Here is a 56,682-nt window from a genome sequence, read left to right as displayed (position 1 = left end):
AGCATCTTCTCTGCCGAGTCGGCGGGGGCGAACCAGCTCATTGCCGACGGGGCCTACGTCATCGCGTCAGAGCTGGACCTGGAGCAGCGCATCTCACTTGACTATGGCGTCCTGCGCATGCTGAGGGAGGGGTCGGAGCGACCCGAGGGACGCATCCTCTCGTCTCTCATAGCAGAGCCCATGAGGGCAGACGATCTGGCAAGGCACCTGAGCGAGCGCGTCGTGAACGTCCTGCGGTCCCTTTCGGATTACGAGTGCAGGGGCGTGGTGGTGCGTCTTCCCGATGGGCGATACAGCCTGAGCGAGGCCGCCTACCTTGCGCACGGTAGAATGGTCGAAAAACACGCAGATGAGCTTGGGCCGTTGGCGGTCACAGGAGGGGAGTGACATGGGGACAGATGAGGTCACGGTTGTTGGTGCCGGTCTTGCCGGGTGCGAATGCGCACTTCAGCTCGCGCGGCGAGGTGTTCGCGTGCGTCTGATGGAGCAACGGCCCCAGGCAAGCTCCCCCGCTCATGGCAGCGACTCGTTTGCGGAGCTCGTCTGCTCCAACTCCCTTAAGTCAACACGTCATGACAGTGCTGCGGGGCTGCTCAAGGAGGAGCTTGAGGCCATGGGCTCTCGCCTCCTGAGCCTTGCCAAGCAGTCTGCCGTTCCTGCGGGAGGGGCCCTGGCAGTTGACAGGGAACGCTTTTCGGAGCTGGTCACCCGGGAGGTTGAGGGCTGCGGGCTCATCTCGGTGGAGCGCAAGGAGCAGCGCGTCGTCCCGGAGGGCCCCTGCGTCATCGCCGCCGGGCCGCTTTGCTCCGACGCCCTGTTCAGTTCGCTGACAGGGATTCTGGGAAGCGACGCCCTCTCGTTCTACGATGCGGCCGCTCCCATCGTTGACGCCCAGTCGCTTGACCGAAGCGTGGTCTTCTCTCAGTCACGTTACGAGGAGGGGGGGCAGGGCGACTACCTGAACTGTCCCATGAGCCGTGAGGAGTACGACGCGTTCTACGATGCCCTGATCTGCGCCCGGCGCGTGGTCTCTCGGGACTTCGAGCAGAGCGACCTCTTCAACGCCTGCCAGCCTGTCGAGGAGGTAGCCCGCACGGGGCGGGACTCCCTGCGCTTCGGGGCGTTGAAGCCCGTCGGGCTGAGCGATCCAAGGTCTGGAAGAAGGCCATGGGCAGCCGTCCAGCTTAGGGCGGAGAACGTCGATCGGACGGCATATAACCTTGTGGGCTTTCAGACGAATCTTGCCTGGGGCGAGCAGGCGCGCGTGTTTCGCATGATTCCCGGCCTGCAGAACGCCGAGTTCTTCCGCTATGGCGTCATGCATCGCAACTCGTTCGTGGACAGCCCCAGGGTGCTCGACGGCAGCTTTGCCATCCCGGGCACAAGGGTGCGGCTCGCTGGCCAGATCACGGGTACGGAGGGCTACGCGGAGGCCATCGCGTCAGGCCTTCTTGCCGCCCTCAACACCTACGCAGACCTGAGAGGGCTCGATCGAGTCAGCCTTCCGCGCACCGGCGCGCTGGGGTCTCTCGTCCATTACGCGACTGATCCGGCCACGGAGTGCTACCAGCCCATGCACGTGAACTTTGGCCTTGTCCCTCCTCTTGGGGGCGCCAGGCTGAAAAAGCGGGAGCGTTACCAGGCGTATGCCGATCGAGCGAGTGCCGAGATGGACGCCTACCTTGCCAGCAGGCCCGACCTCTTCCCGTCGCCCAATGAGTGAGAAACCCACGGCGGGAACCTCCCTGGATGACCTCGTGCCTCGCTTTTTGGGCAATCTCGAGACCCTGAGGAAGCTCTCCAAGCACACGGTGCGTGCGTATGGCTGTGACCTGGATGCCTATGGCGCGTGGGCGGTGCGCGCGGGCATCGACCCCCTTGCCCCCACGCACCGCGAGCTCAGGGGGTACCTGGCTGAGCTCACGCGCGCGCGCTATTCCGACAAGACCATCGGCAGACGCCTTTCGTCCCTCAGGTCCTTTTTTCGCTGGATGGAACGAGAGGGGCTGGATGTCCCGGCGTCCATCTCCACCATCGCAAGCCCCAGGCTTTCCAAGGCGCTTCCAAAGGCGGTCTCGGTCGATGACGTGGCCCGCATGATTTCTGCCTGCGGGGAAGACGCCGTGGGCAGGCGTGACGCCCTCCTCGTCGAGCTGCTTTTTGCCTCTGGGGCGAGAATCTCGGAGATCGCGTCGCTTGAGGTCGCTGACGTGGACTTCGCCCGGGGGCAGGTCAAGCTGTTTGGCAAGGGCTCCAAAGAGAGGATCGTTCCCCTCTACCCAGGGGCGCTTTCCCGCCTTGCCTCGTATCTCGAGGGCCCACGAAGGGAGCTCCTCGCGCGAGGCGGCCAAAGGGCCTGTGCGTCCGTCTTCATCTCCGCAAGGGGAAAGGAGATGGGCGCCGACGCTCTCAGGCACGCCTTCGCCCAGCTTGCAAAGAGGGCCGGCGTGGACGAGGGCCTGACCCCACACTCCCTTCGCCACGGATTCGCAACGGAGCTTCTTGCGGGAGGGGCTGACCTACGCAGCGTGCAGGAGCTGCTGGGGCATGCAAGCCTGTCAACAACGCAAATCTATACGCACCTCTCCGTGGACAGGCTCAAGGACGCCGCCCGTCAGGCTCACCCCCGGGGGGAGTAGCCGGCCAGGCAAAAGCAGCCGACATATGTGGGTATGTGGTGTCGGTGGCATTTGCCACGATCTGCTGATACAATGCCTGCTTGTCGTGTAACCACACGGCATAAATTCACACGTGCGATGACTTCTCGGCCGTGGTGCCCCTCGCTAAAGCCAAGCGAGGGGTGGCTCAGAGGGGGTTGACTCGCGCGGAGGAACAACCAACGGAGGTTAGAACATGGCTGTCAAGATCAACATCCGCACTCTGCTCGAGGCTGGTTGCCACTATGGTCACCAGACGAGGCGCTGGAACCCCAAGATGAGGTCTTACATCTTCGGCGAGCGCAACGGCATCTACATCCTTGACCTGAAGCAGACCGTGGTCAACGCCGACCAGGCCTACACCTTCCTCAAGGATACCGCGTCCAAGGGCGGCAGCGTCCTCTTCGTGGGCACCAAGAAGCAGGCTCAGGAGCCCATCGCCGAGCAGGCCACCCGCTCCGGCATGCCCTATATCAACCAGCGCTGGCTCGGCGGCATGCTCACCAACTTCGTGACCATGCGCTCCCGCATCGACCGCATGGAGGAGCTCGAGGCCATGGTCGAAGATGGCAGCATGGCCGCGCGTGGCAAGAAGGAGCAGGCCGTTCTCACCAAGGAGCTCGAGAAGCTCCAGCGCAACCTCGGCGGCGTCCGCGATATGAAGGCCCTTCCCCAGGCCATTTTCGTGGTCGACTCCAAGCGCGAGGAGATCGCCATCCGTGAGGCCAACCGCCTTCACATCCCCGTGATCGCCCTTCTCGACACCAACTCCGACCCTGATGTCGTTGACTTCGGCATTCCCGCCAACGATGACGCCATCCGCTCCGTCGGCCTTATGTGCGAGCTTGTCGCTGACGCCGTCCTTGCCGGCTCCGGCAAGGAGCAGATCTCCGTCGAGGAGATGGCTGCTGGCGAGACCACCCCTGCCGTCGAGGTCGAGGCTCCCGCAGCCGAGTAGCCCAGGCCGATGGCTTTCTGACACGTTCGCAACGTAATCCCAAGGAGGGAACAATGGCCCAGATTACCGCAGCTATGGTCAAGCAGCTTCGCGAGATGACCGACTCTCCCATGATGGAGTGCAAGAAGGCCCTCGTCGAGGCCGACGGCGACATCGAGGCCGCCGTCGACGTCCTTCGCAAGATGGGCGTTGCCAAGGCCGTCAAGCGCGCCGGCCGTGACACCAACGAGGGCACCATTGCCACCTACATCTCCGAGGACGGCAAGACTGGCGCGATTCTTGAGCTCACCTGCGAGACCGACTTCGTTGGCACCAACCCCAAGTTCACTGGCTTTGCCGCAGATCTTGCCAAGGTCGTCGTCGAGAGCGATCCGGCGGACGTCGATGCCCTCAAGGCATGCACGATGGGCGAGGTCACCGTTGCCGATGAGCTCACCGAGATGATTCACGTCATCGGTGAGAACATGAAGGTCACCCGTTTCCAGCGCGTCTGCGTTGAGTCCGGTGCGCTCTCCTCCTACATTCACCTGGGCGGCAAGCTTGCCGACATCGTGACCTTCGAGTTCTCCGCCTCCGAGACCGGTGCCAACGAGACCTTCAAGACCTTTGCACATGATGTTGCGATGCAGGTCGCTGCCGCGGCACCCGTCTCCGCTCGTCGCGAGGACGTGCCCGCGGAGACCATCGAGCACGAGAAGGCCATCTACATGGCCCAGGCTGCCGAGTCTGGCAAGCCTGAGTTCATCCAGGAGAAGATGGCTGCCGGCAAGCTCGAGAAGTTCTACAAGGAGATCGTCCTTACCGAGCAGGAGTTCATCAAGGACCCCTCCACCACCATCTCCGCTCTTGCCGAGAAGGTCGGCAAGGACTGCTCCGACACCATCGTCATCAAGAGCTTCGTGCGCTTTGCCTTTGGCGAGTAACAAGGCGACCAGAGCATGAGAGGGGCCGGCGCCTTTGGGTGCCGGCCCCTTCTTTGTCGTGAATGTCTGCTTTCGCAAGGAGCCCATTGGCTCTGATAGAATCATCTGGACTTCGGATGCCCTGATGGGCGTCGTCGCAGGCTCCGCCCCACCTACGGAGGTTCGTTTTGTCTGACTACAAGTACAAGCGTGTGCTCCTGAAGCTCTCCGGCGAGGCTCTCATGGGCTCGAAGAACTTTGGAATCGATCCCGTTGTTCTCAAGAAGATCGCCTCTGACATCAGGCCCGCCTACGAGGATGGTGTTCAGATCGCCGTGGTCGTGGGCGGCGGAAACATCTTCAGGGGGCTGTCCGGCGCCGCCGCCGGAATGGACCGCGCCCAAGGTGACAACATGGGCATGCTTGCAACTGTCATAAACTCCCTTGCCCTCCAGGACAGCTTCGAGCATGCCGGCATGCATTGCCGCGTCATGAGCGCCATCGAGATGCATCAGGTCTCCGAGACCTACATCCGCCGCCGTGCCATCAGGCATCTCGAAAAGGGCCGCATCACCATCTTCGCCGCGGGCACGGGCAACCCCTACTTCACTACGGACACGGCCGCCGCCCTGCGCGCGTGTGAGATAGGCGCAGAGGTCCTCATGAAGGCCACGAAGGTGGATGGCATCTACGACGCGGACCCCGTCACCAACAGCGACGCAAAGAAGTTCGATACCATCAGCTACGCTGAGGTGCTGAGTCGCAACCTCCATGTCATGGATGCCACGGCAACCGCGCTTTGCAAAGACAACCATATGCCTATCATGGTCTTTGACCTCGATGGAGACCAGATCTTCGAACGCGCTCTTCGTGGCGAGGCCATAGGTACCACCGTCGTAGAATAATAGGAGAGAGCACATGAGCGAGTACAGCGATTCCGCCAAGCGCAACATGGAGAAGTGCGTTGACGCACTGCTTCACAACTTTGCGAAGGTCCGCACGGGGCGTGCCAACGCCCACGTTCTCGATGACATCAGGGTTGACTACTACGGTCAGATGACGCCCGTCACACAGCTTGCCGGCGTCAAGGTGCCCGAGGCGTCCATGCTCGTGGTCGAGCCTTGGGACAAGAGTGTCCTGAAGGCGATCGAGCGTGCCATAGAGGCCTCTGACCTCGGCATCACCCCGAGCAATGATGGCGTGAGCATCCGTCTTCCCTTCCCCAAGCCCACCGAGGAGCGCAGGCGCGAGCTCGCAAAGGACTGCAGCCGCTACGCGGAGGACGCCAAGATCTCCGTTCGCAACGCTCGACGCGATGCCAACAACCAGGCCGAGAGGGACGAGGAGCTCTCCGAGGACGATATCGCCCGTGAGAAGAAGGCCATTCAGAAGGTTACCGACGGTTTCATCGAGAAGATCGATGAGCTTCTCAAGAGCAAGACCGCCGAGGTCATGGAGATTTAGGTGCAGGTAGACGAGGAAAAGCTACGTCAGTATTTCTCGCGGGGGGATGAGGGGGCCAAGCTTGGCTCCCTTGACCTGTCACGCATGCCCCGCCATGTCTCCATCATCATGGACGGCAACGGCAGATGGGCGCAGGAGCGCGGCCTCGAGAGGTCTGCTGGCCATGTCGCTGGCGTGGACTCCCTGCGCGAGGCCGTGACGACAAGCGTTCGCCTTGGCATAGACGTCCTCTCCGTCTATGCGTTCTCAACGGAGAACTGGAATAGGCCCCAGCACGAGGTCGACCTTCTCATGCACCTCTTTGCGACGACTCTGCTTGAGGAGCTGCCCCTCTTTCATCAGGAAAACGTCCGCCTGCGCTTCTTCGGCGATCTCACGGCGCTTCCCAAGGAGACCTTCGAGGTGTTCCAAGAGGGGCTTCGTTCCACGCAGGGCAACGACGGCATGGTCTTTGCCCTGGCTGTCAACTATGGGTCGAGGGCGGAGCTCGTGCGTGCCGCCCGGGAGCTGGCGCGGATGTCCGCCGGAGGCGAGCTCGACCCCAACGACATTGACTCGCGGATGCTTGAGGAGAAGCTCTATACGGCGGGCCTTCCTGACCCTGACCTTCTCATACGCAGCTCAGGAGAGCTCAGGCTCTCGAATTTCCTCCTCTGGCAGCTTGCATATGCGGAGCTCTACGTGAGTGAGCGCTACTGGCCTGACTTTAGCCGCTGGGACTATCTCCAGGCCGTCTTGGCCTACCAGTCTCGCAACAGACGCTTTGGAGGAATATCCGCATGAGGGAGCGCCAGGGCAAGGGGGGCATGGAAGGCCCGGAGCCTCACGCAAGGGGCATCGAGAGGGGAATAGAGCGCCTGGAGCTCGTGCGAAAGGCCAAGGAGAGCGCAAGGGCCGCGGGCGACCTTCGCGGCCAGAAGGCCCGAGGTTGGACCGAAAAGGTCCTGACGCGCACCGCAACCGGGGCCGTGTATGCCATCCTCACGGTCGTCTGCCTCTTCTGGGGCAAGGTCCCCACTGCCGTTCTCGTCACCGCCATGGCGTGGACCTGCTGCTCGGAGTTCTTCCGCATGTCCCGGATGGGCGGGCATGAGCCCAACGAGATTCTGGGGCTCGGCGCGTCGATTCTCTTCACCCTGGCCCCGCTTGCGTCGCATGGCTCCGCAACGCTCTACGTGCTGCTTCTCATGATGGTGCTTTGCGCCGTCTGGTACGTCATGACCCCGCGTGCGGGCATCGCCGACGTGGCCCTTACGGCCTTCGGACCCATATACACCTCGCTCATGTTCTCGACGATCGTCACCATCAGGTCTGCTGCCCCCGGCTTCGACGGGGGTCTCCTCGCCTTCGGCGTGATGGGCTCCGTGTGGCTGAACGACGCGACGGCATATTTTGTGGGCACGCGCTTCGGCAGGCACAAGCTTGCGCCGAAGATATCTCCCAACAAGAGCATCGAGGGCCTCTTCGGGGGGCTTGCGGGCAGCGTGCTCATCTGGCTCGTGATGGCGGTCATACCCGTGTCGGGGATAGGCTGGCCACTCGCCCTTGTCGCGGGGCCCGTTGTGGGCATCATGGCGGTTGCCGGAGACCTCTTCGAGTCCCGCGTGAAGCGCGGTGTGGGCGTAAAGGACTCTGGAAACGTTCTGCCAGGCCATGGAGGCCTCTTGGACAGGTCTGACTCCATGCTCTTCGGCTGCGCCGTCGCCTTTCTCCTGCTTCGACTTGGAGGCGTTCTTTGAGTATCTTCGAGCGGGTGGCCCACGTGCCCGCAAGCACCGCGCCCCTGCGCCTCGCGATACTGGGCGCATCAGGTTCCATTGGCACGCAGGCCCTGGACGTATGCCGCAGACACCCTGACAGGCTTGAGGTCGTCGCCCTCTCCGTCAGCTCGTCAACCGAGAGGCTCGTGGAAATGGCCAGGGAGTTCTCGGCGCGTCATGTGGTCGTTGCAGACCCCGCCCATGCCGCCGACCCGGTCCTGTCCGAGCTCCCCTCATCTTGCTGCTGTGGCTTTGGGCCGGACGCGCTTGAGGAGCTGGTCCAGATGGACGAGGTCGACTGCGTGCTCAACGCCGTCGTGGGATTTGCAGGCATCAGGGCAGGGCTCTCGGCGCTCAGGGCAAACAAGATCCTTACCTACGCCAACAAGGAGTCCATCGTGGTCGGCGGGGACCTCCTCATGCCCCTGGCGCAACCAGGTCGCTTCATTCCGGTGGATTCCGAGCATAGCGCGATCTACCAGTGCCTGGTGGGGGAGGGGCGCTCTGACGTACATGCCCTTTGGCTCACCTGCTCTGGCGGCCCCTTCTTCGGCTGGGGCAGGGATCGCCTCTCTCGTGTCACCGCCGCCGAGGCGTTGAGCCACCCCACCTGGAAGATGGGCCCAAAGATCACCATCGATTCCGCGACGCTCATGAACAAGGGGCTTGAGGTCCTCGAGGCGACGAGGCTCTTTGGCGTGGACATAGACCGAATCAGGGTCCTCGTGCACCGCCAAAGCCGCGTGCACTCCATGGTCGAGTTTTCCGATGGCAGCGTGAAGGCTCAGCTGGGTCCCTCTGACATGCGCATTCCCATCCAATATGCCTTCAGCTATCCCGATCGCTGGGAGAGCCCCTGCGAGCGCGTGGAATATCGAGAGCTGCGGCCAATGAGCTTTGCCTACCCTGACGAGGAGGCCTTCGGCTGCCTCGAGCTCGCCAGAAGGGCGGGTCGCGTGGGAATGACGCTGCCCTGCGCGATGAACGCCGCCAACGAGGTGGCGAACCTCGCCTTCCGTCGCGGCCTCTGCGGCTTCCTTGACATCGAGCGGGCTGTGTCCGAGGTCATGGATGACTGCGTGCCGTCCCCCGTCGAGTCACTGGAACAGCTCATGGAGGTCGACTCATGGGCGCGCACGCGAGCGGCCGAGCACCTTGGGACGGTGTCGCGATGAGCGCGCTTGCCTCGGTCGCCTCGGCCGTGTTCTGGGGCGCGCTCGTTCTCTCCGTCCTCGTCTTCGTTCACGAGCTGGGCCACTACCTGGCGGCACGCTTCTTCGGCATGCGTGTCACGGAGTTCTTCCTGGGCATGCCATGCAGGTTGAAGCTTTCGTACAAGTCAAGGACGCGCGGCACGGAGATCGGCGTCACCCCCGTCCTCCTCGGCGGGTATACGCGCATCTGTGGCATGGAGGGGAGTCAGGACGAGCTTCTGGCACCTTGCCTGGGCCTTGTCCAGTCCTGGGGCGGCTGCACGCCGTCTGAGGTGGCCGTGCGGCTGGGGATAGATGAGGAGAGGGCGCTCTCCCTGCTCCTTACCCTGAGCGACTGGGCGTCTATCAGGGACTGCGGAGGCGGCGAACGCTTCGAGACCCTGCCGCGCGACGCGGACATGCTCACGGAGTATGACCGGGGCCATGACCTTTCTGTCGCGGGGTCAACCATGGCGGGGGCTGCTCGTCCCATAGCGGGGGACCTCAAGGAGTTTCTCGCCGCGGAGCGCGGTCGCACCTATCTTGGGCATGGCTTCATCTCGCGTGTCCTGGTGCTTGTCGCTGGCCCCGCGCTCAACGTCTTGCTTGCCCTCCTGATCGTCACCTTCAGCCTTTCCGCCCTTGGCGTTGAGGTTGCCGAGAACACCAACGTCATGGGGTCAGTCAGCGAGGGGGGATACGCGTGGGAGGCGGGCGTCAGGCCGGGGGACAAAGTCATCTCCATCGATGGTGCGCCCGTCGACGACTGGTCGTCGATAGTCGCTCGCCTTCATGAGCTCCTCCCCCAAGGCAAGGACCTGAAGATCCGCGTCATCAGCTCTGGGGAGGAGCGAGACCTGGTGGTTGACCTGCCCGATGGCCAGCCGGTTGACGTCATAGGCATAGCTCCTCCCACGCTGATGAGGCGGCTTGCCCTCGGCGAGGCCTTCCGTGCCGCCCTGCGCTATGCCGCGGCGGTGGGGGAGGGGGCCCTGAGGCTGATCACGCCTCGCTACAGCCTCGAGACCCTCAAGGGCACCTCGTCCGTCGTGGGAATCTCTGCCATGGCGAGCAAGGCCGCCTCCCAGGGGCCGAACAGCCTGCTGCTCTTTGCCGCCGTAATCTCCTTGTCCCTCGGATTCATGAATCTGCTTCCCATCCCCCCTCTCGATGGGGGGAAGGTGGCCATAGAGCTCGTGCAGCTCATCGTCCGCAGGCCTCTCTCCGTGCGTGTTCAAAATGCCGTCAGCTACGTGGGCCTTGCCTTGTTTCTGGCACTGTTCGTCTTCGCGCTGCGAAATGACATCGGTAGCATTCTGGCGGGTTAGGAGTTGAAATGAACGACCAGCCCAAGCCCCCCCTCCCCAGGGAGGGGACGCGACGAGTGCATGTCGGCGGCGTTCCCGTTGGCGGGGGGTCCCCTGTCACGGTTCAGTCCATGTGCACCACGAAGACCGATGACGCCGCCTCCACGCTTGCCCAGATCGGCGATCTTGCGAAGGCTGGCTGCGACATCATTCGCGTTGCAATCCCCAATGCAGCCTCGCTCGACGGCTTCTCTCGCATCTGTGCCGAGAGCCCGCTTCCCGTGGTTGCCGACATCCACTTCGACTACCGTCTTGCCATCGAGGCAACGCGTCGTGGGGCGGCGGCCCTGCGCATCAACCCGGGGAACATAGGTTCCTTCGAGCGAGTGGACGCCGTCATCGATGCCGCGGGGGACGCCCACATCCCCATCCGCATCGGGGTCAACGCGGGGTCCCTCGACCCCGCGTTTGACGACAGGCAGGACTTGAGCCTGAGCGAGAAGCTCGTCGCCTCCGCCAGCTCCTTCGTAGAGCACTTCGAGGGACGGGGCTTTGCGGACATCGTCCTCTCGGCCAAGGCGCACTCCGTGCCCATCACGCTCGAGACCTATCGCGCCCTGGCAAGGGAGCTTCCTCAGGTTCCCCTGCACGTTGGCGTCACGGAGGCGGGGACCCTGCGTCAGGGTACCGTCAAGAACTGCGCGGGGGTCGGCATTCTTTTGGAGGAGGGCATTGGGGACACGATGCGCCTCTCGCTCACGGCAGACCCCGTCGAGGAGGTCAACGTGGCCTGGGACCTCCTCTCGGCCTTGGGCATGAGGAGGCTCAGGCCCGAGCTTGTGAGCTGTCCCACCTGTGGCCGCTGCCAGGTTGACCTCATCAAGATGGCCGAGGAGGTCTCTCGTCGCCTCGCTGACGTCCGTGCCCCCATCTCCGTTGCCGTCATGGGCTGCGTGGTCAATGGCCCTGGAGAGGCTCGAGACGCCGACCTGGGCGTTGCCTGCGGGCACGGCCGTGCCGTGCTCTTCCAGGAGGGGAAGAAGATTCGCAGCGTTGCCGAAGAGGAGGTCGTTGACGCGCTCATCGACGAGATTCACTCTCGCTTCGAGTAGGCTTGCTCCCAGGAGGCGTCTGCCCCTGACCGCATTGAGGCCTCTCTTGCGTGAGGCTAGGTTTACCATTGACGTTCGCATGCAACTCTTGGGGCTTCGCCCCGAGCGAGGTTGGAAGGATTTGACGTGAAGACTTATGCCAAGATGTCAAGGCTCTACGCTCCCACGCTCAAGGAGGACCCTGCCGACGCAGAGCTGGCAAGCCACAGGCTGCTGCTGCGTGCGGGCATGATCCGCAAGGGCGCGTCCGGGCTCTATAGCTACCTGCCGTTGGCGTGGCTATCCATCGCCAAGATCAAGTCCATCATCCGCGAGGAGATGGAGGCCATCGACGCACAGGAGATGCAGGTTCCCATCCTGACCGACGCCGCCCTCTGGCACCAGAGCGGCCGCTGGGAGGTCTATGGCCCCGAGCTGATGCGCATAGACGACCGCCACGACCACCCCTATGCCCTTGGCCCCACTCATGAGGAGTCCTTCACGGACCTCGTGCGCAACGAGCTGAGGAGCTACAAGCAGCTCCCCGTCACGCTCTATCAGATTCAGGACAAGTTCCGCGACGAGCTCAGGCCTCGATTCGGCCTCATGCGCGGCAGGGAGTTCATCATGAAGGACGCATACTCCTTCAGCGCGACCCAGGAGTCTCTGCAGGAGTGCTATGACCAGGAGAAGGACGCCTACGCCCGCATCTGCGAGCGTGCGGGCCTGCGCGCCCTTCCCGTGGTCGCGGACTCCGGTCAGATCGGCGGTGACACCTCGGTCGAGTTCATGGCGCTTGCAGACTCTGGCGAGGCCGAGCTGGTCTACTGCGACTCCTGCGGATTCGCGGCGGATACCGAGGCGGCCGCCTCGGTCATAGACATTCCCGAGGGTCCCGGGAGTGGCGAGCTCGAGAAGGTCGCGACTCCCGTCGAGGGAACGCTCGAGGCGCTCGCCTCCTTCCTGGGGGTGGAGCAGGGCGCCTGTCGCAAGTCCGTGGCCCTGGTCGCTGAGGATGGGGGCCTCGTGCTCGCCCTGCTCCCAGGAGACCACGAGCTCAATGACGTGAAGGCCGAGCATGCCTTTGGGCATTACGCGATGATGTCCGCCAACGAGCTTGAGCGGGCAGGGCTGGTTGCGGGCTACATGGGGCCCATTGGTGCCAGCAAGGACCTGCGCATCGTCGCGGACGTCTCCCTCAAGGGCAGCGTCCGCTGGACCATCGGGGCAAACGAGGAGGGCTTCCACTATCTCAGCGCCCGCCCCGGCCGTGACTTCGAGGTGGACGAGTGGCTCGACCTTGCCGGCGCGCGGGAGGGCGACGGCTGCCCCAGGTGCGGAGCGCCCCTCAAGTCGGCCCGCGGCATCGAGGTCTCCCAGGTTTTCCAGCTGGGCACCAAGTACTCCGAGGCCATGGGGGCGACCTTCGCGGACGAGGACGGTCGCGAGAGGCCCTTCCTCATGGGCTGCTATGGCATCGGCGTCTCTCGCATGCTCGCCGCGGTGGTCGAGCAGCACCATGACGGGCAGGGCATCTGCTGGCCTGTCTCCGTTGCCCCCTATGAGGTGGAGATCGTTCCCCTGGACGTGAACGACGACCTCGTCTGGCCTGCCGCGGTCGACCTGGCTGAGCGGCTCAGCCAGGCGGGGATCGAGGTCGTGCTCGACGACCGCAAGGAGCGCCCGGGCGTCAAGTTCGCGGATGCCGACCTCATGGGCTTCCCGTTCCAGGTCGTCTGCGGAAAGAGGGCCGTCAAGGCCGGGAACGCGGAGCTCAAGGTTCGAGAGACGGGCGAGCGCAGCGACGTTGCGCTGGACGAGCTCGTCGAGCTCTTGGCCGAGAGGGTCAAGTCCCAGCGCATCTAGGCCCATGGCAATCTGATCGCCTCATGCGAGGACGCCCCCTCCCAAGGCCTCATGGGAGGGGGCGTCCCATGGTCGGGACCCTTGCCCGAGAGGCGCTATCCCAGGGCCACGTCCAGCGCCATCATGAGGGTGAAGCCGAGTGCGAACATGAGGACTCCCACGTTGCTGTGCTCTCCCTCGCTCATCTCAGGGATTAGCTCCTCCACCACCACGTAGATCATGGCCCCTGCGGCGAAGCTCAGCAGATAGGGGAGAAGCGGGGTTACGGACCGGGCGGCAATGATGGTGAGCACGGCCCCCACGGGCTCTACGACACCCGAGAGAAAACCCCCAAGGAACGACCTCGTGCGACTCGCGCCCTCGGACCTTAGGGGAAGGGAGATGATGGCCCCCTCAGGAAAGTTCTGGATGGCAATGCCCAGGGCCAGCACGAAGGCTCCTGCGGCAGTCACGTTCGAGTCCCCCGTAAGCCAGCCTGCATAGACGACTCCCACCGCCATGCCCTCCGGAAGGTTGTGCAGGGTGACCGCGAGCACCATGAGGGTCGTTCGCTGCAGCCCGCTCTTGACGCCTTCGGGCTCTCTGTCGCCCTCTCCAAGGTGAAGGTGGGGGATGATGGCGTCCAGCAGCTGGAGGAAGAGTATGCCTGCCCAGAACCCAACCACTGCGGGGATGAAGGCGAGGCGGCCCATTGCGGCGCTCTCGTCCATGGCGGGCACCAGCAGGCTCCAGATGGACGCCGCAACCATGACCCCCGCAGCAAAGCCCGTGAGGGCCCTCTGCACCATTCGGTCAAGCGAGCCTCTCATGAAGAAGACGGTCGCCGCACCAAGCGTGGTTCCCAGAAAGGGCACGAGGATGCCCCATGCGACGTTTGCATCCATGCGTAACCCCTAAGGAAGTCCGTCAGGCCTTCTCCTGCGCGTCCGCAAGCCTGCGAGCGACGAGGAAGATGGCGATGGAGAGGGCAAAGGCAACCACGGCAACGATGAGCATGAGGACCACGGCCGCAGACGAGGCAAAGAGGAGCACTGACGCCGCCATGACGAGAAGGGAGCATATTGCGGCGACCCTGCTGACCTGACGCGCGTTGGACGGGACGTTTGCCAGCATCGCCCCGCGGATGCCGAGGAAGAGGGAGACGAAGGCGCAGGTCGCGCAGGCCCAGGACGTTTCCGCCAGAGGGTTCTGCGCGAGAAGGAGAACCCCAAAGGACATGGAGGCGAGGCCAAAGACCAGGTCGGCGAGACAGAGCAGCTTGAGGGCCTTGTGGTCACCGGTCATGATGACTCCTTTCATGCTGTGTTGTGCAACTCAACTAGTGTAGCCGCAGGTGGGTCACGTTAGTCAGATGCGTCGGGCAATAAAAAAGGCCGTCGGTTTTCCGACGGCCTTGCGAGTTCATGGTGGGCGATGCTGGATTCGAACCAGCGACCCCTTCCGTGTGAAGGAAGTGCTCTACCCCTGAGCCAATCGCCCTAGCGCGTGAGCTATCTTATCAGAATATCTGACGCTGTCCAGTGAAATTTGAGAAGCATGTGAAAGCCGCGGCTGAGGCCGATGCCAGGTCCGAGGACAATTCTTCGAATTGTCGCTTGACCGCAGGTCATGGTTTGCTATTATGTCTCTCGCACCAACGCACGGGGAATTAGCTCAGTTGGGAGAGCGCATGACTGGCAGTCATGAGGTCAGGGGTTCGAACCCCCTATTCTCCACCATCGCATGTGATGCCCGGTCCTGATGGACCGGGCTTTTTTGCATCTTTCCACGCGGAGGCTGGGGCGGATGGACGACAAGTGGCTCTATCGGACGGCAAGGGGAATCGCCCTCTCGCTTCCCGAGGCACAGCCATATGTCTTCGCCGAGGACTGGGAGGCGGCGCGCGTGTGCGGCAAGTGGTTCATGCTTGCGAGCGACCACGGCGGGATGCTGGTAAACCTCAAGGCGGCCCCGGGTGACGTTCGGGCCCTGGTGGAATCCTTCAACTGCATCGAGCCTGGCTATCACATGAACAAGAGGCATTGGATCAGCGTCAGGGCAAAGGATGGCCTGGACGAGGACCTCCTGCGGTCCCTTGTCATCAACTCCTATCTCCTGGTGCGCTCGGGACTTCCCAAGGCATCGCGACCCCATCTTTCCGATGACTGAGACGTCAGGCAGGTCGCCTCGTCTAGGACCTATGGGAATTTACCGTCAGGCAGAATTCGGGCTTGACGAGAGGTGGGCGTCTGCTATTGTTTCATACGCACCAACGCACGGGGAATTAGCTCAGTTGGGAGAGCGCATGACTGGCAGTCATGAGGTCAGGGGTTCGAACCCCCTATTCTCCACCATGGACACGAGGGCGGCGGCATGAGCCGTCGCCTTTTTTCAAGGGCCTATGGCGCAACGGTTAGCGCAGGGGACTCATAATCCCTGGGTTGGGGGTTCGAATCCCTCTGGGCCCACCACATGAACCGGCAGGCCAGATGGGCGAAAACCATCTAGCCTGCCTTTTTGTCTGGCTTTGACCTGGCACGTCTCCCTGTTTTTCGCGAGCACGGCAGGGCATGTTGCTTGTGGGTATTGATGCCCCGCCGCTCGGCACGTGCGGTCCCATTTCGTATACTGATGGCAAAATAGAGACACCATCCTGCGGAGGGATGCGCTTGATCGCACTTGCAGACAAGATATCCAAGTCATTCGGCGGCCGGGTCCTGTACTCGGCCGCAACGCTGCAGCTCAACGCCGGCGAGCGCTGGGGCCTCGTGGGTCCCAACGGCGCCGGGAAGACGACCCTGCTCAAGATCCTCATGGGACAGGAGAGTGCCGACGAGGGCAGCATCAGCTTCGCGAGAGACGCGAGCATTGGGTACCTGGAGCAGGAGACCAAGCTCGCGGGACACGCGAGCGCGCTGGCCGAGGTGGTCGAGTCCGCCCGCGAGATCAAGGGGCTCGAGGCGGACATCAAGGAGATGGAGCATCTCATCTCGGTCACCGAGGAGGGGCCGGACCAGGCAAAGCTCTTCGAGCGCTATGCCAACGCCCAGGACCGCTACGAGCGCCTGGGGGGCTACGAGCTCGAGGCGCGGGCGCGGCAGATACTTGGGGGCCTCGGCTTTCCCGTCGAGGACTTCGACAAGCCTGCCGCAGAGTTCTCCGGTGGCTGGCAGATGCGTATCGCCCTCTCAAAGCTCCTGCTGAGGCATCCGGACCTGTTGCTGCTCGACGAGCCAACCAATCACCTTGACCTCGAGAGCGTCAAGTGGCTCGAGGGCTTCCTGGCCGGATACGACGGTGCCGTCCTCCTCGTCAGCCACGACCGCTCGTTCATGGACGCCTGCGTGAGCCATGTCGCCTCCCTCGAGAACAAGCGGCTCGTGACCTATGTGGGCAACTACTCGAGCTACCTGAGGCAGAGGGAGGACAACCTGGAGCAGCTGCGCGCCAAGAGGGCGGCGCAGGAGCGAGACATCAACCACATGCAGGTCTTTGTGGACAAGTTCCGCTACAAGCCCACGAAGGCCAAGCAGGTGCAGGAGCGCATCCGCCGAATCGAGCAGATCCAAGGCGAGCTCACGGTGCTCCCGGAGTCCTCCAAGAAGGTGCACTTCCGCTTTCCGGAGCCCCCGCGCACGGGGGACATGGTCGTGGCGGTGGAGAACGTCACGAAGAGCTATGGCGACAACCTCGTGTATGAGGGAGTTGACCTCAAGCTGTATCGCGGTGACCATGTCGTGCTCGTGGGGCCCAATGGAGCGGGCAAGTCAACGCTCATGAAGCTCATCAACGGGCACGAGCGTCCCGACAGGGGGCTCATACGCCTGGGCCAGAACGTGACCCAGGCGTACTACGCCCAGCATCAGCTCGAGACCCTCAACGAGGGAATGACCGTGCTGCAGGAGATGGACGAGGCGGCCCCCGGCTGGACCAGCTCGGAGGAGCGCAGGCTCCTGGGCGCCTTCCTGTTCCATGGGGACGACGTCGACAAGCGCGTCGGCGTGCTCTCGGGTGGCGAGAAGGCTCGTCTGGCACTGGCCCGCATGCTGGTTGCCCCAGATCCCCTCCTGTGCCTGGACGAGCCCACCAACCATCTGGACATCGACTCCGTTGACGTGCTCGAGGAGGCCCTGATCAACTTCCCCGGCACCATCGTCCTCATCAGCCATGACGAGCATCTGGTGCGAGCCGTGGCAAACAAGGTCGTTGACGTGCGCGACCACAAGGTCAGCGTCTATGACGGGGACTACGACTACTACCTCTTCAAGCGCGCGGAGCTCGAGGCGCGCGCGAGGGGGGAGGAGGTTCCTGCCGCAGGGCCTGCGGCGAAGTCGGAACCCTCTTCGGCTGAAGGTCCCGCAGGCGAAGACGCTCGGCCCTCAGGCAGAAACGTAAAGACCAAGGAGCAGCGTCGGGCGGAGGCGGAGGCACGCAACGCGGCCAACAGGGCCGTAAGGGAAGAGCGCAGGAGGCTCAAGCAGGTGGAGGCTGCCCTCAGGCCCGCCCAGGCCCGCTACAAGGAACTCATGGACCTCATGGCGTCGGAGGAGCTCTATGCCAACGCCGACGAATTCGATCGCTGCATGAAGGAGTACACGTCCCTTTCCCAGAAGATCCCGTCACTCGAGGAGGAGTGGCTCGAGCTGACGGAGCGCATCGAGGAGGCGGCACATGCCTAGCGTGAGAGAGGGGAGCCCTTGGGGAGAGCCGCCCCGTGGGAGCGCTTCCACGCTCAGACGGCCCCCGCAATTCCACGACAGCCCTCAGGTTGCCGTTCCCAGCCCCAGGCAGCAGCCCTTCGCTGCCGCGGACGGGCGTCGCGGGGGCGATGTCGCAGGGGAGTCCCTCCTCCTGAGACGGCTCGAAGCGCGCCTCCTGGGCCTGCTGGCCCTCGCGCTTCGCCTGGCCGCATTGCTGCTGGCGTTTCTGGTCTGCGCAAACGCCCTGGTAACCGGATCGCTGCGTCTCCATCTCCTTGGGCTCACGGGCCTGGCCGGGAGGATCGAGCCCGCGGCCCTCTCGGGCGTCCTTGTGGTCCCCACTCCCTTTGGCGGCGCCCTCAGGGGCGACTTCGTCATTGCGTCTATCATATTGTTCATCTGCGATTGGCTGCTGTCGCGTAGGTCCGCAGCCATGAGAATGCGCTAGGAGCACCCCTTGAACCCCTTTAACCTTCGGGTCTACACCGTTGTGGTTTCCATCGTCGCGGTCATGTTCTCCGCCGTGGTGCACGAGGTGGCACATGGCTACGTCGCCTTTAGGCTGGGTGACCCCACCGCCAAGGAGGCGGGCAGGCTTACCCTGGACCCCCGCGCGCACCTCGACCCCTTCGGTTCCTTCGTCCTGCCCATGATCATGGCGTGGCTCAACGGGCCCGTGTTCGCCTTCGCCAAGCCGGTGCCCTACAATCCGTCTCGCCTTCGAAACCGCAGGCGAGACGAGGTTCTCGTGGCCCTGGCAGGGCCCGCCTCGAATATCTTCCAGGCCGTGCTGGGCGGCATCGTCTTCGCCCTTCTTCTCCGTCTCTACGACGGCGCCTATGGGCCCCTCTTCTGGCTTCTGCGCTTCGTGTCCACCTACGTGTATGTGAACTGCGTACTTGCGTTCTTCAACCTCATACCCCTGCCTCCGTTGGATGGGTCCAAGATCGTGACGCCCCTCCTTTCCGGCAAGGCGCTCGAGCGCTACTACCAGATGCAGCGTTACTCGATGCCCGTGCTGCTCGTCCTGCTCTATGCCCTTCCGTACCTCCTGCACTTCAACCCGCTCGGGGTATATCTCAACGTCACTGCCGGTGGCCTGGCGGACCTCATCCTGGGCATGGGGGCATAGCCTTGTCGTACAGTGTCAGGACACAGGCGTATTCGGGACCCTTTGACCTGCTCCTGCAGCTTGTCAGCCGGCAGAAGCTCGCCATCGGCGCAATCTCCATCTCCGCGGTGGCAGACCAGTACCTCGAAGAGGTGGAGTCGATGGGCGCGCTCGACCTGGATGTTGCCAGCGACTTCGTTCTGGTCGCCTCCACGCTCCTGGACATGAAGGCACAGGCGCTCGTCCCGGACCATGCCGCGAGGGGGTCTCAGGACGAGGGCGACGAGGACGAGCTTTCAAGTCTCACCCCGGATGAGGCGCGAGAGGTCCTCATCGCCAGGCTCATAGCATACAAGCAGTTCAGAAACGCCGCCGCCGCCCTGTCCAGCCGCATGGAGGCGGAGGGCCTCATGGAGGGCCGCAGCGCTGGGCCGGACCCGGAGTTTCTGGGCCTCATGCCCGACTACCTCCAGGGGATCACCCTGAGGTCGCTTGCCGTCATCTGCGCCGACCTTGACAGCAGAAGGGAGTCGCTCCTGCTGGAGGCCGAGCACGTCGCACCAAAACGGCTTCCCATCGCGCTTACCGTCGCGAGCGTTGACCGGATGACGAGGAGCAAGCCGCTCCTGACCTTCTCCGAGCTCCTTGGCTCGGACTTGAGGGCAGAGGCCGTCGTGGCGACCTTCCTGGCCATCCTTGAGCTCAGCAAGAGGGGGGCGGTGACCCTTGCCCAGTCTCAGGCCTTCGGCGAGATTGACATCGCCCGCGTGGAGGGCGCGCCCGCCTTTGAGCTTGACGGCTCGGAACTTACCAGCATCGAGGAGGATGCCTGATGCGTGACCTGGACAGAATCGACGAAAACTCGCTCAAGGGTGCGCTGGAGTCCCTGCTCCTCGTGTCAAGCGACGCCGTTGCGGCGGCAGAGCTCGCAAAGGTGCTGGGCGCGGCCCCTGGCGAGGTGTCCTCGGCGCTGGCAGAGCTTTCCGCCGAGTATGCTGACACGAACCGCGGGTTTCAGCTGCGCGAGGTCGCCGGCGGGTGGAGGCTCCACACCCATCCCGCCTATCACGAGCAGGTTGAGGGCTATGTCCTCAGCTGGGACACGCGCAGGCTCTCCCAGGCCGCGCTCGAGACCCTTGCGGTCATCGCCTATCATCAGCCCGTCACCCGCGAGGGCGTGAAGGCGGTGCGAGGCGTGAGCTCGGACGGGGTCATCTCCTCGCTGCGTGACAAGGGCCTGGTGAGGGAGATGGGCCACGAGGGCGACCGCAGCCGTGCCACCCTCTACGGAACGACGAGGCGTTTCCTCGAGCAGTTTGGCCTGAAGTCCTTGCGCGACCTTCCTCCGCTCGAGGACTTCGCGCCGGACGAGGAGTCGAAGCGCTTCATTCGGGAGCGTCTCTCCGGCAGGGCAATCTCCTCTACGCTGGAGGAGGCCTCCCAAGACATCGACGACGAGAGGGAGCTGCTGGGTGGTGACTATGGAGACGAGCGGTAGCCTCGGGCACGGGTGCACCATGCGCCTCCAGCGCTTTCTCGCGCGTGCTGGCGTTGCCAGCCGCAGGGGCTCCGAGAACCTCATGACGGCAGGACGCGTGCGCGTGAACGGGAGGGTGGTAACCGAGCTGGGGAGCAAGGTTGATCCCGAGCGAGACGTGGTGAGCGTGGACGGCAGGGTCTACGCGCTCTTTGACGCGCACGGTTACCTCATGCTCAACAAGCCCTCTGGTTACGTGACCACCATGAGCGACCCCCAGGGGAGGCCCTGCGTCGCCTCTCTCGTGCCGGTCGACCGCTTCCCAGGGCTCTTTCCCGTGGGTCGCCTTGACGCGGACACGACGGGCCTCCTGCTCTTCACCACAAACGGGGACGTCGCCAATCGGCTGCTGCATCCCTCTTGTCACGTGTGGAAGCACTACCTCGCCCTTGTTCGGGGCGTCCCGGGCCCCCTTGAGCTCGAGCGTCTCCGCAGGGGCGTGGTGCTGGACGATGGCGCGGCTCTTCCGGCCGAGGCGAGCGTGCTCTCGCAGGGCGACCCGCGCGTCTCGAGCGTGTGCCCCGGAGGGATTCCAAGGAGTTGCGCCGTTGTGGGCTTGCGCATCAGGGAGGGGCGCAAGCACCAGGTGAAGCGCATGCTCAAGCATGTTGGACACGAGGTCCTCAGACTTCACAGGGACCAGTTTGGCCCCCTTCGCCTCGAAGGCGTGGACGAGGGCGCATGGAGGCTTCTCGAGCCGGGCGAGGTCGGCATGCTGGAGGAGCTTGGCCAAAAGGAGGCGGCCCATGCCCGCTAGGCAGCAGGTCCTTCTCATGCGTCACCCCCAGACCTTCGCCAACACCGAGCACTTCCTCTCCGGGCGAAAGGACGTGGAGCTTACTCAGCTGGGGGTCTCGCAGATGTATGAGGCCATTGGCGCCCTCGCCGCCTGGCGGCCAGACCGCATCTGGTGCTCTCCGCTCGCGCGCTGCCGCGCCATTGCGGAGGAGGTGGCGGCGGCGCTCGGCTTGAGCTGCGAGGTACATGAGGAGCTGGCAGAGATCGAGTTTGGCTCGGTGCAGGATTGGACCCATGAGCGCCTCGTTTCCGCAGGCTATAGCTTTCCCTGGCCTTTCGATGACGCAGGGCGCTCCCTCCCTGCCCCAGGCGCCGAGAGCTTCGAGGAGCTTGTCGAGAGGGCCCGCCTCGTGCTCGACGAGCTGAGGCCGCTCTCGGGCAGGACTGCCTGCATAACGCATGGCGGCTTCACCAGGGCATTGATCGGCGCTGCTCTTGACACACCGCTCACGAGCTTTTGGAACCTGCAGGTGCGAAACGTGAGCTCTCAGATCATGTCGTGCGATGGAAGGCGATTTGCCCTGGAGGCCCTGGGGCTCAGGCCCGAAGAACTTAGGCTCAGGTCTGCCCGCGCGCCGCTCGACGAGGACTTTTGGAGTGATGTCAGATGATCGTTGCCATAGACGGGCCGGCTGGGTCGGGCAAGTCAACCATTGCCCACGCCATCGCCGCACGCCGAGGGCTCACGCTGCTTGACACCGGCGCCATGTACCGCTCGGTCACCCTGGAGTGCCTCCGGCGCGGGGTGGACCTCGATGACCATGAGGCGGTGTCCCGCGTTGCGCGCGAGGCGCGGATCCAATTCGGCCAGGCGGCGGACGGAAGCCAGACCACGGTCCTCGACGGGAGGGACGTCTCGTCTGAGATCCGGAGCCCCGCTATCGACCGGAGCGTCTCGAAGGTCGCCGCCATTGCGGGGGTGCGCGCCGCGATGGTCGAGGGCCAGCGCAAGCTTGCCCAGGGCGGAAACGTGATCGCCGAGGGCCGTGACATCGGTACCGTGGTGTTTCCTCACGCCGACGTCAAGGTGTTCCTGACGGCAGACCCCGCCGCAAGGGCCCATCGAAGGGCCGTGCAGCGCGGGGACGAGGGCGAGGGGGAGCAGCAGATCCTCGCCGACATAATCAGGCGCGACGAGGCGGACTCGAGGCGGGAGCAGTCTCCTCTCAAGCCGGCGGCGGACGCCCATCGCATAGACTCGTCGACGCTCGGCATCGAGGAGGTCGTGGCAAGGGTCTGCCGACTCATGGACGAGGCGCAGGCTGCCGCCAGGCCTGCGTCGAAGATGACCGTCGCTCCCGCCCGCGACCGCCTTCGCGCCTTTGGCTGCAACACCCTCGACGACTACTACGATCATGGCATGCGGGACTTCCCGCTGCCGTCCCGCCTGCTTTTTGGATTTGTCGTCTGCGTCGTGGGGGGCCTCACCAAGCTGCTCTGGCCGTGGCGTGTGGAGGAGGGCGCCCTTCTCTGGCGCGAGAGGCGCGGGCGCGTCATCGTGATGAACCACGTCTCGATCCTCGAGCCCATCATCGTGGTGGTTTCGATGTGGGCCCACGGCCTGCGGGTTCGCCCCATCTACAAGAGCGAGTTTGACAAGAGCGGGATAGTCAGCTGGTTCTTCTCGCGAGTTGGCGGCATCCCCGTCGTGCGCGGAACCGCAGACATCAAGGCCGTCCGCAGGGCGGAGCGCGCCCTCAGGCGCGGGGAGTGCGTGCTGATCTTCCCCGAGGGCACACGCGTGCGCTCCGACAGCCAGCCCGTTGAGATCCATGGCGGGTTCGCCCTCATGGCACAGCTCGCAAAGGCCCCCGTCCAGCCCATGGCCATCGTGGGCGCGCGGAACATCTCTGTCGAGGGGCGTCGCATCAAGCGGCTTGGGCGCGTCTGGTGCAAGGTCGGTCCCTGCATCGAGTTCTCGGAGCTCGACGCGAGGGGTCGCAAGGCACAGTCTGCCGCAATGGAGAGGCTGGCGATGGAGAGGGTCTACGCCCTTCGTGACGAGCTCAGGCGCGCCCACCCCGGGAAGGACTGACCATGTCCCGGACCAAGGTGCTGGTGGCGCAGGAGGCGGGGGCCTGCTATGGCGTGAACCGCGCGCTTGACATGGTGCGCGCAGCCCTCCGTGACGCAGATGGCCCGGTCCACACGCTCGGGCCGCTCATCCACAACCCCAGCGTGGTGCAGGAGCTCGAGCGCGAGGGCGTGGATGTGGTGCAGCATGCCGAGGAGCGGCCTGGAGGCACGCTCCTCCTCAGGACCCATGGAGTGACCCCCGATGAGGAGGAGCTTGCCAGAAGAAGCCACAACCTCGTCCTTGACGCCACCTGCCCCTTCGTGGTGCGTGCGCATCGCGCGGCTGAGCAGCTTACTCGTGAGGGCTACCAGGTGATCGTGCTTGGCGAGCCGGGGCATCCCGAGGTGGAGGGAACGCTGGCCCATGCGCCCGGCGCCCGCACCGTCTCCTCGCTTGACGACCTTGGCCGGCTTGTGATGGGTCGCCGCGTGGGGGTCGTGGTGCAGACCACCCAGTCGCGCGCGAGGCTGAGGCGGCTGGCGGCAGAGCTCATAGGGCGTTGTGAGGAGCTCAGGATCATAGACACCATCTGCGAGGCAACCACCCTGCGGCAGTCGGCGGCGGCAAGCCTGGCCGAGAGGTCGGACGTAATGATTGTCATCGGTGGCCGCAACTCGGCAAACACGACGCGCCTCGCGGAGATCTGTCGCGAAAGCTGCGGGCGCACCCATCACATAGAGCTTCCGGTCGAGCTTGACCCAAGCTGGTTCGAGGGTGCGCCTGTCGTCGGCGTCACTGCCGGCGCGTCCACGCCTCAGCAGCAGATCGACGAGGTCGTCCTCGCGATCAGGGAAATGGTCGGCGAGTAGCATGGCAAAGGGCTACGACGGAAAGACCCGCTCGGACTACGCCTCCACCAGGCCACAGGCTGACGGCGCCTGGCTCACCAAGGTCGAGGAGGGCAGCCCCGCCTGGGAGGCGGGACTCGAGCCCGGCATGCGCATCGAGAGCGTCAACGGAAGGCCCCTTCTCGACATCATCACGTGGCGTTGGGAGGCAGATGGCGAGCTTGCCGAGCTGGATGTGGAGGTTCCCGGCGAGGAGGGGCTCTTTTCCTGCACCCTTGAGCGCGAGCAGGGCCAGGACTGGGGCGTAGAGTTCAGCGACGTGCTGTTCGATGGCATTCGCACCTGCGTTAACGCCTGCCAGTTCTGCTTCATGCGCATGCTTCCGGAGGATGCGCGTGCCTCCCTCATGCTGCGCGACGACGACTATCGCCTCTCGTTTCTCCAGGGCAACTTCGTTACGCTCACCAACGTCTCCGACGCCGACCTGGACAGGATCATCGAATGCCGCATGGAGCCCATGAACGTCTCGATCCATGCCATCTCGCCGGAAGTGAGGCGCTCCCTCATCGGAGCCCGTGCGCAGCGTGGCATCGACGTGCTCCAGGGCCTGTGCGACGCGGGGCTTGAGGTGCACGGGCAGATCGTCGTCTGCGCGGGGATCAATGACGGCGAGGAGCTCAGGCGCACCCTCGACTGGGTGGAGGAGAGGCCGAACATCACGTCTTTGGCACTGGTTCCCATGGGCTACACCAAGTACTCCAAGCAGTTCTCGGAGTCGTTCTCCGAGGACGTCGAGGCATCCCGTGCGGTCATTCGTCTCATAGAGCCCTACCAGAGGCGCGCGCGGGAGTCCATGGGCATCACGCGCTTCCAGCTCTCGGACGAGTTCTACATCGATGCGCGGGAGGAAGTCCCCCCTGCCGAGAACTATGACGGCTACCCCCAGTTCTATGACGGCATCGGCATGCTGCGCAGCTTCCTGGACGAAGCCAACCTCCTTTGCTCGAGTAGGCTTGCGGAGCTGCAGCTCATCAGCCAGACCCTGAGCGACTCGTCGAGGAGCTGCCTGCTCGTCTGCGGCGAGGCCGCGTTGGGCGTCACGCAGAGCTTCCTGGGTGGGTGGTCTGACGCGATAGGCATGCCCTCCGGGCTCGCCGCCCAGGCAATACGCAACGACTACTACGGTGGAGACGTCAACGTGACGGGTCTCATCGTGAGCTGCGACCTTCTGAGCCAGCTGCCCGACGACCTGCGGGGCAGAATCGTCGTCATCCCCGAGATCATGTTCAACTTCGATCACGTGACCCTGGACGGCGACACTCAGGACCACATCGTGGAGGAGGTCGCCCGTCGCGGGGGAGAGGCGCTTGTCGTCAACACCACGCCTACGGCCATGGTGGATTCCCTCGTGGAGCGCCTCCTGTAGGGCCCGTCCCGCTGATGGCGTTGCTGTGCGCCTCGTTTGGGCAAAGCTGGCGCATGGTAGACTTCTGCAGATAGAACCAACAGCAGGGAGAACCATGCAAAAGCCAGTCGTAGCCATTGTCGGCCGCCCCAACGTAGGCAAGTCCACGCTCGTCAACCGCCTTGCCGTGAGCAGGGAGGCGATCGTCCACGAGTCTCGCGGCGTCACCCGCGACCGCTCATACCATGACTGCGACTGGAACGGTCGCGAGTTCACGCTCATCGACACGGGTGGCATCGAGTCCGTCCACAGCAAGGACGTCTTTGCGCCGCGCATCCGCGAGCAGGCGCTTGTCGCCTGCGACGAGGCGGATGCCATAGTCTTCGTCGTGGACGGAAGCGTGGGCGTCACGGACGAGGACGAGGAGGTCGCTCGCGTGGTCCGCGCGTCCAAGAAGCCCGTCTTCCTCGTGGTCAACAAGATCGACAACCCCGAGGCGCAGCTGGACAGCTGGAACTACTACAGCCTCGGGGTGGGCGAGCCCCAGGCACTCTCCGCCAGCCACGGCCATGGTACCGGAGACCTCCTGGACGAGGTGATCGCAGCCCTTCCCGCAGACGACGGGTACGAGGAGCCCGCAGACGACGGGGCCCTCAACGTTGCCATCATCGGTCGTCCCAACGTGGGGAAGTCCTCCCTGGCCAACCGCCTCGCCAAGAGGGAGCGATTCATCGTCGCTGACCTCGCGGGGACAACCCGCGATGCCACCGACACGCTCATCTCGTGGAAGGATAACCTCATTCGCCTGGTCGACACGGCAGGCATGCGCAAGAAGACCCAGGTTCATGAGGACGTGGAGTACTACAGCCTGGTAAGGGGGCTGCAGGCCATGGACAGGGCTGACGTATGTCTGCTCGTGGTCGATTCCACCGTGGGTGTTACGGAACAAGACCAGAAGCTCATGGGGATGGCTGTGGACCGCGGCTGTGCCATCGTGATCGTCCTCAACAAGTGGGACCTCATCGACACGGACGAGAAGCGTGACAGGGTCATGGCATCCCTGGGCCAGCGGATGAGCTTCGCGAGCTGGGCACCATCCGTAAACATCTCTGCGCTCACGGGCCGCTCCACCGACCGCGTGCTCGCGGCGGCCCTGCGCGTTGCCCAAAACCATTCCCAGCAGATCAAGACTCCCCAGCTCAACAACCTTATCACGCAGGTCAGGGAGAGCGGGCACACCGTCACGAGCAAGAACCGCCGCCTCAAGATCAACTACGGCACGCAGACCGGCTCGAAGCCGCCCGTGTTCAGCTTCTGGTGCAACGCGCCGGACCTCATCGACGACAACTATGAGCGCTTCCTGGAGAACAGGCTGCGCGCCACCTTCGACCTTGAGGGCACCCCCATCCGCCTGAGGTTCCGCAGAAAGGATGAGTCCAAGTAACATGAGCCCACTTCTGCCCGCGGGGCTTGCCAGCGTTGCCCTCTCGTACCTTCTCTGCGGCATCCCCTTTGGTCTGCTCATAGCGCGTCGTTCGCCCGGGCACGTCGACGTCCGTCACGTAGGGTCGGGAAACATCGGCATGACCAACGTCGCGCGCTCCGCGGGCGCCCTCGCGGGGGCGGCAACCCTCCTTTGCGATGCGGGAAAGGGCTTTCTTGCGGTCTCGCTCTCGAGGCTCCTCTTGACCGGCCTCGCTCCCGTCGCGTCCGCAGATCTTGCCGACCCGCGCTCCTCCATGGGATGGCTGCTTGCCTGCGTGTGCGTCTCCTGCGTCCTGGGGCATGTGTTCTCGCCCTATCTGCACCTCAGGGGCGGCAAGGGGATCTCAGTGGGATTTGGCTCGGCGCTCGCGCTGTGGTGGCCCTTGGCCCTGGGCGTCCTGCTGGTTTTTCTTGTCTTTGCGGTTCCCAGTCGCTATGTCTCGCTCGGGTCCATTGCCGCCGCCCTTGCCCTCCCTCTTCTTGCGGCGGCCTTTGGCTTCCATGTTCCTGCGGTGCTCCTGCTCGCCCTCGCGTCCGGCGTGGTCCTATGGCGTCACAGGGAGAACGCGGGGCGCCTTCTGGCTGGCACGGAGAGGCGCTTCACGGTTCATCCCGGAAATCCCAAGGAGAAGAGCAGGGGAACGAAGAGACGCAACTGACGGGGGGTGGCAAGATGCTGGACAAGGTGGCTGTCATTGGTGCGGGGTCCTGGGGCACCGCTGCGGCAGGCCTGGTCTCCAATAACAGCGAGAGGGTCGTCATGTGGGCCCGACGTTCGGATGCCGCCGACTCGATCTCCAACGAGCATCGCAACCCGCATCATCTGAGCGGATGCCTGCTGCCATCGAACATATGCGCGACCACGCATCCTGAAGAGGCCTCCCGCGAGGCGCAGGCCATCGTCGTCGCCGTGCCCAGCTCCTACCTGAGGCAGACGATGGGGGACTTCAGGGGCCTCATAGCAAGGGACGTTCCCGTTGTGGTCCTCACCAAGGGGATAGAGCCCGCAACCCACTTGCTCATGACGGACGTCGTCTCGGACGCGCTGGGAGGCGCCTCGCGCGTGGCCGCGCTCTCCGGCCCAAACCATGCCGAGGAGATCTGCAGGCGTCTCGTCTCTGCCGCAGTCGTCGCCTCGGAGGACGAGGAGGTCTCTCGGTTGTTCCAGGGCCTGTTCTCCGACTCCTGCTTTAGGGTCTACAGAAGCCTCGACCTCAGGGGAGTGGAGCTCTGCGCGGCGATCAAGAACGTCATCGCCATCGCCTGCGGTGTGTGCGCGGGACGCGGGTTGGGCGACAACACGCTTGCCGTCCTCATGACGAGGGGTCTTGCCGAGATGGGCCGCTTCGTGTCTGCCTGCGGTGGCCTGCCCATGACCTGCATGGGTCTGGCCGGCATGGGTGATCTGGTTGCGACCTGCACCTCTCGCCACTCACGTAACCGGAGCTTTGGTGAGGCTCTTGCGAATGGGCAAACCCTCGAGGCGTACGAGAGCTCAACGGGTATGGTTGTTGAGGGCGCGCGCGCGGCCCTCAGCGTCTGGGAGCTCGCGCGGGGGCGGGGGGTTGAGGCACCCATAAGCTCGGCGGTGCACGCAATCCTGTATGATGGCCTGTCGCTGGAGGAGGCTTCCCGTGCGCTCCTCGAGCGCACCCCACACGAGGAGTTTTACGGCCTGAACACAAACGAATAGGGGAACGCACACATGCTCAACGAATCAGTGCAGATAGCGCCATCGATTCTCTCGGCAGACTTCACTCGCCTGGGCGAGGACATCAGGAGCGTCTCGAATGCCGACTACATCCACTACGACGTCATGGATGGCCACTTCGTCCCCAACCTCTCGTTTGGAGTCTCCATCCTCAGACAGGTCAAGGCTTGCTCGGACATTCCCGTTGACGCGCACCTCATGGTCAGCAACCCCGAGGAGAGCGTTCCTTGGTACCTGGATGCCGGCGCGGACGTCGTCACCTTCCATTGGGAGGCGCAGATTCATGCAGAGCGCCTGGTAAACCTCATCCACGAGCGCGGCGCAAGGGCAGGCATATCCCTCAACCCCGCCACTCCCGTGAACGTGCTCGACTCGATCATCGACGAGCTGGACCTCGTGCTGATAATGACCGTCAACCCTGGCTACGGCGGCCAGAGCTTCATCGAGGGTTCCGCCAGGAAGATCAGGGCGCTGCGCTCCCTTTGCGATGAGCGCGGCGTGAGCCCGCTCATCGAAGTCGATGGGGGTATCGGCCAGGGGAACGCCGAGGAGGTCGTGCGCGCGGGAGCGAGGCTCCTGGTTGCGGGGTCTGCCGTCTTCAAGGGAGACCATGCCGCCAACGTCGAGGCCATCCGTGCGGCGGGCCAGCGCGGCCTCGCCCTCATGGCGTAGGCTGATCGCATGAGCTTTGTGTATCTGGATCACGCCGCCTCCTCTCCCCTGTGCGGGGAGGCTCTAAGGGCCGAGAGAGACTACGAGAGCTCAGAGATCGCGGGCGTCAACCCCAACTCCCTGCACACGCTGGGACGCAGGGCCGCTCGCGAGCTTGACGCCTCGCGCAGGGCCCTCGCCTCGTGCCTGGGCGCTGCGTTCAGGCCCGCTGACATCGTGCTCACGTCAGGTGGCACCGAGTCCAACAACATCGCCCTGCACGGCATGGCCGCAGGCGCAAGGGAGAGGGACCGCCGGCGCAGCAGGGTCCTGGTCTCTGCCATCGAGCACGACTCGATCCTGGACGTGCTGCCATCGCTCAGGGACGCCGGCTTCGAGGCCGAGACCATTCCCGTGGGAAGCGACGGGAAGGTCTCCCTGGACGCCCTTCACGACGGGCTGGACGAGCGCGTGGCTCTCGTCTCGGTGATGAGCGCCAACAACGAGACGGGCGTGGTGCAGCCCCTCGCTGAGGTCGCCCGGCTCTCTCATGGCGTGGGTGCCCTTGTTCACACCGATGCCGTGCAGGCCTTCGGGCGCATTCCGCTCGAGCTTCGCGACGTGGACGGCGTGAGCGTCGCCGCCCACAAGATCGGTGGTCCCGTGGGGATCGGTGCCCTCGCCCTGCGTGGCCGCTGCCCGTTTAGACCCCAGAGCTTCGGTGGCGGCCAAGAGCAGGGGAGAAGGGCGGGAACCCAGGACGTTCGTGGCGCCCTCGCCTTTGCCGCCGCCGCTCGCGCCTGCACGGGCGAGCTCGAGGAGAGACGCGCCGTGGTCTCGGCTCGCTCGAGACGCCTTTACGAGCGCGTCTGTGCCCAGGGAAGCCGCATTCTGGCAACCGCCGGCTGCGAGGTTGGTGACGACCGCCTGCCGGGGCTCGTGTCGATTCTCGTCGAGGGGCTCGACTCCGAGAGCCTCATCCTCCAGCTCGACCAAAGGGGGTTTGAGGTTTCCGCGGGCTCCGCCTGCTCCTCGGGCTCCCTTGACCCCAGCCACGTGCTCTCCGCCATGGGTATCCCCCGAAGCCTCGCCCTTGGCTCTTTGCGCGTCTCGTTTGACGAGCGCACGACCGACGGGGAGCTGGATGCCTTTGCCAGCGCCCTTCTAGAGACCGTCTCCCTCCTGAGGCGACGCTAGAAACCAACGATCCCTGAAAGGGAGTAACGAGATGAACGACTACGAGGCCCTCCTCAAGCTCCAGGAGACCGACCTTAAGCTCATGAGGCTGAGTCGCAGCCTGAAGGACATGCCCCAGCAAAAGAAGCTTGCCGCCATCCGGCAGGCGCAAAAGAAGATCTCCAGCGAGCTCTCGCGCATTCTTGGCCAGCGCAAGGACAGCCAGATGGAGCTCGAGGAGAGCGAGGCGCAGCATGCCCACCTGCTCGAGGTGCGCGAGTCGGTCCGCGCCAAGGCGGACGGCGCCGGCTACCGGGAGCTCTCGGACCTTGACGCACAGCTGAGTCACATCGCGAAGAAGCTCGAGAAGCTCGAGTTCACTCATGACGACAAGGTTCTGCGCCTTGATCGCCTTCTCAAGGCGGAAAGGGGCGCGGAGGCGTTGGGCGAGAAGCTCAGGCGAGAGGCTGCGGAGCAGGAGGAGGGCCTCAGGCGCCAGACCGCCGACCTCATGTCCCAGGCACGCACGCTGGCCGCCGCTCGCAAGGGCCTCATCGCCGAGCTTGACGACGACACCGCGGAGCGCTACGAGAGGGCCAGCAGGCGCTTCGACGGGCTTGCCGTGGAACGCCTGGTGGGAAACGTCCCGTCCGTTTGCCGGGTGAAGCTCCAGGCAAGCTCCTATGCCGAGCTTCGCCGACAGGGCCCCATCTGCGAGTGCCCCTACTGCCACCGTCTCCTCGTGACGGAAGAGGTCGCGCAGTGAGCGGCAGGAACGTAGTGCTGGGCGTATGTGGCGGCATCGCCGCATACAAGGCATGCGAGGTGCTGAGGGGCCTCCAGGGGGCGGGATGCGACGTACGCGTGGTGATGAGCGAGGAGGCGACTCGCTTCGTGGGCGCGATGACCTTCGAGGCCCTGAGCACACACCCCGTGGTCACCAGCCTCTTCGGCACGCCGGGGTCTCCCATCCCACATATCGAGCTTGCCGATTTCGCAGATCTCTGCGTCCTCATGCCGGCCACCGCCAACATGCTCGCCAAGATGTCCCAGGGAATCGCCGATGACGCCCTGAGCACCACGCTCGTGGCCCTCGACTGCCCCGTGCTGGTGGCGCCCGCCATGAACACGCGCATGTGGAACAACGTCGCCACGCAGGCCAACGTCTCCATCCTGAAGGGGAGGGGGGCCCATTTCGTGAGCCCGGGCAGCGGAAGGCTGGCCTGCGGGGAGGTGGGCCAGGGCAAGCTCGCCTCCGTAGACGAAATAGTGGCTGCGGCTTCGGGCCTTCTTTCGAGGCAGGGCCTCCTTGGTGCCCTTGACGAGCCTGCGCCCAACGGCGCGATTCCGCAGATGGACCTTCTGGGGACCAGGCTTCTCGTCACCGCCGGCCCCACGCACGAGGCGATAGACCCGGTGCGCTACATAGCCAACTCGTCTACGGGGAAGATGGGCTACGCCATCGCTCGCAGGGCAGCGCAGCGCGGGGCGCGGGTAACGCTCGTGAGCGGTCCCACGTCCCTCGAAACCCCCGAGGGCGTGCGACGCCTGAACGTCGTCTCCGCGCAGGAGATGCTCGAGGCGTCGCTGTCGTCCTTCGAGGGCTGCGACGCTGCCGTCTGCAGCGCCGCGGTGGCGGACTACACCCCCGCCCACCCCGCTGACCACAAGCTCAAGAAAGGGGCCGAGCCCCTGGAGAGCATCGAGCTCGTGCGGACGCAAGACATCCTCGCCACCCTTTGCGACATCCGTGGACGGCGTCCCGTGATAGGCTTCGCCGCAGAGACTGACGACCTCATCCCCAACGCCCGGGCGAAGCTCGCGCGCAAGGGCGCAAGCCTGATCGTGGCCAATGACGTCTCTCGTCCCGACTCCACCTTTGGCGCCGACACGAGCCGCATAGCCCTCGTGGGGCCGGACGACGTGGAGCAGTTCGAGACCCAGCCCCTCGACGATGTCGCAGAGGTCCTTCTCGACCGTCTGGGATCGCTTCTCGCGAAGGGGGCATAGGCGTGGGCATACTCATCGGCTGCGAGTCCCTCTCGCACGAGTGGCCCGGCAAAACCGTCCTGGACGAGCAGACCATTGGCATAAACGAGGGCCAGCGCATAGGCGTCGTGGGAAGAAACGGCGATGGGAAGTCCACCCTCCTCGACCTCGTCGCACGAAGGATAGGGCCCGATGCCGGCTCCGTCACCTGGCGCAACAACATCACCGTTGGATTCCTCGGGCAGTCTGACCGCCTCGTGAATGACGAGACGGTGGAGCATGCCGTGGTCGGCGATGCCCTGGAGTACGAGTGGGCGGCAGACGCACGCACGCGCTCCATCATGGACGAGCTCCTGAGCGACATAGACTGGCATGCGCCTGTCGGGACGCTCTCCGGCGGGCAGAGGCGTCGCTGCGACCTTGCCCGCGTTCTCGTGGGAAACTGGGACGTCCTTCTCATGGACGAGCCAACCAACCATCTGGACGTGCACGCAATCGGGTGGCTCGCAGACCACCTCAAGTCTCGATGGCCCAAAGGCTCTGGCGCGCTGCTGGTGGTCACGCACGACCGCTGGTTCTTGGACGAGGTCTGCGAGCACATGTGGGAGGTCCATGACGGGCGCATAGACCCCTTCGAGGGAGGCTACTCGGCGTACGTCCAACAACGCGTGGAGCGCCAGCGCCAGGCGGCCGTCATGGAGGAGAGGCGCCAGAACACCTTGCGAAAGGAGCTCAACTGGCTTGCCCACGGAGCCAAGGCGAGAAGCTCTAAGCCGAAGTTTCGCATTGACGCGGCCATGGCCCTCCTCGAGAACGATCCGCCGCTCAGAAATGACGTCGAGCTCAAGAGGCTTGCGGTGAGTCGCCTGGGCAAGCAGGTCATAGAGATGAAGAACGTCCACGCCAGCTATGACGGCACCGAGGTCATCAAGGGAATCGACTGGCTCATCGGCCCCGGCGAGCGCATCGGGGTCCTGGGCGAGAACGGCGCGGGCAAGTCCACCCTGCTCTCGCTCATGTGCGGCAGGCTCCTTCCCTCCCAGGGTTACGTGAAGGTTGGCAAGTCGGTGCGCTTCGGGCTGCTCTCGCAGAACCTCTCGCTGCTGCACGAGCGCGACGACTGGCGCGTCAGCGAACTTGTGGCGAGCTACAAGAACTACGTCGTGGTCGATGGCAAGCCCCAGACCAGCGAGCAGCTGCTTGAGCGCCTGGGCTTCCAGAGACGTGAGTTCCCGACCTTCATCCGGGACCTCTCGGGAGGGCAGACCAGACGGCTTGCGATCATGTGCGTCCTGCTGCAGGAGCCCAACGTCCTCATACTGGACGAGCCGGGAAACGATCTTGACACCGACATGCTTGCCGTGCTTGAGGATCTGCTGGACAGCTGGCCGGGGACCCTGATCCTGGTGAGCCATGACCGCTACCTTATGGAGCGGGTCACGGATGACCAGTTTGCCATCATCGACGGCACGATTCGCCATGTTCCGGGGGGCGTGGACGAGTACCTCTCCTTGCTCTCGGGAAGGAGCCACGGCGGCCTTGTTCGCGGGTTCACCGAGCCCGTGGCGCAAGGGGCCCCCATCGGACTATCCAACCAGGAGAGACGGGAGCTTAAGAAGCGCCACGACAGCGTTGCCCGTCGCATAGACAGGCTCCAGGGCGAGCCTGTCCGCCTGCGCAGGGAGCTTCTCGGGATTGATGGGAGCGATTACCAGGCCCTTGCTCAAAAGCAGGCCGAGATCGACGTCGCCGAGAAGGAGCTTGCCGCGCTTGAGGACGAATGGCTCGAGCTTGCGGAGCGCCTGGGCATCGAATAGGAGGGGGCTCGACTCTCGTATGGGAAAGCTGCTCGCTCGCTTCGCGCGGCCCTTCGGGGCAAAGATCGCCCTGGGCATGTCGACCAAGGTCGTCGAGGTCGTCTTTGACCTGATCACCCCCTTGGTCATTGCGCGGATGATCGACAGGGGGGTGGCCAGCAAGGACGCCTCGGTGCTCCTGCGCTATGGCGCGCTCCTCCTGGCTTTCGCCCTGCTCGGCTACTGCTTCACGCTTGTGTGCCAGAAGATGGCGGCCCTTGTCTCCCAGGGCATGGGGACGAACCTCAGGGATGCGCTCATGCAGAGGATAATGGGTCTTTCGGTGGCCGATGTCAGCCGCTTCGGCACGCCGTCGCTCGTGACGCGCGTCACGAGCGACGTAAACCAGGTTCAGCTTGCCGTCGCCCTGGCCATTCGCCAGCTGGTGCGCTTTCCCATCCTGGCCATGGGGTCGATGGTGGCGGCACTGCTCATAGACCTCCGCCTGGGCCTGGTGTTCCTCGCGTGCGTGCCTGCCATCATCCTCGTGTTCTGGTTCGTCATGTCTAGGTCCGTTCCCTACTTCTCCCGCATCCAGGAGACCCTCGACAGGCTCTCCCTCATCTGCCGCGAGTCCCTTTCCGGAGTTCGCGTCATCCGCGCGTTTCGCAGGGAGGACTTCGAGGACGGGCTCTTCAGGGAAGCCTCGGGTGCGCAGGCACAGCTTGCCGTGGCCTCCGGAAGGCTCTCGGCCCTGCTGAGCCCCTCCACCTTCCTCATCATGAACCTCGGGATAGTCGCCATCCTCTGGAACGGTGGCGTGCGCATCGACGCGGGCGGCCTTTCGCAGGGCCAGGTCATGGCATTCGTAAACTACATGACCCAGACTCTGGTGGCCATTGCCTACGTAGCGAATCTCGTCGTGGTCTTCAACAAGGGTGCCGCCTCCGCCAGTCGCATAGAGGAGGTCCTCGAGACCAGCCCCAGCGTTGTCGAGAACGCCGACCGCGACATTTCAGTTGATCCCGCGGCAGAGCTCCTGGAGCTCGAAAACGTCTCGTTCTCCTTCGATGCCAGCGCGACGCCCGCCCTCTCGGGCGTCACCCTGTCCCTCGGAAGGGGGGAGACCCTTGGGGTGATCGGAGGGACGGGCTCGGGCAAGAGCACGCTCGCCAACCTGTTGCTGCGCCTGCATGACCCAAGCTCGGGGTCGCTGCGCCTCATGGGCAACGAGCTTGCCGACTACCCCTTGGGTCAGCTCAGGTCGCTTGTCTCGCTGGTTCCGCAGCATGCGTCGCTGGTGAGCGGCAGCATCCGGTCAAACCTCAGCTGGCGCAACCCCGACGCAAGCGACGACGACCTTTGGAAGGCCCTTGAGCTTGCCCAGGCGGCAGACTTCGTCCGAGCGAAGCCCTCCGGTCTCGACGAGGCGGTTGAGGCGGGGGGAAGGAACTTCTCGGGAGGACAGCGCCAGAGGCTCACGATAGCGCGCGCCCTGGTCGGGAGCCCTCGTCTCGTCGTTCTGGACGACTCCGCGTCCGCGCTTGACTTCAAGACCGATGCCGCCCTGAGGGGGAGCCTGAGAACCCTGGGGGAGGGGACCACGTCCATAATCATCTCCCAGCGCGTTTCGTCCGTCATGCAGGCCGACAAGATCCTCGTGCTTGACCATGGGCGCATGGTGGGGCTCGCGAGTCACTTTGAGCTGCTCGAAACCTGCCCTCTGTATCGCGAGATCTGCCTCTCGCAGCTGAGTCGAGAGGAGCTCGGTGCCTGATGCCCAATCCCTATTCCGGTGGCGGAAGCGCCACCTCGGCCCTGTCAAGCGTGCGCGCGGACGAATCTGGGAAAGGCGCGCAAGACCTCGGCGCAAGCGACCTTTCGGCTCGGGAGCTCCTGAGGCGCACGCTCTCGTTCGCACGCCCCCACGCGGGCTTCCTCCTACTCTCGTTCGCATGCGCCACCGTCTCCGTCCTCCTGCAGCTTTACGTGCCCATCGTCATCGGGCAGGCAATCGACTGCATGGTCTCGGCATCCAAGGTCGACCTCGTATCCCTGGCAGACCTGCTCCCTTGGCTCGCGGCCTGCGTCACTCTTGCGGCGCTGACTCAGTGGGTCTCTCTTTACAGCTCCTCTCGCGTCTCTTACAAGACCGCGAAGGACCTCAGGAACGCCGCCTTTGGCAAGCTGAGGCACCTCGAGCTCTCCTTCGTTGACGCGCATTCCCACGGAGACCTGCTGAGTCGAGTGACAAACGACGTGGACGCCGTCACGGACGGGCTCCTTCAGGGCTTCAACCAGCTCTTCACGGGCGCCGTCACCATCGTAGGGACGCTCGTCTACATGTGCTCGCTCTCGGGTGGCGTCGCCCTCGCCGTCGTGCTCATCACACCCCTCACGTTCCTTGCTGCGTCCTGGATTGCCCGCCGCTCCGCCGCAAGCTTTCGCGCGCAGCAGCAGACCCAGGGCGAGCTGGGCGGCTTCGTCGAGGAGATGATCTCCAACCATGCCCTGGCAAGCGCCTTCTCGCATGGGCGCGAGGTGACGGGGGAGTTCTCCCATATCAACCAGAGGCTCTATGGCGTCGGCGAGAGGGCGCAGTTCGTGAGCTCGCTCACGAACCCCTCGACGCGCCTCGTCAACAACCTGAGCTATGGCATGGTTGCCGTCCTGGGCTGCGTCTGCGTGGTCTCTGGCTGGCCGTCGCCCCTCAGCGTGGGGCAGGTGCAGAGCTTTCTCTCGTACACGAACCAGTACATGCGTCCCTTCAACGAGGTCTCATCCGTGGTGACGCAGCTCCAGTCCGCCTTCGCCTCCGCTGGGCGCGTGTTTGCGCTTCTTGACGCCCAAGAGGAGCCGCCTGACTCGGGAGAGGCCCTCGAGCTCGCCGCGCCAAGGGGTGCCGTTGACCTCGACCACGTCTGCTTCTCCTATCGCAAGGACCGTCCCCTGCTGCAGGACATAGACCTTCATGTGAGGCCAGGCGAGCGCATCGCCCTCGTGGGACCAACGGGCTGCGGCAAGACCACCCTCATCAACCTCCTCCTGCGCTTCTACGAGATCGACGGCGGTCGCATTCGCATCGACGGGCATGACCTGCGCGAGCTCAGCAGGCGAAGCCTTCGCGCTGCCTTCGGGATGGTGCTGCAGGACACCTGGCTCTTCGAGGGAAGTGTGGCCGACAACATTCGCTATGGAGCCCCCGACGCAACGGACGAGCAGGTTCGCGCGGCTGCCGAACGCGCCCATGCGCACAGGTTCATCGAGCAGCTTCCGCACGGCTACGACACGCCCATAGGCGAGGGGGGAGGCTCTCTCTCCGCAGGCCAGTGCCAGCTGCTCTGCATCGCCCGTGTCATGCTGAGCGACCCTGCGGTACTGCTCCTCGACGAGGCGACCAGCTCCATCGACACGCGCACGGAGCTCCAGGTCCAGGACGCCTTCGACCGCATGATCGAGGGGCGCAGCTCGATCGTGGTCGCCCACCGCCTCTCGACCATCAAGAACGCCGACCTCATCGTCTTCATGGACGCCGGCAAGATCGTGGAACGAGGCACCCACGAGGAGCTCCTTGCCAGGGGAGGTCGCTACGCAGAGCTCTACCAGAGCCAGTTTGCCCGATAGCTAAGCCCTGCCCGCTTCCCGCAGATGGTCGTCTACCGTCTGCTGATACTTGTCAATCCAAGCTGCTTACAGCACGTAATATGGCCACGGCTTGCAAGCCGTGGCCCATGCCACCAGGGAGAGGGACTACCCAATATGAATGAACGTCTATACGACGTCGCGATAATCGGCGCCGGCGTGAGCGGCTGCGCCGTGGCGCGCGAGGTCTCGCGCCTGCGTCTCGACGCCTGTGTGGTGGAGGCAGAAGGCGACGTATGCTGCGGCACCACCAAGGCGAACTCGGCCATCGTCCACGCAGGCTTCGACGCCGCAGAGGGCACGCTCATGGCAAGGCTCAACGTGGAGGGCAACGCCCTCTTCGGGGAGCTCTCCCGGGAGCTGGACTTCGCCTTCGATCAGATTGGCTCTCTCGTGGTCTGCACAAGCGAGGAGGGTAGACCGGCGCTCGAGGAGCTGCGTGACCGCGGCGTGAGAAATGGAGTCCCCGGCCTGAGGATCGTCGAGAGGGACGAGCTCGAGAGGATGGAGCCCAACATCTCTGACGCGGCCATATGTGCCCTTTTCGCCCCCACTGCCGGCATCTGCGACCCCTTTGGCCTGAACGTGGCCCTCGCCGAGAACGCCGCCGAGAACGGAGTCGAATTCATATTTGACGCGCCCGTAACGGGCGTCTCGAAGAGCGAGGGCGTCTGGGAGCTGTGCACCGCCCAGGGCCCCATCCGTGCCCGCGTCGTGGTGAACGCCGGCGGCGTGCATGCCGACGAGCTCCACAACATGGTCAGCGAGCAGAAGATGGAGATCGTCGCCCGTCGGGGTGAGTACGAGCTCCTTGACACCACGGCCGGCACCCATGTGCGCCACACCGTCTTCATGCTGCCGAACGAGATGGGCAAGGGCGTGCTCGTGACGCCCACCATCCACGGGAACCTGCTCGTGGGACCCACCGCCGATGACATAGATGACAAGGACGACACGCGCACCACCGCCGCTGGCCTGCGAGCCGTCGTACAGAAGAGCGCCCTCACGGTCAAGAACATCCCCTTCCGTGAGACGGTGACGTCCTTCTCTGGCCTGCGCGCCCACCAGAGTGCACACGAGTTCATCATCGAAGAGGTTGCCGACGCCCCGGGCTTTGTGGACTGCGCGGGCATCGAGAGCCCCGGGCTCACGGCAAGCCCGGCCATCGGCCGCATGGTCGCTGGCATCGTCAGGCGGATCCTCTCGCCAGAAGAGAGGAGGGACTTCCAACCTCAGAGGAAGGGCTTTGCCAACCTCAACCACATACCTGCCGACGAGTGGAACGAGCTCATCAAGGAAGATCCCGCCTACGGCACCATCGTCTGCCGTTGCTGCAGGGTAAGCGAGGCCCAGATTCGTGACGCTTGCAGGAGGGTGCCGGGCGCGCGCAGCCTCGACGGCGTCAAGAGCCGCACGGGAGCTTGCATGGGCCGCTGCCAGGCTGGGTTCTGTACGCCGCGCATACTGGAGATCCTTTGCGAGGAGATACCCGACATGGACATGGAGCACGCGAGCAAGTGCGGACCCGGCTCCGAGTATGTCGTTGGCAAGATCAAGGGGAGCCTGGAAGGTGGCGGGCAGCGTGCTTAGCTATGACATAGTCATCGTGGGCGGCGGGTCCGCCGGCCTTTCCGCTGCGGTTGCCGCGCACGACGCAGGCACCGGCTCCATCCTCGTGCTCGAGCGGGAGCCCCGTCTGGGCGGCATCCTCAACCAGTGCATACACAACGGCTTCGGCCTCCACAGCTTCAAGGAGGAGCTGACCGGACCTGAGTATGCGGCCCGCTACATACAGATGGCCGACGATCGAAAGATCGAGCGCATGCTCTCCACGACGGTGCTGGACGTCAGCCCCAAGCTTGTGGTCACGGCCGTCTCCGCAGAGCAGGGAGTCTTCCAGATCGAGGCCCGTGCCGTCATCCTCGCCATGGGCTGCCGTGAGCGCCCGAGAGGCGCCCTCAACATCGCCGGATGCCGTCCCGCTGGCGTCTACACCGCAGGGTGTGCCCAGAAGCTCGTGAACATCGACGGCTGGCTTCCTGGTCGCGAGGTGGTCATCCTGGGCTCGGGGGACATCGGGCTCATCATGGCGCGGCGCCTCACCCTCGAGGGCGCCCACGTCCAGTGCGTGGCAGAGCTCATGCCGTACTCCGGTGGCCTCAGGCGCAACATCGTCCAGTGCCTGGACGACTTCGACATACCACTGCTCCTCTCGCACACCGTCGTAGGAATAGAGGGCAAAAAGCGCGTCGAGGCCATTACCCTGGCTCAGGTCGGCGAGAGCCTGCGTCCCATACCTGGCACCGAGAAGCGCTACAGCTGCGACACGCTGCTTCTCTCCGTGGGACTTCTCCCCGAGAACGAGCTCAGCCGCCAGGCGTCTGTTGAGCTGAGCCCCGTGACGCGCGGACCCTTGGTGGACGAGAGCCTCGAGACCAGCGTGGACGGCATTTTTGCCTGCGGGAACGTCCTGCACGTGCATGACCTCGTCGACTTCGTGAGCGAGGAGGCGGCCCATGCCGGCAGGAAGGCCGCCGAGTACGTCCAGGCAGGACAGGAAAGGAGGCCAAGGCGTGAGGACGAGCTCGAGGTCAGGGTCTCCGGCGGCGTCCGATACACCGTGCCCAGCCGCATCTCGCCTTCGAGCATGGACGAGAGGCTCGTCCTCCGGCTACGTGTGGGGCAGGTCTTCGAGGACTGCTACCTGAGCGTATATGCGGGCGAGAAGCGCATCGTGCATCGAAGGAGGCAGGTTGTCGCCCCGGGCGAGATGCAGGAGATCACCCTGCGCAGAAGCCAGCTTGAGGGACTGGAGCCCGGAAGCCACCTGCACGTGCTCGTGGAAGGGGAGTAGGGAATGGACGTCATGGAACTCATCTGCATACGCTGCCCGAAGGGTTGCCTGCTGCGTGTCGAGCTCGAGGCCAGGGGCGAGGAGCCCAGGGTTCTCTCCGTAAGCGGAAACTCCTGCCCTCGGGGCGACGAGTACGCCCGAAAGGAGATCTGTGACCCCACCAGGGCGGTCACGAGCTCCGTGCCCGTCAGGGGCTGCGCGCTCGAGCGCATGGTGTCCGTCAAGACCGAGCGGGACGTGCCCAAGGGCCTCGTCCTCGATGTGGTCAATGCCTTGGCGGGCATAGAGCTCAAGGCACCCGTGCGCATCGGGGATGTCGTGCTGGCAAACGTCTGTGACACGGGTGTCAATGTTGTTGCCACCAAGGATTGCCTGGCCTAAGTCAGGCGGGAACGCAGCCATGCGAGGGGGGCCATCAGTTCAGCTTGATGGTCCCCCTCGCCCCCCTATACCTCCCAGAGGTGGTTTGCCATGTCAACGCGACCATCTTCCAGGAACCCCACTCCCTCTGACTCAAGAAGACCCCTCTGCGCGTCTGGCCCCCCGAAGGCAAATCCCGGAGCGAGGGTGCCGTCTTTGAAGACCACGCGATGGCAGGGCACGCCTCCGGCGACGCCTGGGCTGCCATGCATGGCGAAGCCCACGAAGCGAGACTTGCGCGGCTCTCCCAGCATGGAGGCAATCTGCCCGTAGGTGCTGACCCGCCCTCTGGGTATCTGCCTCACCAGCGCATAGCAGCGCCCAAAGAAGCCCTCTCGTGCGTTGTCCGCCATACCGCAATCCTCCCTGGAGTGATTTCCCTATTGGATACGTTAAACCAAGGCCCTAAGCAATTCCGCGAGGGGAAGGCATCCTCTCGCTAGCGGCGCACGTCAAAATGCTTCTGAATTCCTGCTTGCCTTGTTTGGGAATGAGTGTTAGATTACTTACTCGCGCACCGGCAAGGTGAGCAAGCGGGTGGTGGCGCAGTTTGGTAGCGCACTTGACTGGGGGTCAAGGGGTCGCTGGTTCGAATCCAGTCCACCCGACCAGCAAAACAGCAGGCCAGGCAGGTTTTAACCTGCCTGGCCTTTTTGCGTGGGTGAATGGAGTCGTCAGAGGACGCCGGAGCGCATCACGGTAGGGCCCGGCGTTCCCTGGGGCCCTCTATGCCCTCCGGGGACTCAGCCAGTCGCTGTCCGGCCTTGAGACCAGGCGGGCATCGGTGTACGCCATGCGCATGGTGAGCACCGTCTGGCCCAGGTACGCCCCCGACTCGGTCATTTCAACAACGAGGGCCACATCGGGCCGCCCGTCCTCGGTGAGGTCCAGGGGAAGCAGCAGGCTCATGCTGTCACGCCTGGGATAGAAGGCCGGCACGGCAGTCCTGAAATTCCATCCCACGCGCTTGAGTGCGAGCTCCTTGGCGTCGTTCAGGCGGTTCATGAGCCTCCTGAGCGTCCGGGCATCGGCTCGGATGACGTCGGCAAGCTCCCTGTAGAGGGCGTTCTTCTGGAGGAGCCCCTCAGTGTCCTTGATGGATGCAAGCAGGGAAGCGGCCGTCTCGTCCCGGCCGAGCTCGTCTTCGAGAAACCCCAGGGGGAGTCGGTCGATGTTGTCCAGGAGGATGTGGTCGGTGTCAAGCTCCAGGGGTTGCGTCATGTCAAAGAGCAGGTCCTCCTTGCGGGAGAAGTACGACGCGGCCTGCGGCAGGGGGTTGAACGCCGACACAAGCTGCTTGCCGAGACCCTTTGCGCCAGACCTGCAGAATCCCCCGAAGCGCCATGCGGGGATGCCGTCGTTTGCGTGAAAGCAGGCGTAGATGGGCTCGTACAGCCTGTCGACAAGCCCCGTGTTGAACGCCGCCAGGCCCCGCTCGGGGTTCTCGAGCACCTTGCCCTCGCTCTTGAGCCTATAGAAGCTGTAGCAGAGGTAGCTCCTCAGTATGGCTCGCCTGGACCCCGTGCCATCGCCTCCCTCGAAGTCCCACGTCTCGGGAAGGGCCATGCCTGCCAGCTCCTCGAGGAGCTGGTCCCAGCCTCCCAGCTCGGCCCAGCCCTCGAGCGCCCTGCCTGCTGGCTCGCCGTCTGGAACGTAACGGTCAACGTAGCTGAGCCGCCAGGGCCTCATCTCCTCGGCATTGCCGCCTTCAGGGCCTTGGGACCTCTTCAGGGACACCTCGACGGGGGTGCGCCCATCCTCCCTCAGGACGCTTATGGGGAAGATCAGCTTTCCCTCATACTGCCTGAGGACACGCTGGTCCAGGGCGAACTTGAAGTCGCGGTCAAGAAGGCCGATCACATCCAGGGGCTCCCTCGCCATTTCCTCGAGCTGGCGCCTCCATCCCTCGGGGACATGGGCCCAGGACGAGAGGGGACCACCGTGGGAGGAGATGCGCGCGAGCTCGTCTTCGAGGACCACCCCGCGCAGGTAGTCCTTGCTTCTCTTCATTCCGAGAATCGCATCCGAAAGAAGGGGAGGGAGGGTGCCCTGCTCGCCGACGAGGCCAGTGCCGTCCTGCCGCGGTCTCTGGGGTCCCCTGTCAATGAGGTCGGGAGCGGGGACGAAGTTCATGAACCAGGGCTTGCATCCAGGCAGGCCCTGCAGGGCCCTGACGTTTCTAGAGATAGACACCTCTGCGGCCTCGCCGCTCCTCACGCGCAGGTGGGTGGCGAAGTTGATGCGCCCGTCGCCATACAGATAGAGGGCCCCCTCCTCACGCGCCACCTCCCAGTCGTCCTGAAGCGCGGAGAGTCCGTCATGACCAGGGGGATAGAGGGCGGCGAGGTTCACTTGGGACACCCCGGCGATCTCCACCGAGTTGGCGAGGTCGTGGGGCAACTCGAGCATGAGCTCGTCCGGAACGGGCCTGTCGAGGTACTTCTTGCTCGCCGCGGCATCCCTGATGACCTGAAGCTCCTCCGGGAGCAGCGTTTCAACCGTGCACATGCATCCTCCTCCTGTTCGCCTCTCGAAGTATACGTGACGCATGCCGGCGACATCTTGGCTCCCTCGCCTGCGGTAGGTACAATCGGCCTGAGCAAGCTAGTGTTTCTCCTCATTTGAGAGGTGCCATCCATGGATGCGATACTCGAGGCAAGGGGCCTCTCGCTCTCCTACGGTCGTCGCATCCTGTGGGAGGATGTCTCGCTGAGACTGATGCCCGGCGAGGTCGCGCAGCTCTGGGGGGCCAACGGGAGTGGCAAGACCAGCCTCCTGAGGTGTCTTGCCCTGTGGCAGAGGGCCAGCGAGGGCAGCATCGTGCTGCAGGGCAAGGACGTGACTCGTGGTGCGGCCGGATGCCCGTCCCCGCTCTTCTTCGTGTGCGACACCCCATCCTTCTACGACGACCTCACGGCCCGGGAGCACATCCAGTTCCTCCTGAGGGCAAACGGGCTGCATGAGAGGGAGAAGTCCGCCCTGGAGCTCATGGATCGATTCGGCCTATCCGCCCACCTGGACGTCTATCCATCCTCATTTTCTAGGGGGATGCGCTACAAGCTTGCCGTGGTGCTGGCCTTGTCGCTTCGCCCGAGCCTCCTGCTCCTCGACGAGCCCTACGGTCCCCTTGACCCTCAGGCCGCACTGCTGCTTGGCGGGCTGCTCGGGGAGCTTGCCTCGGAGGGTTCGGCCATTCTGCTCAGTTGTCACCAGGAACCGAGGGGCCTGGTTTCCACGCAGAGGCTTGAGCTCGGCCGCTCTGGGCTTCTGCGGGGCGGAGAAGGGGAGTCGCGTGGTCGTCTCTGAGCCTCTGGCGTCCATGTTGCGCCTGAGGCTTCGTCATGCCAGGGCGGAGCTCAACCGGCTCCTCTTTGCCACGGGCATGGACCTAGACGAGGCGGACAACCTCATGGACCGCCTTTACCTGCTCTATGTTCTTGCGCTCTTGTTCGTCTGGGCCTGCCTCTCGTGGTCCGCGCTGCGGTCCCAGCTCGCCCAGACGCTTCTGCCGCTCGGCGTCGAAGGCGCCTCCCTCGTGCTCGCGGCGCTGCCGCTGTTCTCCTTGGCGTATCTTTCCTTCGCATCCATTCGGTCGTTGTGCGTTGCGCCCTGGACGCTGTGCCTTGCCGACCTGTTGATGTTCTCGGGCTGTGCCGCCGCGACGAGAGGCCTCCTTCTCATTGAGCTCGCGATGTCCGTGCTTCGTGCGAGCCTGGCGGGTGCCGCGCTGGCCCTCCTCGTGTCCTCGTCCATACGGGAGGCACCCGTGGCCGTCTGCTGCCTCTTCCTCGCCCTCCTGATGTCCGCCTCCTCGCTGCTCTCCTGGGCCCTGGGCCTCATGAGGCTCGAGGGTGGGGGAGAGGTCGCGGCGCCCCTTGGCAAGATCTTGGTCCCCATGCTCCTCGTCTGGACCATCTCGCTCCTTCCCCTCCTCCTGCACCAGGCGCTTTCGTCACTGCTTCCGGCTGTTGCAGTGGTTCTTCTCGCCCTGCTTCCCCTCCTGGCGTTGTGGTGCGTCCGACTCTCTGGCCGCACGTGCCTTCCATTCCTGGCCGAGGAGAGCCTGGTGCAGGTGGACAGGCGGGCCCTGCTTGCGCACGGCGCCCTGTCGCTGCTGAGGCATTACGAGTCCCTGCCCGGCCTTGTCGCCTGGGTTGGCATCATGGTGCCCGCGGGGCTTCCCATGCTGGGCGGGCGTGCGTCCGCAACCCTTCTGCTGCCCTGGATCGCCGCCTGTTCCCTACGCTCCCTGGACGCCAGGGTCATCGGGGGGTGCTTCCTCGATGCTCAGGAGCTGCGTGCCCTGAGGTGCCCGCTTCCCTTCGGAACGCTCGCCCTGCTGTTCTTCAGCTCGCTTCCCGCGCTTGCGCTGTCCTTCGCCCTCTCCGTCCTCTCATGGGCTTTGATGGGGCTGGTCGCAGAGGTGGACTTCCTTTCCCTTGCGCTGCTCCTCTTGATTGACCTGCTGGCCTTGCTCTCCTGTGGGCTCTCTGCCGTGCGTCTCCCAATAACGGGATGGCGCCTGGGGTTCGAGCTCTCCCTCCTTCTTCTCCTCGGACTTCTCTCCCTTCCTGCCGTGCTGGGCTCGTCCCTGATCGCCTGCAGGGTTGGTCTTGCCCTCGTTTTTCTGACCGTGCTGTGCGCTCGCTTTGGGAGGGAGTGCGGCTAGCGGAAATCGACGTCCTGCTAAGGGATACAATATCCCGCGTAAAAGCAGCCAGTACCAAGGAGGCAACATATGCCTGGCAAGCGTTCTGACGTCATCTCCTGGGACGAGTTCTTCATGCGTGTCGCCTTTGCCGCCAGCCTGCGCAGCAAAGACCCGAAGACCCAGGTGGGTGCCTGCATCGCTGACCGCAATCATCGCATCCTCTCGGTGGGCTACAACGGAACGCCAGCGGGACTCGACGACGACAGCTTCCCCTGGGCAGACTCAGACGATCCCCTCTCCGACAAGCACAGCTACGTGATTCACGCAGAGGCAAATGCCCTGCTCAACTATCGTGGATCGCTGAAGGACGTCCAGGGCGCCACGGTGTACGTAACCCTTTTCCCCTGCAAGGAGTGCGCAAAGATGCTCGTCCAGGCTGGGGTGGGGGAGGTCGTCTACCTCAATGACAAGTACTGTCACACACAGGACGGCGCCATATCTCGCAACGTCTTCGATCGCTGCGGCATACGCTATCGCCGCATGAGCCTTACGCAGGACGCGCTGCGCTAGGCACCTCGAGCCAGTTGGTGAAGCCGTGGTCGTGCGCCCTTGCGCGATTGCAGGGCGTTTGCATCGGCTAAGATTCAAGTCTGATGCGTACATGGCAGGAGAGAGCGCTTTGTCAAAAACCAGCACCCGTCTGAGGAACAGCGTCAAGGACCGCCTTGACCACGATGTGGCCGAGGCCCAGGCCAACGGCAGCATCTATGCCCCAGTGGGAACGCCGGAAAACCCCTCCAGCAAGATTCTCACCGTTGCGAACGGCATAACCTTCTGTCGGCTGGTGCTCACCCTTGCTTTCCTCTACCTCTTCGTAAACGACCTCAACAGGGGCCTTGCGCTTGCCTTTTACGCAGTCGCAGCCGTTACCGACTTCCTTGACGGGCAGGTCGCGCGTCGGACGCAGACCGTCAGCTGGGTGGGCAAAATCATGGACCCCGTGATGGACCGCGTCCTCCTCTTCACCGGGGTCCTGGGCCTTGTGGTAACGGGCGAGCTTCCCATCTGGGTCGCGGCCTTCGTCATAGGCAGGGACGTCTACCTCGCCATCGGCGGCATGATCTTGCAACACTACCGTCGTAGGCCGGTTGACGTGGTCTATGTCGGCAAGATCGCCACAGCGCTCCTCATGACGGGGTTCTGCGACCTTCTGCTCAACCTTCCCATGCTGCCAGGCCTGGGCATAGTGAGCGTCGATTGGCTCCCCGGGCTCAATGGGACACCCTCGGCCCTGGGCATCTACTTCGTCTATGCTGGAGTGGCCTTCTCGGCCATCACCGCCGCGGTCTACACCAAGACGGGCGTATGGATCAAGAGGAAGGTCACCGCAGAACAGCGCGAAGGAGAAGAGTAGATGCAGCTGCACGGACGCTCGCTTTGTTCCCTGGGGCTCGCACTTGCCCTGGCCGCTTTCCCCGCCTGCGCACTGGCAAGCGAGCCGGGCGTTTCCGAGGCGCAATGCTACCAGATCGTTGACCAGGACGGGGAGGTGCTCGCAAGCCTCAATCCCGACCGAGAGATGGACCCCGCCTCGATCACGAAGATCATGACTGCGGTGGTGGCGCTTGACTCGGGCAAGTCCCTGGATGACGTTTGCACGGTGCGAGGCATCGAATATCAGAGTGCGGCCCAGCTTGCCGGCTTCGTCGATGGGGACACCCCGAGCTTTCGCGAGCTCCTTCAGGCGATGCTCATATATTCGGGAAACGACGCCGCTGACAACGTCGCGCTCAGCGTCTGCGGATCGGTCGAGGAGTTCGTCGGGCGCATGAACGAGAAGGCCGCCGATCTGGGGCTCGAGCACACTCGCTTCGCCAACACGCACGGGCTCATGGCGGAGGGGCATCATGCAAGCGCGGCCGACCTTGTCAAGCTGGGGCGATATGCCCTCGAAAACTACCCGTTCATAGCCGAGGCCGTGCGCATGCCGTCCGTCACCGTCGTTGCGGGGGGCAAGGAGGTTACGCTTGAGTCCACGGACGACCTCATAAAAACCTATGAGGGGCTCTGTGGCATCAAGACGGGCTCGGTCGAGTCCGGAACCACCTTCCTCGGAGCCTCGAGAAGGCACGGGATCTCTCTCTACACCTGCGTGCTGGGATGCGAGACCTACGATGGCCGCTTTGATGACACGGCCGCACTCATGGACTGGGCATACAACGAGCACTACCAGCAGATGAGCATGTGCAGGAGAAGCTGGCCCATTCGCGTCGAGAGCTGGGCCCTCGGCTTCTCGCGCAAGCTCATCGTCACAAGCGAGAGTGACAGCGGGGGCTATGTTAAGCCGGGCAGGGAGATTGCCTACTCGACCACGCTCTGCGATGCGGGCCTTATCGACCTCGACGCGGCATGTGGCTACTCGAGTTGGTCGCAGGGCACGCGACAGGTTGCCTGCGCAACCTACCGCTCGCGCTCGCAGCTCTATGACGTTCCTGCGGTCAACATATTTGCGCTGCCGCTGTTCTTTGATGTCGACCAGCTGGCCAGTTAGGAGGCGCACGAACTTGCAGAACGTTTTGCACGAGGAGCATGAGCTTCTCGGTGGTTGCTTTGACGAGACTCACGACACGGGACTCCTGGGCCCTCGTTCGTATCACGCTCCCTCATCATCAGCGGATCCCTTCGATCAAGGCGCGGCCCTCTGCGACTTGAGCGGGTGCCTCGCTCTCATGTTCTCGGGCGAGGCCGCCACCTCGTTTGCCGAGACCGCGCTTTCGGGCAGGAAGCTTGGCGTGGGGGAGTGCGCCCTCGAGGCATCCCTTTTGGGTGACGGGGCACTGGCGTCGATGCCCCTCTGTGCCAGGAGCGCAGAGGCAGAATATCTGGTGTGGGACTTCTCGCCACGCTCGGACACCTTGGATGCCTGGCTCTCGTTCCTCTCTCGGGTAGACCAGGGCGGGGTCAAGCCCTTCGAGGGGCTTGCCTGCACCGATTTGGGCGATGAATTCGTCTCCCTTCTACTGGCGGGGCCCAAGGCCGCCGAGGTGCTCACGGACTACCTCGGAGAGGGGCAGGCGCTTCCCTCAGACGGCGGTGTCGCGAATCTTGTGCTCGACGGGCGCATTCCCGCCATCGCGCTGCATCACCAAGTTGGGGATCTCGACTGTCAGCTCCTTCTGGTGGCGCCACGTCACGCTCGCGTCATCTGGCGCAGCCTCCTCTCGTTTTCCGAGGTGTCGCCCGTGGGATACCTCGACCTCTTTGACCGTGCAAGCAGGGAGCTCGCACCTCTTGGGCTGTTGGCAAGCACCGACAGGATTGTCGTGGAGGGCAGCGTCCTCAGGTCATCGGGCCTCACCCGCAGGGGTTGGGACTTTGTGGGCACGCGGGGCCTCGTAGGCTGAGGGTGGGCCTGCTCCCATCCAACACTCAAAGGACACACTCATGAAATACGACTTCAGCAGCAAGGTGTCTCGGTCGTCAAGCGGGTCCCTGAAGTGGGCGTCAATGTACGAGAAGAACCCACGGGTGGGAAAGGGAATAGTTCCGCTGTCCGTCGCGGACATGGAGCTGCCCAACCCGCCTGAGGTCATCGAGGCGCTCGTGGGCTACCTTCAAGGCGGCGCGGTCCTGGGCTACGTGGGGCCGACGGACGAGTTTGTCGATGCCTGCGTCTCCTGGCAGGCACGCCACCATGGGTGGATGCCCCAAAAGAGCTCTCTGGTGACCTCTCCCGGCGTCGTCCCCGCCATCTACAACGCCGTCAGGTCCCTGACGGATCCGGGCGACGGCGTGATAGTCCAGTCTCCCGTCTACTATCCGTTCAGCGAGGCCGTCAAGCGGGCGGGGCGCACCCTTGTGGACAACCCTCTACGCGTGGTTGAGCTTGAGGATGGCAGCCATCGCTACGAGATGGACTTCGAGGACCTCGAGCGCAAGGTTGCGTCACCCCGGGTCAAGCTTCTCATACTCTGCAGCCCTCACAACCCCGTGGGGAGGGTCTGGACGGCAGAGGAGCTCAGGAGGCTCCTTGACGCCTGCGTGAGAAACGACGTGATCGTCATCGCAGACGAGATTCACGACGACCTCATCATGCCCGGCATCACCCATACGGCGATCATGTCCGTGGCCGAGGCAGGCGAATATGACCACCTTGTGGTCTGCACGGCCCCTTCCAAGACCTTCAATCTGGCAGGCTGCCAGGCGTCCGCGATCTATATTCCCGACGAGTCGCTGCGCGACCGCTTTGTCGGGGGCCTGCGCGACATCCCGCTCGGGAGCCTCAATGCCTTTGCCTACGTGTCCACCACGGCCGCCTACACGCTCTGCGACGAATGGCTCGAGCAGCTCATAGGGCTCGTCTGGGGTAACTTCGAGCTGCTTCGCGGGACCCTCAATAACTATCATCCTGAACTTGAGGTATATCCTTTGGAGGGAACCTACCTCGCCTGGGTGGACTTCAGGCCGTGGGGGCTCACAAACGAGGAGCTTGAGAGGTTCATGTGCCAGGATGCCCTCCTCTTCCTCGACGAGGGATACATTTTTGGCGAGGGTGGGGGCGGCTTCGAGCGCTTCAACCTGGCTTGCCCGCGCTCGGTCATGGAGGAGTCCCTCGAGAGGCTCGTGCACGCCGCGCACGTGCGCGGTCTGGGTACGACACGCGGTTAGGAGGAAGCATGAAGTACGCCATCAATGCGGCACGGGTCCCCGACGCGCCCGGACCGTATTCCCAGGGAACGACGGCCGGGAGGCTTGCCTTCACCTCCGGCCAGCTGGGGTGGAGCCCAACCGATCCCGAGCGCCTGGTCGAGGGTGGCGTGGTGGCTCAGGCGGAGCGAATCTTCGAGATCTTCGCGGACCTTCTCGACGAATGCGGGTGCAGCCTGGCGGATGTGGCTCAGATTCACGTGTTCCTCAGGGACATGGGTGACCTGCCTGCCGTCGACGAGGTGTTCGAGCGGCGCCTGCCCAAGCCGTCTCCCGCGCGCAGCATCGTCGAGGTCTCTCGCCTTCCGCTTGACGCGCTCATCGAGATGGACTGCGTGGCCTGCAGGTAGTAACGCTATCATTGTTACATTGCCTTCGATGAAGAGGAGCACACTGGATGCAGCCCAAGAACGACACCCCCGAGATGGGGGCCACCGAGATATTTCGTATGCCCGCGACCGAAGCGACGGCGCCCGACCTCATGGCCAACGCCAAGCCCAGCCTGCCCACCCTCGTGATCGTCAAGGGGCCGCAGACGGGATCTGTCTTCGAGCTGGACAGCGACGAGGTCTCCATCGGCCGAGACCCTTCCAACAGCGTCTTTCTCAACGACATGACGGTCTCTCGCCGACACGCCCGCATCGACCTCTCGGGCATCTCCTCAGGCCTCGTGACCATCGAGGACCTGGGCTCGCTCAACGGAAGCTGGGTTGATGGCGCCATCATCAACAAGGCGACCCTCAAGGAGGGCTCCACCATCCAGATCGGCACCTTCCGCATGGTATTCCATGCCAACCGCAAGCCCGTCCGGATCGAGACCGGGGCATAGGCCATGCCAGACGCCGGCTACCTCACCATAGGGAAGGTCGTCAAGAAGCTGCAGGGGCAATATCCCGACCTCTCCATCTCAAAGGTCCGCTATCTTGAGGACGAGGGGCTGCTCACCCCCTCGCGGACGCCCTCTGGATATCGCCTCTACTCACAGCATGACGTGCGGCGCCTGGAGACCATCCTCTACCTTCAGAAGAATCGCTTCCTGCCGCTGCAGGTCATCCGAGAGCGGCTGGAGAAGGGGGAGGGGGGCGGCCTCGGTGGCAACCTTCCCCTGGGGCCCCTCACGAGCTCGCGCGAGGACGAAGGGCTGAGCGAAAAGCTGCATCCCATCGATCGGATGCCCGAGCTCCTGGGCGTATCCATCAGCTTCGTGCGCCAGCTTTCCGAGGCGGGGCTCATCCCCCTAAAGAAGTCTCCGCACGGCAGGGACCTCGTTGATGGCCACGACTTTCCCCTCATCCGTTGCTGCGAGGAGCTCAGGCGCTACGGCATAGGCCCCAAGAACCTCAGGCAGTACGTCACCGCCGCCAACAGAGAGAGCTCGCTCTTCGAGCAGGCCCTCATTGTGTTTGCCCGAAAGGGAGGGGGAGTGGAGATGGAGCTCACCTCCGAGAGCCGCCAGCAGTTCTCGGAGGCGTTTCAACAGATGCTTGCCCTCACCGGACAGGTTCGGGACAGCTTGATTCATCGTCAGATCAGCAGGACCTTCTCTCGCATGGAGGGATAGGCGAGCGTGGGCTCGTGCTGCGTAACAATGGAAAGGAACCACCTTGTCCGCAATTGACCTCGAGAAGTACATCATCGACATTCCCGACTATCCCGAGCCGGGAGTAGTCTTCAAGGACATCACGCCCCTCATGGCGGCTCCGGAGGGGCTTGCCGCGGCGGTCGACCAGATCGCGGGGCACTTCGCGGACGCGGGCATTACCAAGGTCATGGGGGCAGAGGCACGTGGGTTCCTCATTGGTGCCCCCGTCGCATACAGGCTTGGTGCCGGGTTCGTTCCCGCTCGCAAGCCCGGCAAGCTTCCCCGAGAGGTCTACAGCCAAAGCTACGACCTTGAGTATGGCACTGACGAGCTGCAGATTCACAAGGATGTCCTTGGTCCTGACGACGTCGTGCTCATCGTGGACGATCTCGTGGCCACGGGTGGCACCGCCGTCGCCACGGCACAGCTCATCGAGAAGGCCCAGGCCAAGGTGGCAGGGTTCTCCTTTATTCTTGAGCTCGCGTTCCTCGACCCCCGCAAGACCATCTCCGAGAGCTATGACCAGGAGGTGTTCACGCTCATCCAGGTCAAGTAGACCCCGGGCGCGTGTCTCATGTCAGAAGATAATAAGAGGGGCTCTGTCGCCCGCCATTTCTCACGCAGGCTCCAAGCTGATCTTGTGGTTGAGGGCCTGCTTGTGGGAGGCGTTTGTGGTGCCCTGATCTGCCTGTACCGCATGAGCCTCTCTTGGGCCGAGCGCGTCCTGCGCTCGGCCATCTTCCTCGCAAGCGGGAGCCCCCTGGGCGTCGCGGCCTTCTTCGTGATCCTGACCCTGCTCTGCCTTGCCGTCTCATGGCTCGTGCGCTGGGAACCCCTGACCCAAGGATCAGGTATACCTCAGGTTGACCTTGAGGTCATGGGCAAGCTTGACATGCCCCTGCACCGGGTTCTTGCCGCAAAGTTCACCGAAGGCACGCTCTGTGCCCTGGGAGGTCTGTCTCTTGGCAGGGAGGGGCCCAGCGTTCAGCTTGGTGCCATGTGTGGCAAGGCTGTCTCCAGGCTTCTCAAGCGAGGAAGGGGAGAGGAGCGCCTTCTCACTACGTGCGGGGCGGCCGCGGGCATGTCAGCGGCCTTCAACGCGCCCTTGACGGGCGTGCTCTTTGCCATAGAGGAGATTCACAGGGAGTTCTCGGCTCCTCTCATCGTTTCCGTCATGGCGTCCTCCGTGGCGGCAGACCTTCTGATGTCAAGAGTCCTCGGGGTCTCGCCCGTCCTGCGCCTGACCTTCTCAAAGGACCTGCCCCACAACTCATACTTGCTCGTGCTTTTGCTCGGTATCCTCTGTGGGGTCGCCGGGGCCGTCCACAACAAGCTCATGTTCCTGATGAGCGAGAGGGTCTACGCACGAATAGAGAGGGGGCTTCCTTATAGCAGGTTTGCCGTCGCCTTCCTTGCGTCAGGCATTTGCGCATTTGCGTTCCCCCAGCTGCTCTGTGGTGGCGATGCCATAGCCGAGCTTCTGATTGCCCCCCAAAAGCTGGGACTGCTGGTACTTGTGGGCCTCTTGGTAGGGAAGTACCTACTTACCACGGTATGCTTCGGCTCTGGGGCACCTGGTGGCACCCTTTTCCCCCTCTGCGTCATGGGCATGCTCCTGGGTGCAGCATTCGGGAGCGCCTGCGTGCGCCTTTCTGGCGTCCCCGTGTTCTACCTGCCAAACTTCATCGTGCTGGGAATCTGCGGCCTATTTGCCTCGGTCGTTAGGGCCCCGGTGACGGCCGTGGTTCTTGCGTTCGAGCTTACGGGTACCCTCGACGCACTTCTGTCCTCCTCTATTGTTGCGATTGCATCCTATGTCATTGCGAATCAACTTAGGGTTGATGCCTTCTATGAGCACCTGGTGACACTTCAGCTGGGCCGCACGCACGGCCTCGAGCTTGCGGATGAGCACTTGAGCGAAAAGGTCGTGCATCTGCACGTCATCGGAGCGGGAAGCCTCCTGGAGGGCAAGCGGCTCTCGGAGGTTCATTGGCCGGGGACCTCGCGTGTCGTGACCATCTCAAGGGCTTCCGCAGAGATCGTTCCCACCGGACAGACGACGCTTCAGGCGCTTGACGAGATCCTTGTCATCATGAGCGCCTGCGAGGAGGATCGAGTTCAGGAGGATCTTCGCGAGATGAGTCACGCGAGACTGGCGAACTCAGAGCCCCAGACGGGATTCAGGTCATTGGGCGCTGGCCATAGCCCGTTCGTGTCCGCCGACCCGCACAAAGGCAAGTAGCCATCGCTGCTGGCAAGGTAGAGCGGGAGGGGGCATTTTATCTGCAGGACTACACCTCCACTGGTGTTGGAATAACATCTACTTGACATAAGATATATTATCAGTGTTTTGTAGGAATACAGGAAAGGCCCCCTGCACTCGGTCATGCAGGAGGCCTTTCGAGGATCATTGCGAGAGGATGCTTGCCATAGGCATCAGCCTTCTACGGGCTGGCCAAGATACGCAGCGACGCTCGTAGCCGCAATCGCCCCGTCTGAGGCGGCGGTGACTATCTGGCGCAGGCTCTTCTGACGAACATCTCCGGCGGCAAAGAGGCCTGGGGTCTTCGTGGCCATGCGCTCGTTGGTCACGATGTAACCCTGAGCGTCCACATCGGCGAGGTCACCCAGAAGCCCGGACGCAGGGACGCGACCGACAAAGACAAAGATGCCAAAGGAGCCTTCGTCATAGGCCCGCGTGGTCTCCTCACCCGTCTCGTTATTCCTGAAGGTAATGCTCCTCGGAAGATTACCGCCCTCGACCTTGGTGATTGAGGTCAGGTAAAGCACGGAGAGCTTATCGTTTTCAGCAACCTGCTTTGCAACGACAGCCTGTGCGCGCAAGTGATCCTTCCGCACGATCATGGTCACGTGGTCGGCGAACTTGGTAAGGAACAGGGCTTCCTCGGCGGCAGAGTTGCCACCTCCGATTACGAAGACCTGCTTGCCTCGATAGAACATGGCGTCGCAGGTGGCGCAATACGAGACGCCATGGCCCTGGAAGCGATCTTCGCCTTCGAAGCCGGCATGACGTGGGGTTGCACCGCCGGCGACGATTATCGCCTTGCTGCGATAGCTGCCCTCAGTCGTGTGAACCTCGAATTCGCCCGTGTCATCATCATGAGCGAGCTCCGTGACATTCTCCATGCGAATGTGGGCACCAAGGTCCTCCGCCTGGCTCCGCATGGCATCGGTCAAGGTGAAGCCATCCGTGTGCGGTACGCCCGGGTAGTTATCGATCTCGTTGGTAAGAATGACCTGTCCACCAACTGCGGACTGTTCCAATGTGACAGCATCAAGCAACGCCCGGGCGGAATAGATTGCTGCCGATAGGCCTGCTGGGCCTCCACCCACAATGACGAGGTCCTTAATGGAATCGCTCATGAGGCATCCCCCTTCATAATCACTGGCTTGTAAGTATCATATTCTCTTTTAAATCGTGCGCGATTTATTTTCTAGATTTTGAGAGTCCGTACACAAAACGGACACCCTGGATGATGTCCAAGATGCCCGTTTTCTAGTAGTCCAAGAGGACGTGTGGATGCAGGGGGCTCCCCTACCGCATCACGCGCCCTCCGTGTCGGTGGGCACCGCATGCCGAGGAAGGATCAGGTTCAAGATGATGCCCATGAGCGCGGAAAAGGCCATTCCAGGAAGCGTATAGCTCCCCAAGGGAAGCGCGATACCCGAGGTCTCCATGCCAACACCCAGAATGATGACCACGGAGGCGATCATGAGGTTTCGGTTGTCGTCGAAGTTGACCCTGTTGGTCACGAGCATCCTCAGGCCATTGGAGGCGATGAGCCCAAAGAGCAGAAGGCTGACGCCGCCCATCACGGGAGTAGGAATGGAATTGATGAATGCCGCAAGCTTGGGACAGAAGCCGCCGACTATCAGCGCAAAGCCCGCCGCATACCAAAAGACCTGAGTCGAATACACGCGCGTGACGCTCATGACGCCGATGTTCTCGGCGTAGGTCGTGGTAGGAGGCCCACCAAGGAAGCCAGAGATCACCGTGGAGATTCCATCGCCGGCAAGCGAACGGGGCAGCAGGGCGCGATAGTCCTTGCCCACGATCTCCCCCACGGCAAGAAGGTGTCCGATGTGCTCGATTACCACCACGAGCGCAACGGGAGCGATGAGCGCGACAGCGCCCCAGTCAAAGCGAGGGGCTTGCACGGGCGGTAGCCCTATCCAAGCCGCCTCAGAAATCGCCGTGAAGTCAACGAGGCCAAAGAAGGCGGAGGCGACGTAACCAACGATGATGGCCAACAGAATGGGCAGGGTTCCCACAATGCCACCCATGCTCGAGAAGATCACTGCCGCCGCCAGCGTTATTGCCGCGACCGCCGCACCCTCGGCCACGAATGCGTCAGTAGACGAGTTGAGGGCCATCTTGACGGCGGTTGCCGAAAGTCCCACACC

General features: G+C 63.8%; 55 protein-coding genes and 5 tRNA genes (1 of these 60 running past the window's edge). 53 read left to right on the top strand and 7 right to left on the bottom strand.

What is annotated here, in order from left to right:
- The 13 genes from CZ375_RS03890 to CZ375_RS03830 form a co-directional block, all read left to right on the top strand.
- Positions 1-387, top strand: the 3' portion of a protein-coding gene (locus tag CZ375_RS03890) for a DNA-processing protein DprA (RefSeq protein WP_077597985.1). 549 nt of this gene lie to the left of the window's left edge; the window shows 387 of its 936 coding nt (coding positions 550-936); its start codon lies beyond the left edge, outside the window; its stop codon occupies positions 385-387.
- A 1-nt stretch (position 388) separates the two neighbouring features.
- Positions 389-1,723: a methylenetetrahydrofolate--tRNA-(uracil(54)-C(5))-methyltransferase (FADH(2)-oxidizing) TrmFO gene (gene trmFO, locus CZ375_RS03885; protein ID WP_077597984.1), complete on the top strand. Its 1,335-nt coding sequence runs from the start codon at positions 389-391 to the stop codon at positions 1,721-1,723.
- Entirely contained in the window at positions 1,716-2,639 is a 924-nt protein-coding gene (locus CZ375_RS03880) for a tyrosine recombinase XerC (RefSeq protein WP_077597983.1), read from the top strand. The genes trmFO and CZ375_RS03880 overlap by 8 nt, the downstream gene beginning before the upstream one ends.
- Before the next feature lie 214 nt (positions 2,640-2,853).
- Complete coding sequence (gene rpsB / locus CZ375_RS03875) at positions 2,854-3,615, top strand: 30S ribosomal protein S2 (protein ID WP_077597982.1); 762 nt, start codon at positions 2,854-2,856, stop codon at positions 3,613-3,615.
- 53 nt (positions 3,616-3,668) lie between these two features.
- Positions 3,669-4,538, top strand: coding sequence for a translation elongation factor Ts (gene tsf, locus CZ375_RS03870; RefSeq protein WP_077597981.1), 870 nt, complete (start codon positions 3,669-3,671; stop codon positions 4,536-4,538).
- A gap of 167 nt (positions 4,539-4,705) precedes the next feature.
- Positions 4,706-5,422: a UMP kinase gene (pyrH, locus tag CZ375_RS03865; protein ID WP_077597980.1), complete on the top strand. Its 717-nt coding sequence runs from the start codon at positions 4,706-4,708 to the stop codon at positions 5,420-5,422.
- A 13-nt stretch (positions 5,423-5,435) separates the two neighbouring features.
- Positions 5,436-5,981 carry a ribosome recycling factor gene (gene frr, locus CZ375_RS03860; protein WP_077597979.1) on the top strand — a complete coding sequence of 182 codons (546 nt, stop codon included), beginning with the start codon at positions 5,436-5,438 and terminating at the stop codon, positions 5,979-5,981.
- On the top strand, positions 5,982-6,764 hold the full coding sequence (locus tag CZ375_RS03855) for an isoprenyl transferase (RefSeq protein ID WP_077597978.1): 783 nt from the start codon (positions 5,982-5,984) through the stop codon (positions 6,762-6,764). It abuts the gene before it with no gap.
- The gene (locus tag CZ375_RS03850; RefSeq protein WP_077597977.1) at positions 6,761-7,720 is read left to right on the top strand and encodes a phosphatidate cytidylyltransferase; all 960 of its coding nucleotides are present in this window, start codon (positions 6,761-6,763) and stop codon (positions 7,718-7,720) included. The genes CZ375_RS03855 and CZ375_RS03850 overlap by 4 nt, the downstream gene beginning before the upstream one ends.
- Positions 7,717-8,916 (top strand): 1-deoxy-D-xylulose-5-phosphate reductoisomerase, encoded by a 1,200-nt coding sequence (gene dxr, locus CZ375_RS03845; protein ID WP_234966850.1) that lies wholly within the window; start codon positions 7,717-7,719, stop codon positions 8,914-8,916. The genes CZ375_RS03850 and dxr overlap by 4 nt, the downstream gene beginning before the upstream one ends.
- The gene (locus CZ375_RS03840; RefSeq protein ID WP_077597976.1) at positions 8,913-10,262 is read left to right on the top strand and encodes a M50 family metallopeptidase; all 1,350 of its coding nucleotides are present in this window, start codon (positions 8,913-8,915) and stop codon (positions 10,260-10,262) included. The genes dxr and CZ375_RS03840 overlap by 4 nt, the downstream gene beginning before the upstream one ends.
- A gap of 8 nt (positions 10,263-10,270) precedes the next feature.
- Positions 10,271-11,353: a flavodoxin-dependent (E)-4-hydroxy-3-methylbut-2-enyl-diphosphate synthase gene (gene ispG / locus CZ375_RS03835; RefSeq protein ID WP_077597975.1), complete on the top strand. Its 1,083-nt coding sequence runs from the start codon at positions 10,271-10,273 to the stop codon at positions 11,351-11,353.
- A gap of 126 nt (positions 11,354-11,479) precedes the next feature.
- Positions 11,480-13,198, top strand: coding sequence for a proline--tRNA ligase (locus CZ375_RS03830; RefSeq protein WP_077597974.1), 1,719 nt, complete (start codon positions 11,480-11,482; stop codon positions 13,196-13,198).
- A gap of 95 nt (positions 13,199-13,293) precedes the next feature.
- On the opposite strand, the gene CZ375_RS03825 is transcribed toward CZ375_RS03830, so the two are convergent.
- The 3 genes from CZ375_RS03825 to CZ375_RS03815 form a co-directional block, all read right to left on the bottom strand.
- Positions 13,294-14,082 carry a ZIP family metal transporter gene (locus CZ375_RS03825; RefSeq protein ID WP_077597973.1) on the bottom strand — a complete coding sequence of 263 codons (789 nt, stop codon included), beginning with the start codon at positions 14,080-14,082 and terminating at the stop codon, positions 13,294-13,296.
- Positions 14,083-14,104: 22 nt separating this feature from the next.
- Complete coding sequence (locus CZ375_RS03820) at positions 14,105-14,482, bottom strand: hypothetical protein (protein WP_077597972.1); 378 nt, start codon at positions 14,480-14,482, stop codon at positions 14,105-14,107.
- Between the two features lie 120 nt (positions 14,483-14,602).
- Positions 14,603-14,677, bottom strand: a tRNA-Val gene (locus CZ375_RS03815).
- Positions 14,678-14,840: 163 nt separating this feature from the next.
- Between CZ375_RS03815 and CZ375_RS03810 the strand changes: the two genes are divergently transcribed.
- The 27 genes from CZ375_RS03810 (at position 14,841) to CZ375_RS03680 (ending at position 41,278) form a co-directional block, all read left to right on the top strand.
- Positions 14,841-14,916 (top strand) — tRNA-Ala (locus CZ375_RS03810).
- A gap of 67 nt (positions 14,917-14,983) precedes the next feature.
- Positions 14,984-15,346: an MmcQ/YjbR family DNA-binding protein gene (locus CZ375_RS03805; RefSeq protein WP_077597971.1), complete on the top strand. Its 363-nt coding sequence runs from the start codon at positions 14,984-14,986 to the stop codon at positions 15,344-15,346.
- A 109-nt stretch (positions 15,347-15,455) separates the two neighbouring features.
- Positions 15,456-15,531 (top strand) — tRNA-Ala (locus CZ375_RS03800).
- A gap of 41 nt (positions 15,532-15,572) precedes the next feature.
- Positions 15,573-15,648, top strand: a tRNA-Ile gene (locus tag CZ375_RS03795).
- Positions 15,649-15,846: 198 nt separating this feature from the next.
- Positions 15,847-17,856, top strand: coding sequence for an ABC-F family ATP-binding cassette domain-containing protein (locus tag CZ375_RS03790; RefSeq protein WP_077597970.1), 2,010 nt, complete (start codon positions 15,847-15,849; stop codon positions 17,854-17,856).
- Positions 17,849-18,325: a hypothetical protein gene (locus CZ375_RS03785; protein WP_077597969.1), complete on the top strand. Its 477-nt coding sequence runs from the start codon at positions 17,849-17,851 to the stop codon at positions 18,323-18,325. Before CZ375_RS03790 ends, CZ375_RS03785 begins: the two co-directional genes overlap by 8 nt.
- 9 nt (positions 18,326-18,334) lie before the next feature.
- A complete protein-coding gene (locus tag CZ375_RS03780; protein ID WP_234966848.1) occupies positions 18,335-19,009 on the top strand; it encodes a site-2 protease family protein in 675 nt (224 codons plus the stop codon).
- Positions 19,010-19,011: 2 nt separating this feature from the next.
- Positions 19,012-19,821 (top strand): segregation and condensation protein A, encoded by an 810-nt coding sequence (locus tag CZ375_RS03775; RefSeq protein ID WP_077597968.1) that lies wholly within the window; start codon positions 19,012-19,014, stop codon positions 19,819-19,821.
- Positions 19,821-20,486, top strand: coding sequence for an SMC-Scp complex subunit ScpB (gene scpB / locus CZ375_RS03770; RefSeq protein WP_077597967.1), 666 nt, complete (start codon positions 19,821-19,823; stop codon positions 20,484-20,486). The genes CZ375_RS03775 and scpB overlap by 1 nt, the downstream gene beginning before the upstream one ends.
- Entirely contained in the window at positions 20,470-21,282 is an 813-nt protein-coding gene (locus CZ375_RS03765; RefSeq protein WP_077597966.1) for a pseudouridine synthase, read from the top strand. Before scpB ends, CZ375_RS03765 begins: the two co-directional genes overlap by 17 nt.
- The gene (locus CZ375_RS03760; RefSeq protein WP_077597965.1) at positions 21,272-21,934 is read left to right on the top strand and encodes a histidine phosphatase family protein; all 663 of its coding nucleotides are present in this window, start codon (positions 21,272-21,274) and stop codon (positions 21,932-21,934) included. Before CZ375_RS03765 ends, CZ375_RS03760 begins: the two co-directional genes overlap by 11 nt.
- Complete coding sequence (cmk, locus tag CZ375_RS03755) at positions 21,931-23,358, top strand: (d)CMP kinase (protein ID WP_077597964.1); 1,428 nt, start codon at positions 21,931-21,933, stop codon at positions 23,356-23,358. The genes CZ375_RS03760 and cmk overlap by 4 nt, the downstream gene beginning before the upstream one ends.
- A gap of 2 nt (positions 23,359-23,360) precedes the next feature.
- On the top strand, positions 23,361-24,209 hold the full coding sequence (ispH, locus tag CZ375_RS03750; protein WP_077597963.1) for a 4-hydroxy-3-methylbut-2-enyl diphosphate reductase: 849 nt from the start codon (positions 23,361-23,363) through the stop codon (positions 24,207-24,209).
- A gap of 1 nt (position 24,210) precedes the next feature.
- Positions 24,211-25,614, top strand: coding sequence for a DUF512 domain-containing protein (locus CZ375_RS03745; RefSeq protein ID WP_077597962.1), 1,404 nt, complete (start codon positions 24,211-24,213; stop codon positions 25,612-25,614).
- 94 nt (positions 25,615-25,708) lie between these two features.
- Entirely contained in the window at positions 25,709-27,037 is a 1,329-nt protein-coding gene (der, locus tag CZ375_RS03740) for a ribosome biogenesis GTPase Der (RefSeq protein WP_077597961.1), read from the top strand.
- Position 27,038: 1 nt separating this feature from the next.
- A complete protein-coding gene (gene plsY, locus CZ375_RS03735; protein WP_077597960.1) occupies positions 27,039-27,737 on the top strand; it encodes a glycerol-3-phosphate 1-O-acyltransferase PlsY in 699 nt (232 codons plus the stop codon).
- A gap of 14 nt (positions 27,738-27,751) precedes the next feature.
- Positions 27,752-28,771, top strand: coding sequence for an NAD(P)H-dependent glycerol-3-phosphate dehydrogenase (locus CZ375_RS03730; RefSeq protein WP_077597959.1), 1,020 nt, complete (start codon positions 27,752-27,754; stop codon positions 28,769-28,771).
- Between the two features lie 12 nt (positions 28,772-28,783).
- Complete coding sequence (gene rpe, locus CZ375_RS03725) at positions 28,784-29,461, top strand: ribulose-phosphate 3-epimerase (protein WP_077597958.1); 678 nt, start codon at positions 28,784-28,786, stop codon at positions 29,459-29,461.
- A gap of 9 nt (positions 29,462-29,470) precedes the next feature.
- Positions 29,471-30,637 carry a cysteine desulfurase family protein gene (locus CZ375_RS03720; RefSeq protein WP_077597957.1) on the top strand — a complete coding sequence of 389 codons (1,167 nt, stop codon included), beginning with the start codon at positions 29,471-29,473 and terminating at the stop codon, positions 30,635-30,637.
- Positions 30,638-30,668: 31 nt separating this feature from the next.
- Positions 30,669-31,382 (top strand): zinc ribbon domain-containing protein, encoded by a 714-nt coding sequence (locus CZ375_RS03715; protein ID WP_077597956.1) that lies wholly within the window; start codon positions 30,669-30,671, stop codon positions 31,380-31,382.
- Positions 31,379-32,626 (top strand): bifunctional phosphopantothenoylcysteine decarboxylase/phosphopantothenate--cysteine ligase CoaBC, encoded by a 1,248-nt coding sequence (gene coaBC / locus CZ375_RS03710; protein WP_077597955.1) that lies wholly within the window; start codon positions 31,379-31,381, stop codon positions 32,624-32,626. The genes CZ375_RS03715 and coaBC overlap by 4 nt, the downstream gene beginning before the upstream one ends.
- 2 nt (positions 32,627-32,628) lie before the next feature.
- Positions 32,629-34,422: an ABC-F family ATP-binding cassette domain-containing protein gene (locus tag CZ375_RS03705; protein ID WP_077597954.1), complete on the top strand. Its 1,794-nt coding sequence runs from the start codon at positions 32,629-32,631 to the stop codon at positions 34,420-34,422.
- 19 nt (positions 34,423-34,441) lie between these two features.
- Positions 34,442-36,178, top strand: a complete 1,737-nt coding sequence (locus tag CZ375_RS03700) for an ABC transporter ATP-binding protein (RefSeq protein WP_077597953.1) — start codon at positions 34,442-34,444, stop codon at positions 36,176-36,178.
- The gene (locus CZ375_RS03695; protein ID WP_077597952.1) at positions 36,178-38,025 is read left to right on the top strand and encodes an ABC transporter ATP-binding protein; all 1,848 of its coding nucleotides are present in this window, start codon (positions 36,178-36,180) and stop codon (positions 38,023-38,025) included. Before CZ375_RS03700 ends, CZ375_RS03695 begins: the two co-directional genes overlap by 1 nt.
- Positions 38,026-38,160: 135 nt before the next feature.
- Entirely contained in the window at positions 38,161-39,633 is a 1,473-nt protein-coding gene (locus CZ375_RS03690) for an NAD(P)/FAD-dependent oxidoreductase (RefSeq protein ID WP_077597951.1), read from the top strand.
- Positions 39,626-40,897, top strand: coding sequence for an NAD(P)/FAD-dependent oxidoreductase (locus CZ375_RS03685; RefSeq protein ID WP_077598744.1), 1,272 nt, complete (start codon positions 39,626-39,628; stop codon positions 40,895-40,897). Before CZ375_RS03690 ends, CZ375_RS03685 begins: the two co-directional genes overlap by 8 nt.
- A gap of 3 nt (positions 40,898-40,900) precedes the next feature.
- A complete protein-coding gene (locus tag CZ375_RS03680; RefSeq protein ID WP_077597950.1) occupies positions 40,901-41,278 on the top strand; it encodes a DUF1667 domain-containing protein in 378 nt (125 codons plus the stop codon).
- A gap of 65 nt (positions 41,279-41,343) precedes the next feature.
- Here CZ375_RS03680 and CZ375_RS03675 read toward each other — a convergent pair whose 3' ends face one another.
- Positions 41,344-41,670: an MGMT family protein gene (locus tag CZ375_RS03675; protein ID WP_077597949.1), complete on the bottom strand. Its 327-nt coding sequence runs from the start codon at positions 41,668-41,670 to the stop codon at positions 41,344-41,346.
- A 181-nt stretch (positions 41,671-41,851) separates the two neighbouring features.
- On the opposite strand from CZ375_RS03675, the gene CZ375_RS03670 reads away from it, so the two are divergent.
- Positions 41,852-41,928, top strand: a tRNA-Pro gene (locus tag CZ375_RS03670).
- 115 nt (positions 41,929-42,043) lie between these two features.
- On the opposite strand, the gene CZ375_RS03665 is transcribed toward CZ375_RS03670, so the two are convergent.
- Positions 42,044-43,825 carry a DUF3825 domain-containing protein gene (locus tag CZ375_RS03665; protein ID WP_159438363.1) on the bottom strand — a complete coding sequence of 594 codons (1,782 nt, stop codon included), beginning with the start codon at positions 43,823-43,825 and terminating at the stop codon, positions 42,044-42,046.
- A 129-nt stretch (positions 43,826-43,954) separates the two neighbouring features.
- On the opposite strand from CZ375_RS03665, the gene CZ375_RS03660 reads away from it, so the two are divergent.
- From CZ375_RS03660 to CZ375_RS03605, 12 genes are all read left to right on the top strand, one after another.
- A complete protein-coding gene (locus tag CZ375_RS03660) occupies positions 43,955-44,623 on the top strand; it encodes an ABC transporter ATP-binding protein (RefSeq protein ID WP_077597947.1) in 669 nt (222 codons plus the stop codon).
- Positions 44,610-45,986: a hypothetical protein gene (locus tag CZ375_RS03655; RefSeq protein WP_077597946.1), complete on the top strand. Its 1,377-nt coding sequence runs from the start codon at positions 44,610-44,612 to the stop codon at positions 45,984-45,986. The genes CZ375_RS03660 and CZ375_RS03655 overlap by 14 nt, the downstream gene beginning before the upstream one ends.
- Before the next feature lie 69 nt (positions 45,987-46,055).
- Complete coding sequence (locus CZ375_RS03650) at positions 46,056-46,538, top strand: deoxycytidylate deaminase (RefSeq protein WP_077597945.1); 483 nt, start codon at positions 46,056-46,058, stop codon at positions 46,536-46,538.
- Positions 46,539-46,647: 109 nt separating this feature from the next.
- On the top strand, positions 46,648-47,382 hold the full coding sequence (locus CZ375_RS03645) for a CDP-alcohol phosphatidyltransferase family protein (RefSeq protein ID WP_234966846.1): 735 nt from the start codon (positions 46,648-46,650) through the stop codon (positions 47,380-47,382).
- A complete protein-coding gene (locus CZ375_RS03640; RefSeq protein WP_077597943.1) occupies positions 47,383-48,519 on the top strand; it encodes a D-alanyl-D-alanine carboxypeptidase family protein in 1,137 nt (378 codons plus the stop codon).
- On the top strand, positions 48,452-49,372 hold the full coding sequence (locus CZ375_RS03635; protein ID WP_077597942.1) for a hypothetical protein: 921 nt from the start codon (positions 48,452-48,454) through the stop codon (positions 49,370-49,372). Before CZ375_RS03640 ends, CZ375_RS03635 begins: the two co-directional genes overlap by 68 nt.
- Before the next feature lie 40 nt (positions 49,373-49,412).
- On the top strand, positions 49,413-50,636 hold the full coding sequence (locus tag CZ375_RS03630; RefSeq protein WP_077597941.1) for a MalY/PatB family protein: 1,224 nt from the start codon (positions 49,413-49,415) through the stop codon (positions 50,634-50,636).
- 8 nt (positions 50,637-50,644) lie between these two features.
- On the top strand, positions 50,645-51,025 hold the full coding sequence (locus tag CZ375_RS03625; protein WP_077597940.1) for a RidA family protein: 381 nt from the start codon (positions 50,645-50,647) through the stop codon (positions 51,023-51,025).
- 47 nt (positions 51,026-51,072) lie between these two features.
- Positions 51,073-51,504, top strand: coding sequence for an FHA domain-containing protein (locus CZ375_RS03620; protein ID WP_077597939.1), 432 nt, complete (start codon positions 51,073-51,075; stop codon positions 51,502-51,504).
- A gap of 3 nt (positions 51,505-51,507) precedes the next feature.
- Complete coding sequence (ftsR, locus tag CZ375_RS03615; protein ID WP_077597938.1) at positions 51,508-52,236, top strand: transcriptional regulator FtsR; 729 nt, start codon at positions 51,508-51,510, stop codon at positions 52,234-52,236.
- A 43-nt stretch (positions 52,237-52,279) separates the two neighbouring features.
- Positions 52,280-52,813, top strand: coding sequence for an adenine phosphoribosyltransferase (locus CZ375_RS03610; protein WP_077597937.1), 534 nt, complete (start codon positions 52,280-52,282; stop codon positions 52,811-52,813).
- A gap of 18 nt (positions 52,814-52,831) precedes the next feature.
- Entirely contained in the window at positions 52,832-54,499 is a 1,668-nt protein-coding gene (locus tag CZ375_RS03605; protein ID WP_077597936.1) for a ClC family H(+)/Cl(-) exchange transporter, read from the top strand.
- Between the two features lie 194 nt (positions 54,500-54,693).
- Here CZ375_RS03605 and CZ375_RS03600 read toward each other — a convergent pair whose 3' ends face one another.
- Positions 54,694-55,641, bottom strand: a complete 948-nt coding sequence (locus CZ375_RS03600) for an NAD(P)/FAD-dependent oxidoreductase (RefSeq protein WP_077597935.1) — start codon at positions 55,639-55,641, stop codon at positions 54,694-54,696.
- A gap of 180 nt (positions 55,642-55,821) precedes the next feature.
- On the bottom strand, positions 55,822-56,682 hold an 861-nt coding region (locus CZ375_RS08395), incomplete at its 5' end, for a uracil-xanthine permease family protein (RefSeq protein ID WP_234966842.1).

The sequence above is a fragment of the Olsenella urininfantis genome (assembly GCF_900155635.1).
Lineage (GTDB): Bacteria > Actinomycetota > Coriobacteriia > Coriobacteriales > Atopobiaceae > Olsenella_G > Olsenella_G urininfantis.
Note: the sequence above shows the minus strand (reverse complement) of the source record. Positions and strands in the feature narration are given on the sequence as shown.

Coding starts and splice junctions, on each gene's coding strand:
- trmFO (WP_077597984.1), top strand. CDS start 389: ATGGGGACAGATGAGGTCACGGTTGTTGGTGCCGGTCTTGCCGGGTGC.
- CZ375_RS03880 (WP_077597983.1), top strand. CDS start 1,716: ATGAGTGAGAAACCCACGGCGGGAACCTCCCTGGATGACCTCGTGCCT.
- rpsB (WP_077597982.1), top strand. CDS start 2,854: ATGGCTGTCAAGATCAACATCCGCACTCTGCTCGAGGCTGGTTGCCAC.
- tsf (WP_077597981.1), top strand. CDS start 3,669: ATGGCCCAGATTACCGCAGCTATGGTCAAGCAGCTTCGCGAGATGACC.
- frr (WP_077597979.1), top strand. CDS start 5,436: ATGAGCGAGTACAGCGATTCCGCCAAGCGCAACATGGAGAAGTGCGTT.
- CZ375_RS03850 (WP_077597977.1), top strand. CDS start 6,761: ATGAGGGAGCGCCAGGGCAAGGGGGGCATGGAAGGCCCGGAGCCTCAC.
- CZ375_RS03840 (WP_077597976.1), top strand. CDS start 8,913: ATGAGCGCGCTTGCCTCGGTCGCCTCGGCCGTGTTCTGGGGCGCGCTC.
- ispG (WP_077597975.1), top strand. CDS start 10,271: ATGAACGACCAGCCCAAGCCCCCCCTCCCCAGGGAGGGGACGCGACGA.
- CZ375_RS03825 (WP_077597973.1), bottom strand. CDS start 14,082: ATGGATGCAAACGTCGCATGGGGCATCCTCGTGCCCTTTCTGGGAACC.
- CZ375_RS03820 (WP_077597972.1), bottom strand. CDS start 14,482: ATGACCGGTGACCACAAGGCCCTCAAGCTGCTCTGTCTCGCCGACCTG.
- CZ375_RS03805 (WP_077597971.1), top strand. CDS start 14,984: ATGGACGACAAGTGGCTCTATCGGACGGCAAGGGGAATCGCCCTCTCG.
- CZ375_RS03785 (WP_077597969.1), top strand. CDS start 17,849: ATGCCTAGCGTGAGAGAGGGGAGCCCTTGGGGAGAGCCGCCCCGTGGG.
- scpB (WP_077597967.1), top strand. CDS start 19,821: ATGCGTGACCTGGACAGAATCGACGAAAACTCGCTCAAGGGTGCGCTG.
- CZ375_RS03765 (WP_077597966.1), top strand. CDS start 20,470: ATGGAGACGAGCGGTAGCCTCGGGCACGGGTGCACCATGCGCCTCCAG.
- CZ375_RS03760 (WP_077597965.1), top strand. CDS start 21,272: ATGCCCGCTAGGCAGCAGGTCCTTCTCATGCGTCACCCCCAGACCTTC.
- cmk (WP_077597964.1), top strand. CDS start 21,931: ATGATCGTTGCCATAGACGGGCCGGCTGGGTCGGGCAAGTCAACCATT.
- ispH (WP_077597963.1), top strand. CDS start 23,361: ATGTCCCGGACCAAGGTGCTGGTGGCGCAGGAGGCGGGGGCCTGCTAT.
- CZ375_RS03745 (WP_077597962.1), top strand. CDS start 24,211: ATGGCAAAGGGCTACGACGGAAAGACCCGCTCGGACTACGCCTCCACC.
- der (WP_077597961.1), top strand. CDS start 25,709: ATGCAAAAGCCAGTCGTAGCCATTGTCGGCCGCCCCAACGTAGGCAAG.
- plsY (WP_077597960.1), top strand. CDS start 27,039: ATGAGCCCACTTCTGCCCGCGGGGCTTGCCAGCGTTGCCCTCTCGTAC.
- CZ375_RS03730 (WP_077597959.1), top strand. CDS start 27,752: ATGCTGGACAAGGTGGCTGTCATTGGTGCGGGGTCCTGGGGCACCGCT.
- rpe (WP_077597958.1), top strand. CDS start 28,784: ATGCTCAACGAATCAGTGCAGATAGCGCCATCGATTCTCTCGGCAGAC.
- CZ375_RS03720 (WP_077597957.1), top strand. CDS start 29,471: ATGAGCTTTGTGTATCTGGATCACGCCGCCTCCTCTCCCCTGTGCGGG.
- CZ375_RS03715 (WP_077597956.1), top strand. CDS start 30,669: ATGAACGACTACGAGGCCCTCCTCAAGCTCCAGGAGACCGACCTTAAG.
- CZ375_RS03700 (WP_077597953.1), top strand. CDS start 34,442: ATGGGAAAGCTGCTCGCTCGCTTCGCGCGGCCCTTCGGGGCAAAGATC.
- CZ375_RS03695 (WP_077597952.1), top strand. CDS start 36,178: ATGCCCAATCCCTATTCCGGTGGCGGAAGCGCCACCTCGGCCCTGTCA.
- CZ375_RS03690 (WP_077597951.1), top strand. CDS start 38,161: ATGAATGAACGTCTATACGACGTCGCGATAATCGGCGCCGGCGTGAGC.
- CZ375_RS03680 (WP_077597950.1), top strand. CDS start 40,901: ATGGACGTCATGGAACTCATCTGCATACGCTGCCCGAAGGGTTGCCTG.
- CZ375_RS03675 (WP_077597949.1), bottom strand. CDS start 41,670: ATGGCGGACAACGCACGAGAGGGCTTCTTTGGGCGCTGCTATGCGCTG.
- CZ375_RS03665 (WP_159438363.1), bottom strand. CDS start 43,825: ATGTGCACGGTTGAAACGCTGCTCCCGGAGGAGCTTCAGGTCATCAGG.
- CZ375_RS03660 (WP_077597947.1), top strand. CDS start 43,955: ATGGATGCGATACTCGAGGCAAGGGGCCTCTCGCTCTCCTACGGTCGT.
- CZ375_RS03650 (WP_077597945.1), top strand. CDS start 46,056: ATGCCTGGCAAGCGTTCTGACGTCATCTCCTGGGACGAGTTCTTCATG.
- CZ375_RS03640 (WP_077597943.1), top strand. CDS start 47,383: ATGCAGCTGCACGGACGCTCGCTTTGTTCCCTGGGGCTCGCACTTGCC.
- CZ375_RS03635 (WP_077597942.1), top strand. CDS start 48,452: ATGACGTTCCTGCGGTCAACATATTTGCGCTGCCGCTGTTCTTTGATG.
- CZ375_RS03630 (WP_077597941.1), top strand. CDS start 49,413: ATGAAATACGACTTCAGCAGCAAGGTGTCTCGGTCGTCAAGCGGGTCC.
- CZ375_RS03625 (WP_077597940.1), top strand. CDS start 50,645: ATGAAGTACGCCATCAATGCGGCACGGGTCCCCGACGCGCCCGGACCG.
- CZ375_RS03620 (WP_077597939.1), top strand. CDS start 51,073: ATGCAGCCCAAGAACGACACCCCCGAGATGGGGGCCACCGAGATATTT.
- ftsR (WP_077597938.1), top strand. CDS start 51,508: ATGCCAGACGCCGGCTACCTCACCATAGGGAAGGTCGTCAAGAAGCTG.
- CZ375_RS03605 (WP_077597936.1), top strand. CDS start 52,832: ATGTCAGAAGATAATAAGAGGGGCTCTGTCGCCCGCCATTTCTCACGC.
- CZ375_RS03600 (WP_077597935.1), bottom strand. CDS start 55,641: ATGAGCGATTCCATTAAGGACCTCGTCATTGTGGGTGGAGGCCCAGCA.